The organism is Polynucleobacter sp. es-GGE-1 (assembly GCF_018882005.1).
GTDB lineage: Bacteria > Pseudomonadota > Gammaproteobacteria > Burkholderiales > Burkholderiaceae > Polynucleobacter.
The window spans coordinates 1-57,671 of the sequence record NZ_JACVPE010000009.1 but is presented as its reverse complement, the minus strand read 5'-3'; the positions used below and the strand labels follow the sequence as shown (position 1 = coordinate 57,671).

Sequence of the window (57,671 nt, the reverse complement as noted above, 5' to 3'; positions counted from 1 at the left end):
AATCTGTTTTCGATGGAGTTCATTAATCTGATCCGTGTGAGTGAACGTACAGGAGATATTGAGCTTGCACTCAAGACTATTTGCCAACAACTAGAAGCTCAAATTGAATTAAGGCGCAAAGTACAACAAGCACTAAGCTACCCCATCATTACCTTAAGCAGCTCGCTTCTATTGGTCATCGTCATGATGATTTGGGTAGTGCCAGTATTTAAAGATGTCTTTGTTCACTTTCAAGCAGAATTACCGCCGCCGACCAAAGCACTCATTCAAATATCGTCCATCATGAATCATTTCTTTATAGAAATCTGTGCCTGCCTTCTTACTAGCACTCTCATCTGCTTACTTGCTTGGATAAAATCTATTTACTTACAAAAAATGTGTGATCAATGGAGTTTTCGGATACCGCTACTGGGCAAATTGCTTCGCTTGGCTGCCCTGACTTACTGGTGTCGAACCCTGGGCCATCTTCTAGAGTCAGGTTTACCACTTCCTGATGCGCTACGCGTCACCGCGCAATCCTCTAATCACTGGCTCAGTCATGATCTCAGTGCAGAAGTTTTTAAACACCTGACCCGAGGCTGGCCCTTAGGTGCGTCCTTGAAAAAGGCTGATCCAAAACATTCTTTTTTCGACACTGAGACTTTGCAATTACTTCATATTGCAGCGGAAAGTGGCTTTCTTGCACAGATGCTAAGTAAGCGCGCCAACACTTTAGGCTCTCAACTCAGCGGTAGCCTCAATAATCTCAGCCAGACTCTAGAGCCCTTGCTCATCATGCTAGTTGGCATCATCATTGGTGGACTGGTCATTATTCTGTATCTACCAATATTTAATTTAGGGCAAATCGTTTAATGCATGCTTTAACGATAATTGATTTAGTTCGCACCTTGCTGATCTTGGCTTTGGTTTACCTAGCCTATATCGATCTGCGAACTTTTCGCCTACCTGATGCCATAACTATTCCCATGATTGCCGCTGGCTTGGTCTTTAATTACTTTCCAATTTTAGGATTGACCAGCTTTCCAAATGCGATTGCAGGTGCATTCCTTGGATATGCATTTTTATGGGGGCTCAACTTCATTTATAGATGGGCTAAAAAGCAAAATGGGGTCGGCATGGGCGATGCAAAACTGCTAGCTGCACTTGGAGCATGGTTTGGCCTCAGCGCTTTACCAGGAATTTTATTGGTGGCATCCATCAGCGGCCTGCTTGGAGGGCTCATCTGGCTTAGATATCAAAAGCAATCTATTCGCTCAGCATTTCCTTTTGGACCATTCCTGGCTGTTGCTGGCATCATTGAGTTGTTATGGCCACAGATCCTCCAAACATGGTTTCTGAACAATCCGATTTAAGCGGACTCAAGGGGCGCATTCCCCTGATCGGTCTAACCGGAGGCATTGGCTCAGGCAAAACTGCAGTCAGCGATTTACTGGGCAGCTTAGGAGCGGGGATTGTAGATACGGATCTCATAGCCCATCAGATCACCTCGCCAAAGGGAGTGGCAATAGAAGCTATAAAGGAACAATTCGGCGCCGACTATCTTGATGCAGACGGGGCATTAAAGAGGGGCAAGATGCGCGCCCTAGTCTTTGCCAAGCCTGAGGCGAGAAAGAACTTAGAGGCGATTACCCACCCCCTGATCCGCCTGGAAACTATCAAGCAAGCCAAGCGATTAGCTGCTGAAGGAGTGCCCTACTTAGTCTTTGTCGTTCCTCTCCTGCTTGAATCAGGCTCTTGGCAAGGACTGCTTGACCAGTTAGTGGTGGTGGACTGCCCTGAAGAAGTCCAAATTACCAGAGTGATGCAGCGCAGCAATTTACCCCGGGCAGAGGTGGAAAAAATTATGCAGACTCAAGCAGCCAGAAAAGATCGTCTTGCTAGTGCGGATATCGTTATTGAGAATCAAGCCAGCTTTGAGAAGTTGAAAGCTGAAGTAAACCATTTGCACGAAAAAATCCTACAGATTAAGTAAGAACAGCTCAGTTCGTCATAGAATATGGGCTTGTGATTGTCTACGAATACCCCTTCAATGAATTAGTTCGAAGCATGCTTCGACTGGAGTATTTGTTCGCCCGCTTCAATCATTTCGTTCGCTCCGATGACCCCGAACTTCATCACAATGCAATCGCCATGTTGTTTGACCTTGGGGACATTGGTGCACGCGGCGACATCAAATCACTACTACTAAAAGAATTTGAGCGTCAAAAATATGCCCTCAATGGACTTAAGACCTCACAAAAAGTAGATCAAGAAACTCTTTCTCAAACACTAGCAGAAATATATTCTGTTGCTAGCAAGATTAATCAATCTACTGGTAGACCAAACTTAGCAATTTCTGAGAGCGAGTGGCTCAATAGTATTCGTACACGCTTAAATATTCCCGGGGGTACAAGTCCAATTGATTTGCCTAGCTATCATGCTTGGAAAAATAGTCCATCGAATGAGCGTCGCAAGTTACTAGAAAATTTTGCGCATCCCTTATTACCATGGCAAGATGCCTGTCAATTATTTTTACGCTTACTGCGTCAGTCAGGTGAAGCAAAAGATGTCTTGGCTCACAACGGCTCATTCCAGCAAGCACCTTCTGGGAAAATTTATCAGCTGATGCGAGTTGCGGTAGAAGATGACACGCTCTTCTCCGAGATTAGCGCCAATAAATATTTACTATCCGTGCGCTTTATGCAAACAGATCGTGATAAAAAATCACAGCCTGCAAATAAGGATGTGTCATTCAAGCTGACGCTCTGCCACTTCTAGGTCAAAAGGGCTTTCAGCCTGTCCAGCATTGGCCAAGCGGCTGGTAATAGCGGTTCCACACTAGGCTTTTCTGAGCTTAATAATTGCCAGGACAGGGACTGGCCTTCGCAGCCTTTTGGAGTACCTATCCATTCTCGAATAATGCTCACATGTAAGCGTACATAAGCATGCGGATAGTCATACTCGAGGATGGTTAATTCTTCACTCGCATGAATGTCGATACCAAGCTCTTCTTGTAGCTCACGTTTCAGCGCCTCGAAAACAGATTCGCCTTTTTCAATCTTGCCGCCAGGTACTTCCCAATAACCTGCATAGGGCTTGCCTTCTGGTCTTTGTCCCAATAGATAGCGACCGGATTGATCCAGCAATATTCCAGCGGCTACTTCAGTAACGGGTCGATTAATTTCACTCACCAGAATCAATCCATCTTAGGCGTGTGATCCAGCCCAATGTTTTGCAAACTGCCAAGCCACACGGCCAGAACGAGAACCGCGCTCTAAAGCCCAAACGAGCGCTTCTGCACGAGCAGCCGAAATTTGCTCCGCACTCAAACCAAAATGTGCCAACCAGTGCGCCACAATTGCCAAATATTCATCTTGCTTAGGCGGATAAAACGAGAGCCACAAACCAAAGCGCTCTGATAAAGAAATCTTTTCTTCCACCACCTCACCTGGATGAATTTCGCCATCATCGCCATGTACATAACCTTCGTTGTCCTTCATATACTCCGGCAATAAATGACGACGATTAGAGGTGGCATAGATCAAAATATTATCGACTTGAGCCGATACTGAGCCATCAAGAGCAGATTTCATAGCCTTATAGCCTGACTCACCGTCTTCAAAGGAGAGATCGTCGCAGAAAATAATGAAGCGCTCGGGACGATCAGCCAGAAGCTCCGTGATATCGGCCAAGTCGGCAAGATGCTCTTTTTCCACCTCTACCAGACGCAGGCCTTGGCTTGCAAACTCGTGCAAGCTGGCTTTAATCAAGGAAGACTTACCCGTTCCTCGGGCGCCAGTAAGCAGAATATTATTGGCTGGTTTTTTCTGGATGAAATTTTTAGTGTTATCCCGAATCGCATCTCTTTGACGATCAATGTTTTGAAGGTCTTCAAAGGTAATATCAGACACATGCTTGACTGGCTGTAAAAATCCAATACTGCCAAAGATACTGTCTCTACGACGCCATCTAAATGCAGTGGAAGATTTCCACTGTTCATCAGTTAGTGGTTTTGGTAAAAAGGTTTCGAGATGGTCTAAAAGACGGTCAAATTTTTCATTCATATGATTGATATCTTTAAGAGCGATAGTCCGCATTAATCGAAACATAGTCATGTGACAAGTCACAGGTCCACATCGTTTGAGTAGCAGCTCCGCGCCCTAGATCAATCTTGACTGTAATTTCTGGAGCCTGCATTACTCTTTGACCATCTGCCTCTTGATAACTTGGATTGCGCCCGCCATCTTTAGCAACCCAAACATCACCCAGCCACATTTGGACATGATTAACGTCTAAGTCTTTTATGCCTGCGTAACCAATAGCCGCAAGAATACGACCCAAATTAGGATCACTCGCGAAGAACGCGGTTTTAACCAATGGTGAATGAGCTACTGCTTTTGCTACTAGACGGCATTCTTCAGCAGTCTTGCCACCAACCACTTCAATTGTCATGAACTTAGTGGCACCTTCGCCATCACGCACAATCATCTGCGCTAATTTTCTAGCTAGGGTAATTAAAGCCTCGCGCACGATGGTGTAACTGGGGTCGCTGATCGACTTGATGTGTACTGACGATTGATCAGTCGCCATGATGATGAAGGAATCATTAGTCGAGGTATCACCATCAATCGTGATAGCATTAAACGAAAGATCAGCAACCTCGCGAGTGAGTTCGCTCAATAAGCCAGGGGCAAAACCAGCGTCAGTGGCGATAAATCCCAACATAGTTGCCATATTGGGATGAATCATTCCTGCGCCCTTACAAATACCCGTCAACACAACTTGACCAGCTGGCGTTTGAACCGTGACTGAACTTGCCTTTGGCTGAGTATCTGTAGTCATGATTGCTTGGGCCGCATCAAACCAGTTGTCCTCACCCAAATTAGCTACTGCCTTGGGAAGCGCAGTAATGATTTTCTGAATCGGTAAAGACTCCAGAATCACCCCTGTTGAAAATGGCAAGATCTGCTCTGGATTGATCTTGAGATCCTTGGCTAAAGCAGCGCATGTTTCTAAAGCATGTTTCATACCCTGCTCACCTGTGCCGGCGTTTGCATTACCAGTGTTGACAACTAAGGCCCGAATTTCGCCATTTCGACCCTCTTGCGCCAGATGCTCGCGGCAAACTTGAACAGGGGCGGCGCAAAAACGATTCAAGGTAAAAACACCAGCGACTTGTGAGCCAGGAGCAAGAGTCATCACCAATAAATCTTTACGATTGGCCTTCTTAATTCCAGCTTCAGCGATACCCATCTCAAAACCTTTAACAGGCTTCAGATCGGCTTTTTGGGGGAGAGGTAAATTAACTGTCATAGTCCGATAATTGTAGATGAGGCGTATCAAAAACAGGGGGAGATATCAATTTATCTCCCACTTCGGCATTGAAATAAAAATAGCCAAAAAAAAGCTCTGCATTAGCCGAGCCATTTGATTATTAATGCATTCAGGGCGATGGTTAAGTTAATGCACCACAGCAGTTCTTGTATTTCTTGCCACTACCACAAGAACAAGGATCGTTTCGACCAATCTTCGGACCAGTACGGACTGGCGCTGGCTGAATATCAATTGCAGCGCCGCGATCACCAGTAGAGCCAGCAACTTCCATATCGGCATCTGCATGCTGGTACTGAAGATCTTTTAACTTAGCTAAATCTTCATTCATCGATTCTGCTGCGCGATCTAATTCACTCGCACTACGAATCTGTACCGTCGTGATGCTCTTAACAACATCATTCTTAATAGTGCTCAAGAGTTCACCATATAGCTCAAAGGCTTCGCGGCGATACTCTTGTTTTGGATCCTTTTGGGCATAGCCCCGCAAGTGAATTCCTTGGCGCAAATGATCTAAAGCAGCCAAGTGCTCACGCCAATGGATATCTACGCTATAGAGCAGTACAGAGCGCTCAAAGCCAGCAAAAGATTCACGTCCAGAGAGATCAACCTTCGCATCATAAGACTCTTTAGCACCAGCTAATACACGTTCCACGATCTCTGCGTCATCGACACTTTCCGCGCCCTCAACCCATTTCTGCAAATCAACCGTCAGACCCCACTCATTAGCTAGGGCATTCTCCAGTCCAAGCAAATCCCACTGCTCTTCCATAGACTCTAGGGGAACATAGAAAGAGCAAACGGAACGCAATACATCCTCGCGCAAATTAGCAATCAGCTCGCCAATATCCTGGCTCTCAAGTACTTCATTTCTGAGGCGATAGGTTTCTTTGCGCTGATCATTAGCAACGTCGTCATACTCGAGCAACTGCTTACGAATATCAAAGTTACGACCCTCGACCTTACGTTGCGCAGACTCAATAGAACGTGTCACCATACCCGCTTCAATCGGCTCGCCGTCAGGCATTTTCAAGCGCTCCATGACAGACCTTAAGCGGTCACCAGCAAAGATACGCAGCAATGGATCATCTAAAGACAGAAAAAAACGTGAAGAGCCTGGATCACCTTGTCGGCCAGAGCGACCTCTTAATTGATTGTCGATACGACGACTCTCATGGCGCTCAGTACCAATAATATGCAAACCACCTGCAGCTAACACTTGATCATGAATGCTTTGCCATTCATCTTGAAGCTGCTTAATCTTGCTCACTTTTTCTGAATCTGATAAAGCCTCATCAGCTTCAATCAAGGTGGACTGCTTGCCCACATTACCACCAAGCACGATGTCGGTACCACGACCAGCCATATTAGTGGCAATCGTAATCATCTTCGGACGACCTGCCTGCGCAATGATTTCTGCTTCACGGGCATGTTGTTTTGCATTCAAGACTTGATGCGGCAACTTACGCTTGTCTAATAAGCCAGAGATTAATTCTGAGTTTTCAATCGAGGTTGTACCAACCAATACTGGTTGACCACGCTCATAGCAATCTTCAATATCTTTGATAACAGCGTCATAACGTTCGCGAGAAGACTTATAGATTTGATCTTGTTTGTCTTTTCTTTGGCTAATACGATTGGGTGGAATGACTACGGTTTCAAGGTTATAAATTTCCTTGAACTCATATGCTTCAGTATCAGCAGTACCAGTCATACCAGCCAACTTGCCATACATCCGGAAATAGTTCTGAAAAGTAATCGTTGCTAAGGTTTGATTCTCATTCTGAATCGGTACACCTTCTTTAGCCTCGACTGCCTGATGTAAACCATCAGACCAACGACGGCCTTGCATTAAACGACCAGTAAATTCATCAACAATGATGACTTCTTTGTTTTGCACAACATAGTGTTGGTCTCGGTTGTACAAAGTATGTGCACGTAAGGCTGCATATACATGGTGCATCAAGGTGATGTTCTGTGGCGCATAGAGAGAGTCGCCATCATTTAAGGCAGCAATCTGAACCAATACTTGCTCAGCTTTATCGTGGCCCTGCTCAGTTAAATAGACCTGCTGAGATTTTTCATCTACCCAATAGTCACCTGGTTTTTCAACACCAGTACCATCCGCTTTCTCTTCACCAATCTGACGCTCTAAATGAGAAGGCAGCGCATTTATTTTGATATAGAGATCGGTGTGATCATCCGCTTGACCAGAAATAATTAACGGTGTGCGAGCCTCATCAATCAAAATCGAGTCAACTTCGTCAACGATCGCATAAGCTAAGCCACGTTGCACACGCTGATCCAAATCTTGGACCATGTTGTCGCGCAAGTAATCGAAACCGAATTCATTGTTGGTACCATAAGTAATGTCGGCTGCGTATGCTTCTTGCTTGGTGTTGTGATCCATCTGCGATAAATTGACACCCACCTTCATACCCAAGAAGTTATACAACTTCGCCATCCATTCAGCGTCACGTTGCGCCAAATAATCGTTCACCGTAACAACATGAACACCTTTACCAGTCAAAGCATTCAAATACACTGGGAGTGTGGCAGTTAAAGTTTTACCCTCACCCGTACCCATCTCAGCAATCTTGCCTTGGTGAAGTGCTAGTCCACCCATGAGCTGAGCATCAAAGTGACGCATTTTCATAACGCGTACGCTAGCTTCACGCACTACTGCGAATGCTTCAGGCGCAATGTCATCTAAAGACTCGCCAGCAGCCAGTCGAGACTTAAATTCAACAGTTTTAGCGGCAAGCGCAACATCATCCAAAGATTGCAGGCTTGGCTCGAAAGCACCAACCTTGGCAACGACTTTGCGATACTGTTTTAAGAGGCGGTCGTTACGACTGCCGACCAGGGTTTTAAGAAGACCGATTACCATGGGATATTGAAGAAAATGAAGACCTTGAGTTTATCACCCGTAACCCCATTTTTTATGAACTCTGCCCCTAAACCATCCCGCAAGCACAAGGCCTATGACTGGCTTGATTACCTACGCAAATCCAATGGTCTTGGGGGAATACTGGCTAAGACCGAAGATCTAGCCAGAATCAAGTCCACCTTAGGAATAGCGCTGGATAAACTGGGTTTGGGCCATCTCAGCCCCAAAATTGATGCTGGGTGGCACTCTGGAAGCCAAGATGAACTCTTTTTACTGGTCAGTAGTGCCAGCATCGCCAGTCGTTTGCAACAAAATTTACCTAGCTTAATCAATGAGTTATCAAAATTAGGGCTGAAATGCAGCGCTATTAAAGTCAAAATGAAGCCAGCGCCCGCAGGGTGGGAAGTAAAACCTCGCGCTAACGATCAGCAGCATCGCAAACCCCAAGGTTTTAATGCCATTGCTAAAAAATCATGGGAAGAGTTACTAGAAAAGCTTGCTCCAGACTCTGAACTGCGGAAGACGGTAGAGCGATTACTGCAGCATAAGCCGAAGTAATTCAACACTCAAAAGAATAAAGGTTGGCTTTCTTGAGAGAAAGCCTCAGGGGCCTTATTTTCAGCAAAGCTACTAATTTCATAAGAACTGGGATCTTCTAAGAGCTTACGTAATAAAGCGTTATTGAGTGCATGACCTGATTTTTCAGCCACATAAGCTCCCACAATGGGATGACCTACTAAGTAGAGGTCGCCAATCGCATCCAAAATTTTGTGGCGCACAAACTCATCCTCATAACGAAGTTCTTCGTTATTCAAAATACGGTGCTCATCCAAAACAATCGCATTATCTAAGCTACCGCCTCGTGCTAGGCCCATTTCTCTTAAAGCCTCTACTTCGTGAGCAAAACCAAACGTGCGTGCCCGTCCAATTTCACTACGATATGCATGCTCTGCAAAATCGACAATAAATCGCTGACCCGTTTTATCAACAGCGGGATGTTTAAAGTCGATTGTGAAATCCAACTTAAACCCGAAAAAAGGTTCAAGGCGAGCAAGTTTGTCGCCATCACGTACTTCAACTGGTTTTTTAATGACTACAAATTGACGAGCAGCCGCTTGCTCAACAATACCAGCAGATTCAATCAAAAATAGAAATGAAGCAGCACTTCCATCCATGATGGGGACTTCTTCACCATCAAGCTCAATCAAGAGATTATCCAAACCTAAGCCAGCACAAGCCGAGAGCAAGTGCTCTACTGTAGAAACTCTCACACCATCTTTTTGGATCACAGACGCAAGCCGTGTATCGCATACAGCCAAAGCAGTTGCGGGTACTACCGACTGCTCTGGAGTATCAACACGGACAAACTGAATCCCTGAATCAACTGGCGCAGGTTTAATAGAGATCGTCACCTTGCTGCCAGAATGCAAACCAATTCCCACGGTTTTAACCGGAGTGGCAATCGTTCTTTGCTTCATCATGATGACGTCTCTAAATTCAGGGGAGGTTAGTTAATAAATTGAATTACAGTTTTTTCAGAATAGAAGCGGCATCACTGACTTCAAATTTACCTGGCGCTTCGCGCTCTAAAGTTTTTACTACGCCATCTTCCACAATCATGGCATAGCGATCAGAACGCACACCAAAACCACGGGCAGTCAAATCCAGCTCCAAGCCCACCTTTTTGGTGAACTCAGCACTACCGTCACCTAACATGCGAATTTTTTTACCTACCTTTTGGTCACGGCCCCATGCGCCCATCACAAATGGGTCATTCACAGAAATACACCAAATCTCATCCACACCCTTTGCTTTAATCGCATCGTAGTGCTCAACATATCCAGGGACATGCTTTGCAGAGCAGGTCGGCGTAAAGGCGCCAGGCAATGCAAAGATCACAATCTTTTTGCCAGCCATCAGCTTTTCAACTTCAAAAGCATTAGGCCCTAACGCACAGCCTTCAGTCTCTTCGTTAAAAAATTCATAAAGAGTAGCATTTGGTAATTTTTGTCCAACAGCAATCATGATGTCTCCAATAGGTAATTGTTAGTAAGCATGCCAACGCAAGCGCGGGATTCGTCGTCCGGAGGGGCGCCGCGCTGGCATTTCGCAATGGCCTATTGTATTAAGCAGTCAATTAATCTGCTTGCTTACGTAAAAAAGCAGGGATTTCATAGTAATCAGCCCCTTTATCAAGCAAGGTCTTTGCTTGAGGGGAGCTATCGGCACCTAAAGTCGGTGCAGCGCTTGCCTCACGAGAGCTACGAAATACTCGTGGCAAATCATACTGACTGTAATCAACACCGCTGCTTGCTGGTTGCGCAGCTGTTGCAGGCGCACTACCAGAACCTGTCAAAGCCATACCTGCGCTAGTACTCAAAGCAGAATCTAAGCTAACCTTGCTCATCGCTGCTGATGCACTTGCAGGAGCAAAGCTATTGAGATCTGCCATCGTTGGCATTGCATCATGCGTACCAGTCGCTTGTCTCCATACCACTTCTGGTTGGTGATTTTGGCGGGCTTGTGGATTATTCAAGCCAGTAGCAACTACCGTGACACGCAATGCATCGCCTAAGCTCTCGTCATATACCGTTCCGAAGATCACAGTTGCATCATCAGCAGCATAACCACGAATAGCAGCCATGACTTCACGTGTTTCAGACAGCTTCAATGAACGATTGGCAGTAATGTTGACCAAAACGCCGCGAGCACCAGATAAATCAACCCCCTCAAGCAGTGGAGAAGCAACAGCAGCTTCAGCAGCCAAGCGGGCACGATCCATACCTGAAACCGTTGCGGTTCCCATCATTGCTTTACCTTGCTCACCCATAACAGTCTTCACGTCTTCAAAGTCAACGTTAATTAAGCCTTGAACATTGATGATTTCAGCAATGCCAGAAACAGCGTTGTGCAATACATCATCAGCACAAGCAAAGGCCTTATCAAACTCAGCATCTTCACCCATCACTTCAAAGAGCTTTTCATTGAGTACCACAATTAATGAATCCACATAGGACTCAAGTTCGGTTGCCCCATTCTCCGCCACTTTCAAGCGCTTGACGCCCTCAAAATCAAATGGCTTACTAATCACGCCAACGGTCAGAATGCCCATTTCTTTTGCCACTTGAGCAACGATAGGTGCCGCACCTGTTCCAGTGCCGCCACCCATACCAGCAGTGATAAACACCATATGTGCACCTTGCAATACATCAGCAATGCGTGCACGAGCTTCTTCTGCAGAAGCTGCACCAATTTCTGGTTTAGCGCCCGCACCCAATCCGCTAGAGCCCAGTTGCAAATTCACAGATGCCTCAGAGCGCTGTAATGCGCCAGCATCGGTGTTCATGCAAATGAACTCTACGCCATTGACACCGCGACGGATCATGTGCTGGACTGCATTACCACCAGCCCCACCGACTCCAACCACTTTAATAATGGTTTTACCGGCTGTTTCTTGATCTAACATTTCAAATTCCATATACCCTCCTAGGTAAAAAACGGACTACATTGACGACGACGAAAAACTTAAAAATTTCCTGCAAACCATTCCTTCATGCGTGACATCACACCTTGCAACGCGCCTGATTGAGAAAAACGGCGGCCACGCAATAACTGCACCTGACCTTCCATTAATAAACCGATGCTGGTAGCAAATCTCGGACTACGTAAGACCTCATGCAAATGACCGCGATATTCTGGAGTGCCAATACGAGCCGGTCTTAAGAACACTTGCTCGGCTAGCTCAACCATTCCTGGCATCAATGAAGTACCGCCAGTCAAAACAATTCCAGAAGAAACCATGTCTTCATAGCCAGAATCACGCACAACTCCTCTAACCAAAGTAAATAGCTCTTCAACCCGCGGCTCGATCACCGCAGCTAAAGCTTGTTTGGACATTGGCCGTGGGTCACGATCACCCATACCAGGGACATCGATCATGGCGGTTGGATCGGCCATTTCTTGACGTGCAATACCGTGAGCAATCTTTAAATCTTCGGCATCAATTGTTGGCGTACGTAATGCCATCGCGATGTCATTGGTGATTTGATCACCAGCAATAGGAATTACCGCTGTATGACGAATCGATCCTTGGCAATAGATTGCAATATCAGTTGTGCCGCCACCAATATCCACCAAGACAACCCCAAGCTCTTTTTCATCTTCAGTTAAGACTGCAAGGCTCGAGGCCAAAGGCTGCAAAATGAGGTCATTGACTTCAAGACCGCAGCGACGCACACACTTCACAATATTTTGTGCGGCACTTACCGCACCCGTAACAATATGTACTTTGACTTCTAAGCGAAGGCCGCTCATCCCAATCGGTTCGCGAACATCTTCCTGTCCATCGATAATGAATTCTTGAACAAGAATATGCAAAATTTGTTGATCCGTTGGAATGTTGATTGCTTTGGCTGTCTCTAGAACGCGCTCCACATCGCCTGCGGTAACTTCTTTATCGCGGATAGCCACCATACCGCTCGAGTTGAAACTCACAATATGGTTACCTGCGATACCCGTAAAGGCTTGAACGATTTGACGATCAGCCATGATCTCGGCTTCTTCTAAAGCCTTCTGAATCGATTGAACAGTAGCTTCAATGTTGACGACAACGCCCTTCTTCAACCCTTTTGAAGAAGTTTGACCAACACCCACCACATTAAATTTGCCATCGGGTGCTAATTCCGCAACTAAGGCAACCACCTTGGAGGTTCCAATATCTAAACCAACCAATAGGTCGCGATTGTCTTTACTCATTCCCATTCCTTCATTGCTTCAACTCGCTTTTCTTGCCATCAACATCATTTTTTTTCACACTTGCAGACGCCAGATGAACTGCAAAACCATTCGGATAACGTAAATCCACGGCATCAATTCGGTTAGCCCACTTTTCTTGCACTTGTGGCCAATATTTAAAGAGGCGCGCAATGCGCTCTTCCGTTAATGTTTTGTCTGAATTCTCTTCATCACGCCCAAATTCAACTCTCATACCGTTGGATAGCTTGATATGCCAGGCATAGCGCTCAGTCAAGGCAAGACTGACAACCTCAGCACCCCAAGGTTTAAACCAGTTATTGGATCGCTCATAAAGACTCATCACTTCCTTACTCGCATCATCCGGACCATAGAAATCGACCAATCGAATGTCATCACTAATCTCAGAAATGCGACCAGCAAAAATTTCTCCGTGATTGTTAATTAGCACATGACTATCGGAACCGCCCCATGTACCAAATGGTTTCTGTTCTTCAATACTCACAATCAAACCGTTAGGCCAAACTCGGCGCACATTGGCATGGCGTACCCACGGCATACTTTCAAAGCCGCGCTTTACTTCCTCAAGACGCACACTAAAGAAGTTTCCCTGCACAGTTTCATAAACCTGCCGCTTCACAATGGCTTTATTAATGTGTTTTAGTGTTTGACCAGCAACTGGTTCAATCTGAATTTGCTTTAGCGCAAATACGGGGCGCTTACTAAGCCACACCAAGGCCCCTAGCACCATCATTAATACGAAGCAACTCATTAAGAAACGACTGAGCTTTTGCATCCGATCTGGATGATTCCAGAGTGGTGATATCAACATGCCGAAAATTTCACCGAACCGGTCCATGAAATTACTCATGCAAGGGCACCCTCTTTTTGTTCTAAGGTTTGACTGAGTAACCAAAGAACTAAATCTGCATACTCAATGCCGGCAGCTTTTGCAGCCATTGGCACCAAAGAATGGGAAGTCATGCCCGGAGAGGTGTTCATCTCAAGCAAATAAGGTTTACCGGTTTTTTGATCTAACATCACATCGGCGCGACCCCAGGTACGGCAACCGAGTGCTTTATAGGCAGCCAAAGCCAGCGCTTGAACTCGCTCGTTTACTTCTGAAGCAAGTCCAGTGGGGCATAGATACTGCGTTTCATCTGAAAAATATTTGTTATGGAAATCGTAATTGGCTTGCGGCGGAATAATTTTGATTACGGGCAAAGCTTCGGCATTGCTACCCTGACCAACTAAGGGGCAAGTCAACTCATCACCAATGATGCATGTTTCTGCAATAACCTTCTTGTCCAGTCCTGCAGCCAATTGATAAGCAGCCGGCAACTCATCGACGGATTTCACCTTGGTTAAACCCAGCGAAGATCCTTCATGAGCAGGCTTCACAATCAAAGGTAAACCAAGATGCTTCACTACTGCATTCCAATCACTATTGGCGGTTAACTCTTCAAATTCAGGAGTAGCGAGCCCATTGCTAATCCACACTTGCTTGGTGACAATCTTGTCAATTGCTAAGGCCGATGCTAAAACACCGCTGCCGGTATAAGGTAAATCAATTAGATCTAGCAAGCCTTGAATAGTTCCATCCTCACCATATCGACCATGCAAGGAAATAAAAATACGATCAAATTTCTCAGAAACTAATTCTGTCGGATTGCGCAATCCTGGGTCAAAGCCATGGGCATCAACTCCCTTAGATAGAAGGGCTTGCAGCACACCATTGCCAGACAACAAAGAAATTTCACGCTCACCGGAGCGACCACCAAGCAAAACCCCTACTCGACCGAGAGACTTCACATCTAAGCTTGCTAGCCGTGATTTAACGCGGCCGCCCCATGCGCTGAGAATATGCTCAGACATTTTTTGTCCCCGATAAGGTGTGAGGCAAAGCAGAAATTGAACCTGCACCCATCGTAATTAATACATCCCCATCTTTTAAAACTTGACTTAACTTTTCTGGCATCTCAGCAACATTGGATGCAAATACCACTGCGGAAGAATTGAGTGGTGCTTTCGAATTTTTCTCTTCAGCTAAAGTAGCTTTCATCAAACTCTTACCATCTGCGCCTGGAATCTTTGCCTCTCCAGCGGGATAAACCTCGGTTAATACCAAAGCATCAAAATTTCGAATTACTTGTACAAATTCACCAAAACAATCCCGTGTTCTTGTAAAGCGATGTGGCTGGAATGCGAGAACTAAGCGACGACCTGGAAATGCGCCACGTGCTGCGGCTAAAGTAGCAGCCATCTCTACCGGGTGATGACCATAGTCATCGATCAAAGTAAAACTACCTCCAGAGGCAAGTGGAAGCTCACCATAACGCTGGAAACGTCGACCAACACCACCAAATTCAGATAGTGCTTTTGTGATCGCTTCATCGCCAACACCCAATTCAGTAGCAATACCAATTGCCGCAAGCGCATTTCGCACGTTATGCAAGCCAGGCAAATTCAGCGTCACATTGAGTGGTCCAGGTTTGTTGCCATGACGCCGAACAGTACGACGCTCAACCGTAAAGTGCATGCTGGTGCCATCAGCACGAATATTGCTTGCACGAATGTCTGCATCCTCTGAGAGGCCATAGCGTAATACAGGCTGCGAAACAAAAGGAATGATGTCGCGTACATTTGCATCATCAATACATAAAACAGCTACGCCATAAAAAGGCATCCGCTGGATAAATTGCACGAAAGCTTGTTTCAATCTCGCCATATCGTGCTGATAGGTGTCCATATGATCAGCATCAATATTGGTCACCACTTCCATTGCGGGGAATAGTTGCAAGAACGAAGCATCGGATTCATCTGCTTCAACGACAATGAAATCACCCTGGCCTAAACGGGCATTGGCACCAGCAGAATTCAGCTTGCCACCAATCACAAAGGTTGGATCCAGGCCGCCCTCAGCCAGTACAGAGGCTACTAAACTTGTTGTCGTTGTCTTGCCATGCGTGCCAGCAATCGCAATACCTTGCTTCAAACGCATTAACTCACCTAACATCACAGCACGCTGGATCACAGGAATTTTCGCTGCGCGTGCAGCCAATACCTCAGGATTATTCCCAGCTACTGCCGTAGAAATAACCACCGCTTCTGCAGTACCTACATTTTTTGGGTCATGCCCAATATGAATCAACGCGCCCAAGTCTTTTAAGCGCTTTGTTGTAACGCTGTCGGCCAAATCAGAGCCCGAGACTTGATAGCCTAAATTCAAAAGTACTTCGGCGATACCGCTCATACCTGCGCCGCCAATACCAATGAAATGAATTTGTTGAACGATATGTTTCATACGCCTACCCCCGCACAATCAGCACACACTTCGGCTACGCGCTGGGTTGCATGTGGCTTAGCCAATGCATGAGCACGCATGGCCATTTCTTGAAGATCATCACGATTGAAGTTTTGAATCATCAAAGCCAAATCCTGAGGATTGAGATATTGCTGAGGTAACAGGACTGCTGCATGAGCATCTGATAAAAATTTGGCATTAGCGGTTTGATGATCATCAATCGCATAGGGGAAGGGAATCAAGCAAGAAGCCACACCGCATGCTGCCAACTCTGAAACTGTCATTGCACCAGATCGACAAATCACTAAATCCGCCTGTGCATACGCAGTTGGCATATCGTCAATGAACGGACGAATATCAGCCTTAACGCCACACTCCGCATAACGTTTTTGTAAATCAACTAAATGCTTATCACCCGCTTGGTGGATCACTGTTGGTCGAGCATCTTTTGGTATCAACGCTAACGCAGCTGGAATATTTTCATTTAGCGCTGCTGCCCCCAAACTACCCCCAACAACTAAAAGGGATAAGGGGCCTTGGCGTTGCTGATAACGTAGATCTGGTTTTTGTATGTGGTCAAATTCTTCACGAATAGGATTACCAACCCACTCTGCTTTTTCCATGGTGTTAGGAAAGCCTGTTAAGGTACGCATGGCAATTTTTGTCAGCGCACGATTAGCGCTTCCCGCTACAGAGTTTGATTCATGTAGCACCAATGGGCGCTTCAAGAATTTTGTCACCAAGCCACCCGGGAAAGTAATGTATCCACCCATCCCCAAAACAACGCTTGGCTTTAAACGGCGCATGATCTTCCAACTCTGAAAGCATGCTCGTATCAAATTGATCGGCAACATGAGCTTGGCCCTCAAGCCCTTACCACGCAAACCGCCAAACTCAACTGCTTCAAACGGAAAGTCACAAGACTTCACGAGCCGATACTCCATGCCACTTTGATTACCCAACCACGACACATTCCAACCACATATCCGCAAATATTCAGCCACGGCAAGTCCTGGGAAGATATGCCCACCAGTACCGCCAGCCATGACTAATATTGAGGGTTTAGTCACAGCTTCCCTCCGCGCATCAGAATGCGATTCTCGTAATCAATTCGCAATAGCATCGCAATCGCCACTGCATTCATCAAAATTCCAGATCCACCATAACTCACTAATGGCAGAGTTAAGCCTTTTGTAGGGAGTAAACCCAAGTTCACACCCATATTGATAAATGCCTGCCAACCAATCCAGATGGCAACTCCTTTTGCTGCTAAGCCTGCAAAGCTTCGATCTAACTGCAAAGCAGTACGGCCAATGATGAAGGCTCTACGCACAATCCAGTAGAACAAGAAAATCATCACGACAACACCGACAAAGCCGAGTTCTTCACCAATCACCGCCATGATGAAGTCGGTATGCGCTTCCGGAAGATAGTGAAGTTTTTCCACGCTTCCGCCTAGACCAGTACCAAACCATTCACCTCGACCAAAAGCCATCAGCGAATGCGTCAATTGATAGCCCTTATTAGCAGCGTTATCCACTTGCCACGGATCCATAAATGCCAACATACGACCACGCCGGAATGGTGAGAGCGCAATCATGGCTGCACCACTCATCAAGCCGACCAGAATCAAACCCCCAAATAATTTTGCGTTGATGCCACCTAAAAACAAAATACCGAAAGCAATGATGGCAACCACTACAAAGGCGCCCATATCTGGCTCTTTCATTAAGAGTCCGCCAACCAGCGCAACTGCAATACCCATTGGCAGCATTCCTTTAGAAAAAGAATGTAGATACTCTTGTCGCTGAACCGTATAACTTGCTGCAAAGATCACCGCAGCAAATTTCATTAATTCAGATGGCTGGAAATTCATCACGCCTAAGGATATCCAGCGCCTTGCACCATTCACCCCCTTACCGATGCCAGGAATCAAAACCAAAATCAGTAATAGAACGGTAAAACCAAAAATGACCGGTGAATAGCGATCCCAAACCTTAGTCGGTATCTTAAAAACTGTAATGCCAATAACAACAGCGATAGCCAATGAGATCAAATGGCGAATCAAAAAATAGTTACTACTGTAGTTGGCATATTTAGGACCATCAGCCAAAGTAATCGATGCCGAATAAACCATGACTAAACCAATCAGCATGAGCGATAACACTGCCCACACCAATAATTGGTCATATTCCATCATGCGTGAACGAGTTTGCTCTACGCCAGAGACTGCATCTCTTAAGCCAGTTCGGAAATTATCAATACCGCCCCTAGAAAAATTCCAAAAGCGATCTAAGCCAAGACGGTTTTCAGGGGATAGTTTTTCTCTAAAGTTCATACCTGAACCCCTTCAAAACGCATTCCCAATTCTTCAACCTCTGATGCAAATACCTGTGCCCGCTCCTTATAGTCTCGGAACTGATCGAGGCTCGCACATGCTGGCGATAGTAAAACTAAATCACCTGAGACCGCCTTTGCTGCAGCCGCTTGCACGGCCGCTGCTAAATTACCACTATTGGTAAAAGAGACATCGCCACCGATTGCTTGGGCAATCTTTTCACCATCTTTACCAATTAAGAAAACACCCTTAACAAAACGTAATGCAGGTTCACGCAATGGGCTAAAGTCCTGACCCTTGCCATCGCCCCCTGCAATGAGCCAAATTCTTTTACCGGCTTCGTTACTACCCAAGCCATTTAAAGCGGCGACTGTAGCGCCAACGTTAGTGCCCTTACTATCATCCACATACTCAACATCATTCACAATTGCGATACTTTGTACACGGTGCGGCTCGCCATGGTAATCGCGCAAACCATGGAGTAATACATTCATCGGTAAATTAGCTGCGCGTGCTAATGCTAGGGCAGCAAGCGCATTCAAAGTATTATGACGACCCCGAATGCGCAATGCATCTGCAGGAATCAAACGCCTCAAACGCAATGGCTGATCTTCTTGAACCATTGCGGACTTGCGACGACGCTTCGGTTTGGGATCAAAATCTTCATCGACCTCAGCCCATACCAACCAATCAATGCCACCAGCGCGCAAATCGTGCTCAATGCCAAATGCACCTTGTTCGTCAGGGCGATTCGAACCAAAAGTGACCAGCGCTTTTTCTACTTTTTGCTCATCAGTCAACAAACCCATCACCGATGGGTCATCGCGATTCAAGATACATATCGTGTCAGAGCCAAATATTTTGGCTTTAGCCTCTGCATAGGCGCCCATATCCCCGTGCCAATCTAAATGATCTTGGGTAATATTCAGAACGGTTGCCGCAGTAGCATTTAAAGAATAGGTGTAAACCAATTGGAAGCTTGAAAGCTCCAATACCCAAACGTCTGGCAAATCCTCAATCTGATCAGCACCATTCAAACATGTCATGAGCTTATCAAGTGCTGCAGGACTGATATTGCCAGCAACCGCTACTCTCTTACCAGCGCGCTCACAGAGCTGGCCAGTTAACGCAGTTGTAGTTGTTTTGCCATTAGTGCCCGTAATAGCCAACACTGAAGCTGTATAGCTAGATTGCTTATCCAATGCCATGCGTGATATGGCAGCGATTGCGCGGGCAAAAAATTCAATTTCACTCCAAACATCTACTCTTGCTTTACGTGCTTTGACCAAAAATGATTCTGTTGGCTCTTGTAAGGGCGAAAGTCCGGGGCTAATACCAATCACATCAATATCCGTCAGCAGTTCATCGCTGAGAGGACCAAACTGAGAGGCTTGTAATCCGGCCAACTCAAGCTCGGCAAGCCATGCTAGCTGACGCTCAGATAACTGGGAACGATCGCGTGTATCAACTAAGTGCACTACTGCACCATTACGCAAGCACCACTTTGCCATGGCAACGCCAGACTCGCCTAGACCCAAAATCAAAAAGCGATGTGGGGCTACGTAGCTAGCATCAGCTACGGCAGTGGGATTAGCGAAAGTATTTTCTATAGTCAGCATATTTACTCTGTGGTTCACCGTAATTTCAAACTTGATAAACCAATTAATACCAAGAGGATCGTGATAATCCAAAAACGAACCACCACTTGTGTTTCTTTCCAACCGCCTAATTCAAAATGGTGATGTAAAGGCGCCATCCGGAAGATACGACGACCCTCACCAAAATGTTTTTTTGTCAGCTTGAACCAAAAGACTTGCAACATCACTGAAAGTGTTTCAGCCACAAAAATGCCGCCCATTACAAAGAGAACAATTTCTTGACGCACAATCACTGCAATTGTTCCAAGCGCGCCACCGAGAGCTAAGGCACCCACATCACCCATAAATACTTGCGCTGGATGCGCGTTGTACCAAAGGAAAGCTAGACCTGCTCCGCCCATGGCGCCACAAAAGATCAATAACTCACCAGCACCTGGAATATACGGAAACAATAGATATTTGGCATAGATAGCATTACCCATCACATAGGCAAAAGCACCCAATGCAGCGCCTACCAAAATCACTGGCATGATTACTAAGCCATCAAGGCCATCAGTCAAATTGACGGCATTACTACTGCCGACAATGACGAGATAACTTAAGATGATGAAGCCCATCATGCCCAAGGGATAACTCACTTCTTTCATAAAAGGTATTAGCAAATTCGTTTTGGCTGGGAGATCTAAAGCAAAGCCACTTTTGAGCCACTCATAAAACAATTGCAATACCTTGAGGTTATTCACCTCAGACACTGAGAACGCTAGGTAAATCGCTGCAAACAAACCAATCAAGGTTTGCCAGAAAAACTTTTCTCTTGATGCCATGCCCTTAGGATCTTTGCGTGCGACCTTGCGATAGTCATCCACCCAGCCCACAGCCCCAAAACCAAAAGTCACGATCATCACAATCCATATAAAGCGATTACTGAGATCAGCCCAGAGCATGCAAGAGACAAAAATACCAATGAGAATTAATACTCCCCCCATTGTTGGCGTTCCCGATTTCACTAAATGGGTTTCTGGACCATCCGTACGCACGGCCTGACCCATCTTCAATGCAGTTAACTTCCGAATCACCCAGGGACCTGCAGCCAAGCCAATTAACAATGCAGTAACGGTCGCCATTACCGCTCTAAAGGTGATGTAATTAATTACTCGGAAGAAGCCGAAATCCTCTTGTAACCATTGCGCCAAAATTATGAACATGTCTTAGCCTCCTCTAACAAGGCTTGCACTACACGTTCCATGCGCATAAAACGGGAACCCTTAACCAAAATATTGAGATGCTGATTACTGCCTGCGTTCTGTGCATGCAATGCATCTCTTAATTGAGCAATCAAACTATCCATATTAGAAAAATGTATGGCTTTTGATGCTGGGTTAGTTTTTACGACGTCATCAAAACCTTGAATCGCAAACTGGCATTGCTCACCAAGAGCAAATAACTGAGCAACTCCCTGCTCAGCTGCATAAGCACCTACTTCACGATGAAACTCAGGGCCCTGATGACCAACCTCCCCCATGTCACCCAGAATCAACCAAGCAATATTTCCAGACTGCTTTAACGCATCAATGGCAGCCCGCACTGAATCTGGATTAGCGTTGTAGCTATCATCAATCAATGTGTAATTTGGATGAATCTTTTTAGGCTGCATCCGTCCATTCACGGGCGCAAAAGCCTCCAAGCCTTTCTTGATTTTTTCAAGACTAAGTCCAGCAGCCAAAGCTACAGCACTTGCAGCCAAAGCATTACGTACATTGTGGCTACCAAGAGTATTCAGCTGAATTTCAACTGATCCCATATCGGTAATCACTTCTACGAGACCATTGTTTAATAAACGACCTCTTACTGAAGCATTCGTGCCTGCTTGAGCAGACAACAAAGCGAAATCAATCACCTTTCTTGCGCCCGCAGCTACACGCCATACCGAAGTGAACTCGGAGTCTGCGGGAAACACAGCAATACCATCTTTAGGTAAAGCGCGGATCACATCGGCATGCTCCTCAGCAACCGCAGCAACCGTTGCCATAAATTCTTGATGCTCGCGTTGGGCATTATTAATGAGGGCAATATTCGCTTGAGCAATCGCCGCTAGTTGTGCCGTTTCGCCGGGATGATTCATACCCAACTCCACTACTGCAAGGCGATCTGTCGAACGCAGCTTCAACAAGGTCAAGGGCAAGCCAATCTCATTATTGAGATTACCTTTCGTGACTAAGGTATGAGTCTCGCCGGCTGCCACTTTAAATATAGAGGCAATCATCTCTTTAACCGTAGTCTTACCATTGCTACCGGTAACCAAGGCTAATGGAATCTCATGATTTGCGCGCCAAGCTTTCGCTAAATCACCCAAACTAATGCGTGTATCCGCAACACAAACTGCCGGTAAATTTCCTGGGCACTTCTCTGCGCTGCTCACTAGTGCAGCTCCAGCACCAGACTTTGCAACATCGACTAAAAAATCATGGGCATCAAACCGCTCGCCTGACAAAGCAATAAATAGCTCACCAGCATCAATTTGACGGCTATCTGTGCCAACCCTCGATAGCGCAATAACTCTTGCAGCCTCATCAGAAACATTCAGCAATCTACTTCCTGGCAACATAGTGTGTACTTGGGCTAATGTCGTCATCATCAGACTAGACCTCCGGCAGCCAGACGAATATGCTCTTGATCAGAAAAATCAAAACGCTTGCCTTTAATCTCTTGCGAAGTCTCATGACCTTTGCCGGCAACCAGCACCACATCCTTTATATCTGCATGTCGAATAGCGGCCATGATTGCTACTGCACGATCTGCAATCACCTGCACATTTGCACTAGACGAGTGAATTCCTTGACGAATCATCTCCATAATCGCCTCAGGATCTTCAGAGCGCGGATTATCACTGGTAATGATGATTTGATCGGCAATGTTAGCAACAACGGTACCCATTTGAGAACGTTTGCCACTATCGCGATCACCACCGCAACCAAATACACACCATAACTTGCCACCGCGTTGCTGAGCAATCGGGAGCAATGCCTGCAGAGCCTTCTGCAAAGCATCCGGCGTATGTGCGTAATCCACAACCGCCAAAGGACCTTCGGACTTTTGACTCTTACCTAATGAGATGAGCTCCATGCGCCCGATGACCGACTGCAATTGACCGACACATTTACTTGCTTCATCCCGAGTGAGGCCTTGCGTCAATAGCGTTGTCCATACTGCCAGCGCATTGCTTAAATTAAACTCGCCAAGCAGAGGAATATGGAGAGAATTTTTACCCACACCTTCGTATGTGAAAACAGAATCATATCCAAAGCCATTTAAGACACTGTCTACTGCATAAATACGTTGTAGACGATCACCAAATTTTTCAAAGCCTTTGAAAGCTGATAGATTTAAAGCGTAAGCCCAAACTCTCAGTTCATCCCTAGCCAACAGATTCATCGCCAGTTCACGACCAAAAGGATCATCTAAATTTACGACGGCATGCTCTAAACCAGGCTGACTAAATAACTTTGCTTTTGCTTCAGCATAGTTAGTCATACTTCCGTGGTAGTCGAGATGATCTTGGCTTAAGTTGGTAAATACTGCGCAATGAAATGTAGTTCCTGCAACGCGCTCCTGTTGCAATGCATGAGATGACACTTCCATTGCCACTTGTTTAGCACCAGCATCTAATAACTGCTTTAACTGAGTCTGTAGCTTTGGCGCGTCTGGGGTTGTGTATCCAGTCTTCTCCAGCGAACCTGGAAAACCCGTTCCCAAGGTGCCCAGTACTGCTGTACGGTGATTCGGTTGATCCAATGCGTTAGCTAACCACTGAGTAATACTGGTCTTACCGTTAGTACCCGTAACACCGATCACTTGTAATTGCTTGCTTGGCTCGCCATACCATTGGGCGCAAAACTTACCTACTTTCTCTGCAAGATTTTCAATCGCAATACATTGGGGATGATCCAAATAATCAGCGTCAGCGCCAACAGAATCAAATACGACTGCTGCTGCGCCTTTTTGTAAAGCAGTATTAATAAATTGGCGCCCATCACGCAAGGCGTTTCCGTGGCCAACAGGGTATGCAAAAAAGATATCGCCAGATTCAATCTGACGACTATCCGCGCTCACCTTTGCTGAAGAATTTGCTAGGGTGTGCAAGTGGTCAATCAAATGATTGGGTTTCATATTCAATGCCACCGTCATCTTTTCAGAACCACATGCTGTGTCTGTACATTAGCAGTACGAACCTCTGTAGGGCTCTTATCATCTAATGCCATTAGATTTGGTCTTGTATCAGGCGCAACATTTAAAGCCCTCAATGTTTCACCAACAATCGTAGAAAAAACAGGGGCTGCCACATCTCCACCGTAGTGGCTACCACCAGTAGGCTCATCAATCATGACCGCCACAACAATCCTCGGTGCGCTAATAGGGGCAAGTCCAGCAAAGTAAGCACGATAAGAATTTCCGTACCCCTTGCCAACAAGCTTATGCGCTGTGCCTGTCTTACCGCCAACCCGATAACCTTCAGTCTGCGCCTTGACAGCTGTGCCGCCAGTCTCAGTTACCGTTTCCATCATTTCCCGCATTTCAATGGCAGTTTTTGCTGAAAGCACTTGCGTACCATTTTTCACCCCCGGACTACGCTCGATGGTTAGTGGAATCAACTCACCATCGCGCGCAAATATCGTATAAGCACGCGCAACTTGAAAGAGCGAAGCAGAAATACCGTATCCAAAAGCGATACGTGCCTGATCAGTGGGCACCCATTTTTTAAAGGGATGCACTGTGCCAGCAACAGCGCCTGGGAAACCAATTTTTGGCGCTTGTCCTAAACCTACTGATGTATAAAAATCCCACATCTCTTCTGCGGAGAGATTATTCAATGCGATCTTTGCAGTGCCAATATTGCTTGACTTCTGAATTACTTGGGAAACAGTTAAGTTAGCAAAAGGGTGTGAATCTGTAATTGGCTTAGGTCCAACCAGATACTTTGCACCAATCACCATATTAGTATTTGGTTTAACTACTCCCTTTTCTAGAGCAATGGAAATCGTCAAAGGTTTCATTGTTGAGCCAGGCTCAAAAGTATCTGTCAGCACCCGATTACGCAGTTGCTCGCCACTTAAATTCCGACGATCATTTGGGTTGTAGCTTGGGTAATTTGCCAAAGCCAGGATTTCACCGGTCTGCGTATCTAGAACAACGGCACCACCCGCCTTTGCATGATGTTGCTCTACTGCACTCTTTACCGCGTTATAAGCAAGATATTGAATTTTGCTATCGATCGATAATTGCAAATCTTTACCATTCTGCGGCAACTGCTCAATAGCGATGTCCTCTACTACACGTCCTAGGCGATCTATTACTACACGTCTTTGACCGGGATGAGCCGCAAGCTCTCTTTCTCTAGAGAGCTCCATACCTTCTTGACCCTTATCCTCAACGTTAGTAAATCCCACAACGTGAGCCATTGCCTCACCTTCAGGATAAAAGCGTCGATATTCATTATTCAGACCAATGCCTGGAATTTCTAGTTGCTTAATCTGTAGCGCAATTTCTGGATCGACTTGACGCTTTAAGAAGACTTGCTTGCGATCATCTTTTAGCTTTTTACGCAATTCAGCTTCGCTAATTTGCAATAAGCCAGCCAGTTTTTTTACCTTATCCGCAGCTAAGTCATCTGGCACAGTATCGTTGTATGCAATCACCGATTTTGCTTCAAGGCTAGTTGCAATCACCTGCCCATTGCGATCCAAGATCTTTCCGCGACTAGCTGGCAACTCTAACTCACGCTGTGTACCTCTCACGCCCTTTGCCTCATAAAAGGCATTACCCGGACCTTGAATCCAGAACGCGCGCAGCAACAGCAACATGAAGACAAAAAACAAAAGGAATAGCATCAAGCGCGATCGCCACATTGGCAGACGCAATACTAGGTTTGGTGTCGTTGAAAATCCAACCGTTCTCATGGGGCCTCCTTGATGTACAAAGTACGTTCAGGAGAAATCGGTGCCATATGCAATTGATTACGCGCTACGCTTCGTATACGCGCGGATTTTGAAAGATTGCGCTGCTCGTATTCCAAACGCAACCACTCTTGATTCAACTTACGCTCTTCAATTTGAGCACGTTCTTGGGCGATAAATAATTGACGAGCACGTTGCTGCGCGGCGACCAAAGATAATGCGCAAAGCAACAATAAAGCTAATAAGGTCAAGGTTGCGCGATTCATACGAATGCCCCAAATCGCTTTTCTGCTACTCGCATAATGGCTGAGCGAGCGCGCGGATTTTCCGCAACCTCTTCATCACTGGGCTTTATGCGTCCAATAATCTCAATCACACTTTGGGGTAAATCTTTTTCACGCACCGGTAACCCACGAGGTATTTCTACTTTTGCATGGGCCTGTAAAAATTGTTTAACAATGCGATCTTCTAATGAGTGAAAACTAATCACTGCAAGCCTTGCGCCTGGCTTCAATAATTTCAGAGCCGCCTTTAGGCCTAACTCCAAATCTTCTAACTCACGATTGATAAAGATACGTAAAGCCTGGAAAGTTCTAGTGGCAGGATCTTGTCCAGCCTCGCGGGTACGCACTACACCTGCAACGAGACTTGCTAATTGCGTAGTCGTTTGCGGCGACAAGCCCTCTTCTCGCTTAGCCACAATCGCCTTTGCGATTTGAAATGCAAAACGCTCTTCCCCGTAAGTCTTAATCACGTGCGTGATTTCCTCCTGCGGTGCTTGCTCTAACCACTCTGCAGCCGTCAAACCTTGATTGGTGTTCATCCGCATATCGAGTGGACCTTCGCGCCGAAAAGAAAATCCCCGATGCGCTTCGTCCACTTGGGGCGAACTGATCCCCAGATCTAACAAAATTCCATCGACCGATTCTGGTACTGCGTACTGATCCATCTGCGCAAAACTGTCGTGTACGATCCTTAAGCGTGGATCGTTGATTTGTTGTGCTACGGCAATCGCATCCAAATCCTTGTCGAATGAAATCATGTGAGCTGAGGCTGGTAATTGATTGAGCAGTGCCTGCGTATGACCGCCGCGCCCAAACGTTCCATCGATGACTAGCATGTTTTGTGTTGCACTTTGATTCTGAATGAGCGGACCATTGACTAGCGCCGTCACCGCCTCGGCCAGTAACACTGGGCGATGAGTTATGTTCATAGCACCCTGTCATCAAAAATTAAATTGCTTGAGCGCTTCAGGCATACCTTGCGCAATCGCAGCCTGTTCTTTTGCGGCGTATGTAGCTGCGTCCCACAATTCCAAGTGACTGCCCATACCGAGCAAGATCACTTCTTTTTCGATTCCTGCGGCAGCACGTAATTCTGGACTGACCAAAACACGACCTGCGCTATCAAGATCAATCTCAGCAGCATTGCCAAGAAAAATTCTGCGCCACCAATGAGCGTCCATGGGCAGTTGCGCAACCCTAGCTCTGAAGCCCTCCCACTCTGGTCTTGGGAACAAAAGAAGGCAGCCATCGGGGTGTTTTGTGAGCGTGACACGGCCGTCACCCTGCACCATTAGGGCGTCACGATGCTTTGCCGGAATCGACATCCGACCTTTTGCATCTAAATTGAGAGCTGACGCACCTTGAAACACCATTTACCCCACTTTTTCACACTTCCTCCCACTTTAGAGGATTGCAATAGGGGGGTCAAGTGTTTTTGGCTATTTTTTGGGAATTTCTCTAGTGTTTACAATCACTTAGCGTCGTATGTTCATAAAATGGTGATAATAAAATAGCTACTTGAAACAACGGCTTGGAAAATATACTTAAGAATACATCTTAGCTATAGAGCTAGATAATGGATAAAGATACTGTTTTTATAAACAGTATCTGTAAAAAATAAATCAAAAAAAATATTTTCAAGCACTTCAGTGCCGCTATCAGGCAACTTAAATTTTGTAAGCGGTTGTAGTCATCACTTTAGATACGGCCTGCATCATTTTATGAACTGGCTCAGGCAAGCTTACTCCGCCAGCATGCAAGGCAGCTTGTCCGTGCTCAATTTCATCGATCCGCATTTGATCAACAATCGCGCGTGAGCGGTGATCTTCTGGTGGTAATTTTTCAAGATGACTCTGAAGATGATTTTCAACTTGCTTTTCTGTTTCAACCACAAAACCTAGACTCCATTGATCACCCGCTAAGCCAGCTGCCAAGCCGATTGCAAAGGATCCTGCGTACCATAATGGATTGAGATAACTGGTATGCGAACCAAGCTCTTGCAGGCGAGTTTCGCACCATGCCAAGTGGTCCATTTCTTCTTGAGCGGAATGATTGAACATCTCTTGAATTTGCGGATTTCTGGCAACTAATTTTTGTGATTGATAGAGCGCCTGCGCGCACACCTCGCCAACGTGATTGACGCGCATGAGACCTGCAGCATGTTTACGTTCCGCTGCATCCAAAGAATGGCTTGGAGTCAATGCTGACCCTGGTGTTGGTCGCCCAGCATTTGCCCCACCAAAGACAGATCGCAAGGCGGTATCAAACTCAATAATCAGCTTATCAATGGGCGAGGTCATGGCCATAAACTTAAACTAAAACCTCGGCTTTACAGCTTTGCTTGGTCTTGAGGCCCAGCTCAGCCAAAAGCGCACGGTCTTGCTCAGCCTCAGGATTAGCGGTAGTGAGTAGTTGCTCACCATAGAAAATGGAATTAGCGCCTGCTAAGAAACACATAGCCTGAACAGCCCTGCCAAGCTCTTGTCGACCAGCAGATAAACGCACGCGTGCCTGAGGCATCGTGATGCGGGCAACTGCAATTGTTCTGACAAATTCAAGGGGGTCTAGAGGCTTTTGATCCGCCAATGGTGTACCTGCAACTGGCACTAAATGATTGATTGGCACTGACTCGGGATAAGGGCTCAAGTTAGCTAAACGGGTCAAAAATGCGGCACGCTGTTCACGGGATTCGCCCATCCCCACAATGCCGCCACAACAAACGGACATGCCTGCTGAACGAACATGAGAAATCGTATCTAAGCGATCTTGATAGTCGCGGGTAGAAATCACGGAGCGATAAAAATCTTCACTCGTATCAAGATTGTGGTTATAAAAATCTAAGCCCGCATCTGACAGGGCCTGGGCTTGCTCAGCCTCCAACATGCCTAAGGTGGCGCAAGTCTCAAGACCCAAAGCCTTAACCCCCTTAATCATGGCGGTCACTTTTTCAATGTCACGATCTTTGGGTTCGCGCCAAGCAGCGCCCATACAGAAACGGTTCGAACCAGCCGCCTTAGCCGCCTTAGCCGCCTCTAAAACCTCCTCTAGACCCATAAGCTTTTCAGCCTTCACATCAGTGTCATAGCGAGCAGCTTGGGGGCAATATGCACAATCCTCTGGGCAGCCACCAGTCTTAATCGACAGCAAAGTGGCTAACTCCACATCACCCTCAGGGAAATAAGCTTTATGGGTCTCTAGGGCCTTAAGCATTAACTCATTGAAAGACAAGGCAAATAGGGCCTCAACCTGAGCAACCGACCACTTACCAGATACATCAAGCTCTTTTCGCAAATCAGCCTTCGATTTGACTTGGGTCAGGGGTTTTTCTACGGTTTGAGCGTACTGCATCGGTAAATTCCAGAAAATAGGTCAATCCAAGGCATAAACATAACAGATACAAGCCTGAATTAGGAAAAACTAGTGGTCAAATATCAAACATGAAGGTTATTTCTGATTTAAATCAAACCAGCTTAGTAGATCGCAGCCTAGCTGCTGTTTGGCACCCCTGCACCCAGATGAAACACCATGAATCTTTTCCGCTGGTGGCGATCACTAAAGGCAAAGGGGCCTGGCTTTATGACGAACATGGAAATGCCCTACTCGATTGCATCAGCTCATGGTGGACCAATCTCTTTGGACACTCGAACCCTCACATCATTCAAGCCATCACTAGACAATTAGAAAAGATTGAGCATGTCATGCTTGCCGGCTTCACACACCCTCCAGTAATAGAGTTATCTGAAAAACTAGCAGTACTGACCAAAGGGAATTTAGGTCACGTCTTCTACGCATCTGATGGCGCTTCCGCAGTGGAGATTGCATTAAAGATGAGTCACCACTTTTGGCAACTCAATGGCAAACCACAAAAGAAAAAGTTTGTTTGTCTTGAAAATGGCTATCACGGAGAAACGCTTGGTGCACTTGCGGTTACCGATGTTGCGATTTTCCGAGAGGCTTACGGATCGCTTTTGCAGGATGTCTACACAGTAAGCTCACCCGATGTGCGTAAAGCAAAAAATGGTGAAAGCGCAGAGGATGTTGCAAGACAGGCGGCGAATGAGCTCGAGCAATTATTTGCAAAAGAGCATGAACAGATTGCCGCAATCATTATTGAACCGCTCGTGCAATGTGCTGGCCAAATGGCGATGTATTCCCCCGAATATCTACGGCTCATTAAAGATTTATGTGAACGCTATCAAGTCCACCTAATTGCGGACGAGATCGCGGTAGGATGCGGTCGCAGCGGAAAGTTCTTTGCCTGCGAACATGCTGGAATTTGGCCTGACTTTTTAACGCTCTCCAAAGGAATTAGCGGAGGGTATTTACCCCTGTCGCTTTGTATGACTACCGATAAAATTTATCGCGCCTTTTACAACGATCAAACCAAGAATGGATTCTTACATTCGCATTCTTACACTGGTAACCCACTGGCTTGCGCAGCAGCGCTAGCCAGTCTCGAGCTCTTTGAAACAGAACAAGTTCTTGAAAAAAATATCATTCACTCACAAGATTTAGCCAATGCATTTGCTTGGGCTAAATCAGATACCCGCATTGAGCATTGGCGCCAACAAGGGATGATCTTGGCGTTTGATGTCAAAGCTTCTAAACTCACAAATGCCAATGCTTTTCCTCGCGAGATGTTTGCAAAGAGTTTGAATGAAGGTATTTTGATAAGACCAATTGGTAATACCGTTTATGTAATGCCTCCCTATATTTTGTCTGCGCAAGAAACTGAGCAAATGGGTCAGTCAGTACAACGTGCACTCAATCAGGTTGTAAATGTCTAAATCTTTTAATGCGCTCAAATTAGCAGAAGAGCAAATTGCAGATTTAGATCTGCAATTACTTAAGCGCAAGCTGCGTATTACTTCATCCCCTTGCGATTCCAAAGTATTGATAGAAGAACGAGAACTGAAAGCCTTTTGTAGTAATGACTATCTTGGTCTTGCAAACCACCCTGAGATTGCCAATGCATGGTCTGAGGGCGCTCAAAAATACGGCGTAGGAAGTGGTGCCTCCCACCTCATCAGTGGCCATAGCATTGCCCATGAGCTACTAGAAAAAAGACTCGCTGCATTTCAGAGCCACCACCTTCCTAAGCCGCGTACATTATTTTTTAGTACCGGCTATCTTGCAAACCTCACAGCTATTACTGGCTTGGTAAGGCTTGCTTCTCCGGGTAATGCCAGTATTTATTCAGCAAAACTCAATCATGCTTCTTTGATTGATGGTGTTCGCTTAGCGAGCGCACAAACCAACGCTGTAGTGACGCTGTTTGATCACACACAACTAGACTCTTTAATTGACGCACTCAAAAAGGACACTAGGCCTTTTAAATTGATTGTGACTGATGGCGTGTTCAGCATGGATGGTGATCTCGCGCCTGTCACAGAACTGCTAGCTATTGCTGAGCAATACGATGCCCTCTTGATGGTAGATGATGCTCATGGATTTGGAGTGCTAGGTAAACAGGGTCATGGTATTTTGGAGCAAAAGAATATTTGCTCAGATCGCATCATCTATATCGGCACACTAGGCAAGGCTGCTGGCGTCAGTGGTGCTTTTATCTGCGCACAAGACTCTTTTATCGAGTGGCTGATTCAAAAGGGTCGTCCATATATCTACAGCACAGCTACGCCCCCTGCGATTGCCCATGCACTTCTCAAAAGCCTAGAGATCATTGAAACAGACGAAGGCAAAGAACGCCGCACTCACTTAGATAAACTGATTGATATCTGGCAAAAAGAAATGCATTTCTCAGCATGGAAAAAGATTTCTTCAAGCACACCCATTCAGCCACTGATTCTTGGTAGCAATGCCAATGCTTTATTAGCGGCTCAGTTATTAGATGATGCAGGCTATTGGATTCCGGCAATTAGGCCGCCCACCGTTCCCGTAGGCAGCGCACGCTTGCGTATTACATTTTCTGCAAACCATAGCGAAGATGATCTGCGCGCTCTGATCAACACACTACAGTCAATCGAACAACAAGTGATTGAAAAGAGTTTCTGATGAATCTACATCCTGGGTTCTTTATTACCGGCACGGATACTGAAGTTGGCAAAACGCTAGTCAGCGGCGCCTTGATTCTCAAATTGCGTAAGCAAGGTAAACATGTTCTTGGCTTTAAGCCTGTGGTTGCTGGTACCTATCAAAGCAATGAAGGTCAATGGCTCAATGAAGATGTAGAGACTTTACGTATCGCTTCAAATTTAGCCCCAGGTCAACTAACTCTATGTCCTTATGTTTTAGATACTCCAGCAGCACCCCACTTAGTTGCCAAATCTAAAAATATTCAGCTTGAGCTTGACACAATGATGAGAGCTTACAGTGAGATTCAGAAGCAAAGCGACTGTATGGTGGTGGAAGGAGCTGGTGGCTTTTTAACCCCACTAAATGATCATGAAGATTTGGGAAACTTCGCAGAGCGAATCAATTTACCGGTCATTCTGGTTGTAGGCATGCAATTAGGCTGCATGAATCATGCTTTACTCACCATAGAAGCAATCAAGGCACGCCACTTAAAAATTGTTGGCTGGGTTGCGAATACCCTTTCTCAAAAAATGCATTTACTCACTGAAAATATCGAATCGCTGCAATCTAAGATAGATGCTCCTTTTTTAGGGCTGATCCCTGAATTGCCCGCTGCAATTCAAAAGCCTGATAACAGCCCCTACTCTGTAGAAGCGCTCGAATTTGCTGCACAGCACATTCAACTACCCAATGCATAAATACATTCATAGCTATCAGTAATCGCCCTATTAAGCCCAGCTAGGGTGCGCCTAGAGCCACTTTCAGATAAGATAAAGGCATGCATTTACTTCCTGAAATCGTCGCATCCACAGAAGCAATCCAAGATATTCGTCGCAATATTCATGCTCATCCTGAATTGCGTTTCGAAGAAAACCGCACAGCCGATCTTGTTGCAGAAGCTTTATCAAGCTGGGGCATTACTGTCTTTCGTGGCATGGGCAAAACCGGGGTGGTTGGACGACTAGATGGAGATTTAGGCGCAGGCAAGATGATTGGTTTGCGTGCAGACATGGATGCACTCCCACTCCAGGAGCACAACAACTTCGCGCACACCTCTCGCAATCCTGGAAAGATGCATGCCTGCGGTCATGATGGTCACACTGCCATGCTCTTGGGCGCAGCACAATATTTATCGAATCATCGCGACTTTAAAGGTGCGGTGATTTTTATTTTCCAGCCGGCCGAAGAGGGTGGTGCCGGTGCTCGCGAAATGATTAAAGATGGCTTGTTTGAGCAGTTTCCGTGTGATGCTGTATTTGGATTGCACAATTGGCCCGGTTTGGCTGAAGGTCATTTTGGCGTGACTGCTGGCCCAATGATGGCATCGAGTAATGCTTTTGAAATTACTATTACTGGCAAAGGTGGTCATGCCGCCTTGCCGCACAACAGCGCTGATCCCGTGCTTACGGGTGCACAAGTAGTGCTGGCCCTACAGAGCATCATTACCCGTAATAAACGACCTGTAGACGCAGCCGTGCTTTCAGTCACACAATTTCATGCAGGCGAGACCAGCAATGTCATTCCAGATAGTGCGTTCATTGGTGGCACTGTTCGCACCTTTACGCTTGAGGTCTTAGATTTAATTGAGCAACGCTTGCGAGATATCACCCATCAGGTCGCAGCTGCATTTGATTGTCAGGCGGAAATTCAGTTCTCAAGAAACTATCCGCCATTAATCAATCATGAAAAGGAAGTTGTATTTGCCAGCGAGGTGATGAGCGAGTTAGTTGGCAAGCAAAATGTAAATACCTCGATTGACCCAACCATGGGTGCAGAGGATTTTGCTTTTATGTTGCTAGATAAGCCTGGTTGCTACGTTTTTTTAGGCAATGGCGATGGTGATCATCGCTCAGTAGGACATGGCATGGGACCGTGCCATCTTCATAATCCTTCATATGACTTCAATGACGCTTTGATACCAGTAGGTGTGAGCTATTGGGTCAAACTAGCTCAACGCTACCTAGAAAAAAATTAAGCAATTGAATCGTTAAGAATTCGTAAATTTGGCAGGGCGTTTTTCAATAAATGCTGCCATGCCTTCTTTTTGATCATTCGTTCCGAAGCAAGTATGGAACAAACGGCGTTCAAAATGAATGCCTTGTGACAGTGTAGTTTCGTAAGCAGTATTCACTGCCTCTTTCACCATCATTGTGGTCAATAAAGGCATATCAGCAATGTCTTTAGCAATTGCTTTCACCTCTTTTAATAAATCCGCTTTGGGAAAGACGCGGGATACCAAGCCTGAACGTTCAGCTTCTGCTGCATCCATCATGCGACCTGTCAACGCAAGATCCATCGCCTTCGCTTTAGATATCGCACGTGGCAAACGTTGTGTACCACCAGCGCCTGGGATGATGCCTAATTTAATTTCTGGCTGAGCAAACTTAGCGTTATCGGCCGCCATGATGGTGTCGCACATCATGGCCAGTTCACAACCACCACCTAGTGCATAGCCTGATACCGCAGCAATTACAGGCTTGCGTACTTTTTGCATATGCTCCCAGTTACGCGAAATAAAATTGTGACGATAGACATCTTGCAAGTTACGCTTTGCCATTGATGCAATATCAGCGCCAGCAGCAAAAGCTTTTTCACTACCTGTAACGATGATGCAAGCAATATTGTCATCCGCGTCAAAACTCAATAATGCAGCGCCAAGCTCATCCATTAGTTGATCGTTGAGTGCATTGAGTACCTCAGGACGATTCAAAGTAATGGTGGCAACCTTGCCATCTACCTCAGTCAAAATAGTTTTGTAGCTCATAGTTTTCTTTCTAATGTGACATTCATTAACGCGGCAACAATAACCACATCTTGCCATTTTGTTTCATGCGCCCCGCCATTTCTCCGGCAGCCTCACCCGATCCCCAATAGTAATCAGCTCTGACGCCGCCCACAATTGCCTTGCCAGTATCCTGCGCCATTACCAGCTTTTGCAGGGGCTGGCTACTTAAGGGTTTGGTGGTGGCCAAGAATACAGGCGCGCCTAAAGGCATTGCCTGAAGATCGATCGCAACACTCCGCTCACTCGTTAAAGGTACTCCTAGCGCACCATTGGGGCCCAAATCAGCCTCTACATTGCCTGGCAGCTCTTTGAAAAAGACAAACCGAGGATTAGCGTTGAGCATTTCATTCACACGCTCTGGGTTGCGCTTGGCCCATTGTGAAATTCCCTGCATCGTTGCCTCGCTGCGTGTAATTTCTCTGCGATCAAGTAACCATTGTGCAAAAGATTTAAAGGGTTGGTCATTAGTACCCGCGTAACCTAAACGCAGAACGCGACCATCCTCAAGGCGAATTTTTCCAGAGCCTTGTATTTGCATAAACGCAGCCGCAACAGGATCTTGCACCCATGCAATTTCAGATCCCTTCAGCATTCCTGAACTCATTAACTCTGCTCGCGATGGTCCTGGATTTGGCTTAGATTTTTTCCAAGCATTGGGGTAGGCATAGAGCGGCACGCTGTAAATACCGGTTCTCGTTTGCGAACCATTCATGACTGGCTCGTAATAACCTGTGATCAAGCCTGTCTCACTTCCAGAGCTATTGCGAATTTCATAAGCCTGAAAATAATTTTCAAAATAGCGACGAATCGCTTGGCTATCGCTGCTCGAGACACCGTTAGCTTGACTGCAGACTTGGCGCCAGTTGATTTCGCCACTGCGTCTGCGCAAGGCCTCGCAGCTCTTGAGCCAAGCTGGCCATGCCAGCGCCATATCATCTTCCTGCCAACCCGGTAAGGCTTGCCAAGAGACGGCGCTAAAACTAGCAATGGATGAGCTATAGGTGGATGGTGCAACACCCGACCCACTGGATCGATATCCGGTACTTCGAGTAGGAGGCGTTGAACAAGCAACCAGCAAGCTGGCAAGAACAATAGCGAATACACTTGTCTGGAACAATTTAACTTTAGAAATCATGATTGCCAATTTACTCGATGAATACCCAATGCTACTGTTTGTCCTTGAGGGTGCTATTGCCTTAGGACTTTTATTATTCATCGTCCTTTGGACTGGCAAAGGCAAAAAGTAAGCCTCCAGAAAACAAGGTCCCTTGCTTAGTGGAGGGTGCGGGGCATTACCAGTGCAAATTCTGGGATGGGCGCCTGAAAAAACTGCGCATCCTCGGTTACGCAAAAATACTCGCCCCGCATCGTTCCGGCGGGCGTTGGCAGGGTAGCCCAACTGGTGTACTCAAAATGCTCACCGGAGCGCAATAAAGGTTGCTGACCAACAACCCCAAGACCGCGCACCTCTTGGACGTCGTTGTCCCCGTCTGTAATGAACCAATGGCGGGCAATCAACTGAATACTGGCTGATCCCGTATTGCGGATGATGACCGTATAGGCAAAGGCAAATTGGCGATTATCTGGGTCAGATTGGTCTGGAAGGTACTGGGTCTTAACCGTAATGCTGATTTCATGGGGATTCATGCTCGAATTCTGCTCCATCCCAAGGCCAACTGCAAGCTAGAATCTAGGGATGGAAAGCCAAAAAACACCATCTGATCGTCAATTTCTGATTGCCCCCTCCATTTTGTCGGCTGACTTTGCCTGCCTTGGCAAGGAAGTACAAGATGTTTTAGGAGCTGGAGCTGACTGGATTCACTTTGATGTGATGGACAACCATTATGTGCCTAATCTCACTATTGGCCCCTTAGTATGTGAGGCCATTCGCCCCTATGCAAATAAAAATGGCACGTCTGCGCTTATCGATGTTCACTTAATGATTGAACCGGTTGATCGCATCGTTCCTGATTTTGCAAAAGCTGGCGCCAATTTGATTAGCTTTCATCCAGAGGCAAGCCCTCATGTGAATCGCACATTGAATTTAATTCGTGATCAAGGCTGTCAAGCAGGGCTAGTTTTCAATCCCGCAACACCACTTGATCATTTGGATCACACCTTAGACCTGCTAGATCTTGTACTACTCATGTCAGTCAATCCTGGCTTTGGTGGTCAATCATTTATTCCAAGCACTCTTCAAAAGATTGCTCAAGTGCGTTCCCGTTTAGATCGCTACGAAGCAGAGACAGGTCGTCACATTCGTCTTGAAGTGGATGGCGGGATTAAGGTCGATAACATTGCACAAGTTGCACAAGCAGGTGCAGATACTTTTGTTGCAGGCTCAGCCATTTTTGGTCAAGAGAATTACGCCCAAGTCATTGACGCAATGCGCGCAGAGTTAGGAAAGTCAGGAAAAGCCTAATGCTGCGCGAGGAATTCAATGCCCTAGCAAAGCAGGGTTTCAATCGCATTCCTCTAGTGAAAGAGGTTTTGGCGGATTTAGAAACGCCGCTATCGCTCTACGTCAAGTTGAGCCAAGCTTTTGGCAAAAAAAATACCTACCTTTTGGAATCAGTTTTAGGTGGCGAGCGCTTTGGTCGCTTCTCCTTTATTGGCCTGCCTGCCAGGACTGTTATTCGTACAGTAGGCACCCCATCTAAACCCGTTAACGAAGTGCTTACTGATGGCAAAGTAGTTGAGACCAATACAGATAATCCACTAGATTTTATAGATGCTTATTTCAAAAGATTTAAGGTTGCAGTAGAGGCGGGGCTACCGCGCTTTTGCGGAGGTCTAGCTGGCTACTTTGGGTATGACACAGTTCGCTATATCGAATCACGTCTTGCCAAACATTCACTACCAGATGAGCTGGGTGTTCCTGACATTCAACTCATGCTCACTGAAGAGTTAGCTGTCATTGATAACGTCGCAGGAAAAATTTATCTCATCGTCTATGCTGATCCGAGCTTGACTGATGGCTTTGAAAAAGCCCAGGCTCGCTTGAAAGAATTACTTGCCTGTCTGAGCAGGCAAGTCAGCATGCCACCTTCTTTGGCAAGCAGTAAAACGGATCTGATTCGTAAATTCAAAGTGGTAGATTTCGAAGATGCCGTTCGTAAAACTAAAGAATATATTTTGGCTGGCGATTGTATGCAGGTAGTTATCGGTCAGCGCATTAGTAAACCCTTTACCGATTCACCGCTTGCGCTCTACAGAGCATTGCGCTCATTGAACCCATCGCCCTATATGTATTTCTATGATTTTGGTGACCTACAAATCGTTGGCTCATCCCCAGAAATCCTAGTTCGCCAAGAAAAGCGTGCCGCCGAGAAGATAGTGACGATTCGTCCGCTTGCTGGTACTCGTCCTCGTGGCGCTAATCCTGAAGAAGATGATCGTCTTGCCAAAGAACTCTTAGCTGATCCAAAAGAAATTGCTGAGCATGTGATGCTAATTGATCTTGCTCGCAATGATGTAGGTCGCATCGCCAAAACTGGCTCAGTCAAAGTGACCGACTCAATGTCGATTGAGAAGTATTCTCACGTTCAGCATATTGTGAGCTCGGTAGAGGGCAATCTTTTAGACAATATGAGCAATATGGACGTCTTGCGCGCAACTTTCCCTGCTGGCACCCTTTCCGGAGCACCTAAGATTCGGGCAATGGAAATCATCGATGAAATGGAAATTGTGAAGCGGGGTGTTTATGGTGGCGCAGTAGGCTACCTCTCTTTCTCCGGTGATATGGATGTAGCAATTGCGATTCGTACTGGGGTCATTCGTGATGGGATGCTGCACTCGCAAGCTGGCGCTGGTGTCGTAGCTGACTCAGACCCCACAGCTGAATGGAAAGAAACCGAAGCTAAGGCACGCGCAGTATTAACAGCAGCCGATTTAGTGCAAGGAGGACTCGATGCTCCTAATGATTGATAACTATGATTCATTTACCTACAACCTCGTGCAGTACTTTGCTGAGCTAGGTGAAGAGGTCAAAGTATTTCGAAATGATGAAATTACCGTTGAAGCGATTGCAAAACTCAATCCTGCACGCATTTGCATTTCTCCAGGACCATGCAGCCCAGCAGAAGCTGGTATCTCTGTAGAGACTATCAAGCAATATGCTGGAAAGATTCCTATCTTGGGTGTGTGCTTAGGTCATCAAGCGATTGGTGAAGCTTTTGGGGGCAAGGTAATTCGTGCTCAAAAAGTAATGCACGGCAAGACGGATAGCATTCATCACACTGGCGTTGGTGTATTTAAAAACCTACCAGACCCATTCAAGGTCACTCGCTATCACTCTTTGGCAATTGAAAAAAGCTCTTTGCCAGCATGCTTGGCAGTTACTGCTAGCTCCTCTGATGGAGAGATCATGGCTGTGCGTCACAAAGAATTGGCGGTGGAGGGTGTTCAGTTTCATCCAGAATCGATTCTGTCTGAGCATGGTCATGCCCTGCTGAAGAATTTTCTAGAAAACAAGTAACTCAGCAAACATATAAAAGCGTCATGCCAATTACTCCACAAGAAGCTCTCCAACGTTGCATCGAACATCGCGAACTCTTCCATGATGAAATGACGGCAATGATGCGCCTCATCATGAGTGGCGAAATGTCACCCGAGCTTGTAGCCGGTCTCTTAGTTGCTCTACGTACTAAAAAAGAAACCGTTGGTGAAATCGCAGCCGCCGCACAAGTGATGCGTGAATTTGCTACTGCGGTTCATGTGGATGACCGCTCTCATTTAGTTGATGTCGTGGGTACTGGTGGCGATGGTGCTCATACATTCAATATTTCTACAGCAGCGATGTTTATTGCAGCGGCAGCAGGTGCAAAAATTGCTAAACATGGCAATCGCAGCGTAAGCAGTAAGTCTGGTAGCGCCGACGTATTAGAGGCGCTTGGCGTCAATCTGGCGCTTTCCGCAGAGCAAGTGGCAGCGTGTATCTCTCAAGTTGGCGCTGGTTTCATGTTTGCACCGAATCATCACCCTGCCATGAAAAATGTTGTACCGATTCGCAAGCAATTGGGTGTGCGCACTATTTTTAATATCCTGGGACCATTAACTAATCCAGCAGATGCTAAACGTATTTTGATGGGTGTATTCCATGCAGATCTCGTTGGCATTCAGGCGCGCGTATTAGAGGCACTCGGCATGGAACATGCTTTAGTAGTGTATGGTCGTGATGGCCTTGATGAAATTTCACTTGAAGGCCCTACTCTTGTAGGCGAGCTTAAAGACGGGCTTGTGCGTGAATATGAAATTCATCCAAAAGACTTTGGATTAAATACCGCTCTCACTAGTAGTTTCAAGGTTGCTAATGCTGAAGAATCCAAGAACATTGTGCTTGATGTCATCGACAATAAGCCTGGTGCAGCAAGTGATATTGTCTGCCTTAATGCAGGCGCCACACTGTATGTAGCTGGCGTTGCCCCTGATATTGCCAGCGGTATTGCAAAAGCTAAAGCTGCCATTACATCAGGCGCTGCCCGGCAAAAATTAGATGCCTTCGTTGCAGCAACTCAATCTAAATAAATCACGGTTCATGAGCGATATTCTCGAAAAAATTGTTGCAACTAAAAAGATAGAGATTGCACAAAACTTAATACAACTCTCGCTCGCAAATCAACGCGATCAAGCGCAGGCAAACAATCAAGATCCAGCGTTAAAGCCTAGAGGCTTTATACGTTCCATTGAGCAGAAAATCGCAATAGGTAAAGCTGGTGTGATCACTGAAATCAAGAAAGCGAGTCCAAGCAAGGGTATTTTGCGTGAGAACTTTATTCCAGCCGACATTGCTCAGTCCTATGAAAAACATGGTGCAGCCTGCTTATCCGTCTTAACGGATGTCGATTACTTTCAAGGCTGTAATGACTATCTTCAGCAAGCGCGTGATGCTTGCAGCATTCCAGTATTGCGGAAAGATTTCACGATTGATCCCTACCAAATTTATGAAGCGCGGGCGATTGGTGCGGATGCTATTTTGCTGATTGTGGCCTGTCTTGAATTAAACCAAATGAAAGAGCTTGAAGCTTGTGCTCATGAATTAGGTCTTGATGTCTTAGTAGAGGTGCATAACGCTGCTGAACTTGATCAAGCGCTAGAACTCAAGACCCCATTGCTAGGAATCAATAATCGCAACCTTAAAACATTTGAAGTAACACTACAAACTACTCTCTCGCTCCTACCTTCTGTTTCAAGCAAAAAAATATTAGTCACTGAATCGGGAATACTGAGTCGCGCAGATGTTCAACTCATGCGTGCCAATCATATAAATGCATTCTTAGTTGGCGAAGCATTTATGCGCTCACCCGATCCTGGCGCCGCCCTCAGCGAACTATTTTCCTAAGCTGCTTTTGAATTTCATTGTTAAAAAGCCCTTCAAGAAGGGCTTTTTATTTAGGGCTCAAACGAGTAATGAATCAAGATTTATACATTGAACAAGAAGTTCAAGACATCGCCATCTTTTACAACATACTCTTTCCCTTCAGCGCGCATCTTGCCAGCCTCTTTAGCGCCTGACTCACCCTTAAATTGAATGAAGTCATCATAAGCAATAGTTTGCGCCCGAATGAAACCACGCTCAAAATCGGTATGGATCACACCAGCGGCTTGTGGAGCAGTATCGCCTTGGTGAATAGTCCAAGCGCGTACTTCTTTAACACCTGCAGTGAAATAAGTATGTAAGCCTAACAAGGCATAACCTGCACGAATAACGCGATCTAAGCCCGGCTCTTCCATCCCTAAATCAGCCAAGAACTCCGTTTTATCTGCATCATCTAAATCGGCAATTTCAGCCTCAATCGCTGCGCATACAGCCACAACCGGGGCTTTTTCTTTAGAAGCATGTTGCTTGACAGCCTCAAGATGAAGATTATTTTCAAAGCCATCTTCTTTTACGTTGGCTACATACATCGCAGGCTTTGCGGTAATCAAGCACAGGGGCTTAATGAGGAGTTTTTCGTCATCAGATAAATTCATACTGCGCACCGGTAAAGCAGAGTCTAGATGCACTTGAACTTTTGTTAGGACTGCCACCAAAGCAGCAGCCTCTTTATCGTTACCTGACTTTGCAGCTTTAGTAGAACGATTGAGTGTCTTTTCCACTGTCGCTAAATCAGAGAGTGCTAGCTCGGTATCAATGACACCAATATCAGCAATCGGATCAATCTTGCCTGCGACGTGGATCACGTTAGGATCTTCAAAACAGCGCACCACATGGGTAATAGCGTCAGTTTCCCGAATATTGGCCAAAAATTGATTGCCAAGACCTTCGCCTTTTGAGGCACCCGCCACTAATCCTGCAATATCAACAAACTCCACTGCGGCAGGCAGAATGCGCTCAGGTTTCACGATCTCAGCCAAAGCAGCCAGACGGGGGTCAGGAACCTCAACTACGCCTACATTAGGCTCAATCGTGCAGAAAGGATAGTTTTCCGCTGCGATCCCAGCCTTGGTAAGCGCATTAAAGAGGGTAGATTTGCCGACATTAGGCAGGCCGACGATGCCACATTTTAAAGACATGGCTTTATTGTAAAGGGGCTGGTTTCGATATCATCGAGTTATGTCAGAAGCTCACTCAAATCATTTATCTAAGATGCCTTCCCATTCGCCACAAATTCGCTCTGTTGATGTTGTTGTGGTCGGTGGAGGCATTACTGGCAAGGCTTGTGCCCTTGGCATGGCTCAACTTGGGCTTCAGACCCTAGAAATTGCCCCTGATTTAGGGCAAACCGTCCCTAACCCTCAAGGAAGTCAATGGGGCCAACGAATTTATGCCTTTTCACCGAGCACCCAAAAGCTCCTGGCCCATTTACAGATTTGGGATGCACTAGACCATAGTCGCCTTCAAGTGGTCCGCGATATGCGGATATACGGTGATCGCGGCGAGAAAAATGATCAGCTTCATCTTTCTGCATTTGAAGCTGGTACACCACAACTCGCATGGATTGGTGAATCGAATTTGATCGAGCACACACTAGATCAAGCATCGCGTTTTCAAAATAAATTAGAGCGGGTTTCAGATACTGTAGAAAAAATTGAAGTTGATGCAGAAGGAAGTTCACTATATTTAAAAAATAGCGGCATTATTCGCGCATCGCTCGTGATCGCTGCTGATGGCGCAAACTCACCGATTCGATCTGAGATTAGTATCAGTGCTAGCGAAGAAAGTTATTTACAAAGTGCTGTTGTAGCCAATTGGACTTGTACTTATCCTCACCTAGAAACTGCTTTTCAGTGGTTCCTACCAGGGGGTGATATTGTTGCCATGCTCCCCTTGCCCAATAAACAAGTATCTATGGTGTGGTCTACTTCACCGGAGCTGGCTGCAGAACTCTTGCAACTGAGTCAATCCCAGTGGTTAGATCGTTTCGCATCCATTGCAAATGGTGCGATTACCAAACAATTGGGCGAGCTCACCCTTAACTCCGCTCCTGCCGCGTATCCACTAAGAAAGATTCGGGCTACGCGCTTTATTGGCCCAGAGACAAATCCAAAAGTGGTATTGATTGGCGATGCGGCTCATGTTATGCACCCACTAGCAGGCCAAGGCCTCAACTTGGGATTGAGAGATGTAGCCGTTCTACTCAATATCTTTAGCAAACGGGAATCTTTTCGCTCACTAAGCGATCTGAACTTATTACGTCGCTATGAACGTCAGCGACAAGGCGACACTAGCGCACTTTTATGGGTTACCGATAAGTTGAAAAAATTGTTCTCTGGTAGCAGCAGCACTGAAAAGCAGTTACGTAATTGGGGGCTAGGCTTGGTGAATAAAAGTCACTTCATTAAACAGCGCCTCATTGAGCGCGCATTAGGAGAAATTGATTTTGAATAAATTTTTATCGGTAGCTTTATCCATGCTTGCATTCATGTGCACCAGCATGATTTTTTCTGGATCAGCTCAAGCCCAAGTTGATCAGCAAATCAAGGCAGATATCCAGAAAAAACTAGGTGCAAATGTTAAGGTACGCAACGTTACGCCTGCCCCAGTACCTGGGCTATATGAGGTGCTGGTGGGCAATGATATTTTCTACACTGACAGCTCAGGAAAATACCTGATCCAAGGTGAAATCATTGAGCTCGCTACTGGTAAAAACATTACGGAGCAAAGACAGACTGACTTAAACCGAATTAAATGGACTGATCTGAATCAAGCCAATGCCTTCAAGGTAGTACGGGGCAATGGCACTCGCCAATTAGCTATTTTTTCAGATCCAAATTGTGGCTATTGCAAGCGCCTCGAGAAATCGTTGCAGCAATTAGACAATGTCACTATTTATACCTATCTCATTCCGATTCTTTCGGCAGACTCCGCACAAAAATCTAAGCAGATATGGTGCTCAGCCGATCCTAATAAAGCTTATATTGATTGGATGGTCAATGGTATTGCGCCTACCGGGAAAACGGACTGTAGTAATCCACTAGATAAAAATCTGACCTTTGCCAAAATCTATGGTGTCACCGGCACCCCTACGCTCTTCTTTACCGATGGCAGCCGCTTCCCAGGCGCAGTTCAGATTGCCGATATTGAAAAGAAATTTGCGTCTCTGAAATAACGAATTAAAGAATAATGAATAAAACCGATCTGCCCGCAATTCAATACACTGTCTGGCCTGCAGACCCTCATGGCCATCGTTTTCAAGTAAAGCTTCATATTGCTCACCCTGATCCCAAAGGTCAAATTCTGCAAATGCCTGCATGGATACCGGGCAGCTATTTGATTCGGGACTTTTCAAAACATATTGAAACCATCGAGGCGTTTAGCGCAGAATCCACTAAGCAAAAAATCACTCTGGAGCGTATTGATAACAATCAATGGCTTTTACCAACAGCGATTGGTGCCGTAGATATCCTGACAACAGTTTATGCTTTCGATAACTCTGTTCGAGCAGCTTACCTTGATACAGAGCGTGCATTCTTCAACGCAACCAGTCTCTGCCTGACAGTCAAAGGGCAAGAAAATATTCCCTGCTCTTTAGCAATCTTGTCGCCTGAAGGTGGATTTGCTGATCACTGGACTGTGCAAACCACTTTGCGATCTGCAAAAACTGATGAGCGTGGTTTTGGGTTTTATCTTGCCCAAAACTATGATGATCTGATTGATCACCCAGTGGCTATGGGCGAGTTTCAGATGGTGCACTGGAAATCAAACAATACGTCTCATAGTATGGCGATTCAAGGATGCATACATCCAATTGATGCAGTACGCCTAGCAACTGACTTGCAAGCAATTTGCTCTTTTACTATCAATCTTTTCGAGCCCAAAACAAAAAAGGCGCCATTCACTAACTACTTATTTTTAGTCAATGCTGTCTTAAATGCTTATGGTGGTCTTGAGCATCGTAATAGCACTGCACTATTGTGTCGTCGAGATCAAATCCCGCAGAAGAATATTCCCTTAGATGAAGCAAGCTATCGTGAATTCTTAGGCTTATGTAGTCATGAGTATTTCCATGCATGGTTAGTAAAGCGTATTCAGCCGAAGGCTTTCCAACCCTACGCACTAGGAGATAGAAATCACACTCGCCTTCTTTGGTTATTTGAAGGCTTTACTAGCTACTATGATGATCTGCAACTATTCCGTAGCAAACGCATTGATCTAAGCACGTATTTGAAGCTGGTTTCTGATAATTGGAACGGCGTCTTACGTGGGCCAGGCAGATTAAAGCAAAGCTTGGCTGATAGCTCATTTGATGCTTGGACCAAGTACTACCAAGCAGATGAGAACACTCCTAACGCAGTTGTGAGCTATTACGGTAAAGGGGCCTTGCTAGCCCTAGGCTTGGATTTACAAATTCGCAGATTCTCGAAAAACAAAAAATCTTTAGACAATCTCATGCGACTCATTTGGCAAAGACACGGCGTCACGCTGGATGGTATCTCTGAAGATGGTTTAGATGAATTGATATACGAGCTACTAGGAAGTAACTTTAGAAAAAAATGGAGCGATATCAAGTCTCGCTATGTTTTTGGCGTCGAAGATATTCCAATTCAAATATGGATTACTTCAAAGATCATTTCAGTCAAACCAAAAACCCAGTCTAAGCTTGAGAAAATAAAGTTGCAGCTAGGTATACGCCACACTGATGTCAATGGCTGGTTTAAAGTCACTCATGTGTTTGATGGTGGTGCAGCACAAGCAGCAGGCTTAGCAGCAGGTGACTTACTAGCAAGCATCAATGGTCAACGTATCACGAATACACGCTGGGATAAGGTACTCCAGGGTCTTTCAGAAAACGAGACCATCAGCATATCGTTTTATCGCGACGATCTTGAACATGAACGTATCTTGGTTCTAGAACCTACTCAGCTCCCGGCACAATATGAGCTGATTTCGGCGAATACTAGCTCCAAACAAAACTAATGTCCTCTTTTTCTAAAGATGATATCCCGCAGGATTGGCGTAAATTATTGGGTGACTATTTCGCTTCACCGGCTTGGAGTAATTTAGAAAAAAATATTCAAGCAGTCTTAGATGCTGATTTTGCAAGTGTCTGCCCTGAGCCACAGAATTTTTTTAAAGCGCTCAAGTTAACCCCATTAAATTCAGTAAAGGTCGTGATTATTGGACAAGATCCCTATCACTCACCCGGGCTTGCTCAAGGGCTTGCATTTTCGATTCCCGAGAGCATTCCAATAAATTCTCGTGCGTTTCCGAGTTCGCTGCGCAATATCAGCAAGGCACTAACACTTGAGGGCTTTGGTAGCCTGCCCAATGGTGACTTACACGCTTGGAGCAAGCAAGGAGTACTGCTGCTCAACACGGCACTCAGCGTTAAATTAGGTAAAGCCGGTAGTCATACTAAGCTCGGATGGCAAAATCTAATTGATCGCTTAATTTCATCGCTTGCTCTAGAAAAGCCATGCTTAGTCTGGATGCTTTGGGGAGGGCATGCTCAATCTAAGTTACCCCTCATTGAAGCAGGAAAAGATCAGTTGATTTTGCAATCCTCACATCCTTCAGGGCTAGGAGTCTATAAAACCGATAAGCCGTTTTTAGATCCGGGTGGCGCTGGTAGTTGTAATCACTTCACCAAAACCAATGAATGGCTACTAGCAAATAAGCTTGCTCCTATTGAATGGATTCATAGCTCTGCGAAAGCCCCAAGAAAAGGGGAGTAAGTCGATCTATTTAGCGAAAGCGGTATAGATGCACCCGATGGTGCAAGAGGACAAGATAGCCACAAGCCACTCTAGCATTTGGCCGGATTGAAAAAAACCGGTGTATTGACCCAAGTAAGAGCTTGCTGCCGCTGCAATAAAGCCCATCAATGCAGCCATGAGGAAGCCTAAAGTGTTTGGACCTCTAGATCGACCAGGGTAAAAAATCCAGGAAGAAGCCCCAGATAAACCCCCAATTAGCAGAAAAGCCAAAAACCCCATTCTTACCCCCAATAATGACGTCATCAAATCTATAATCACCATTATGAAGTTGTTGACACTCGGCATCAATCATCACACAGCGCCGGTCGCCATTCGGGAAAAGGTCGCCTTTGATCCTGAATTTCTTCAAGAAGCGTTGCACGATCTTCGCCAACATTTGCTTGGGGCGAATCAATCCGGCCTGCCCGAGGCCACCATCCTATCAACTTGCAACCGCACCGAGGTCTATTGCGCCGCCAATGATCCTCATGCCGCCGATATTCTTCACGAAGCGACGTTTGATTGGCTAGCCAAAACTCAGCAGCTTGCCCCAAGCAGTCTTGAACCGCATATCTACTCTCTTCCCCAATCCGATGCCGTGCGTCATGCCTTTAGAGTAGCCTGTGGTTTAGATTCGATGGTGATTGGTGAAACCCAAATTTTGGGTCAGATGAAAGATGCTGTCCGTACTGCAAATGATGCTGGTGTTTTGGGCACTTACCTCAATCAGTTATTTCAAAAAACGTTTGCTGTTGCCAAGGAAGTTCGCGGCTCTACTGAAATTGGCGCGCACTCGATTTCTATGGCTGCTGCATCAGTGCGACTTTCAGAGCGGATCTTTGAAAAAATATCCAATCAAAAAGTTTTATTCATTGGCGCTGGTGAAATGATCACATTATGCGCAACTCACTTTGTTGCTCGTAAACCAAAAAATGTAGCCATTGCCAATCGCACTATCGAACGTGGGCAAGAATTAGCAGACTCGATTGCTGAACAAAATATCCAGACTGAATCCTTCAAGCTTTCTGAACTTCCTAGCCGCTTACATGAATTCGATATTATTGTTTCAAGCACCGCCTCATCTCTACCTATCATTGGTCTGGGGATGGTAGAAAGCGCTCTCAAGCAGCGCCGCCAAAAGCCTATGGTGATGATTGATTTAGCAGTGCCGCGTGACTTTGAGCCAGAAATTTCTAGACTGGGTGATGTGTATCTTTATACAGTTGATGACTTAGGCGTCATGATTCAAACAGGAGCAAGTTTGCGCCAAGCGGCTGTGAGCCAAGCAGAGGCGATCATTGAAGATCGTGTTGGCAACTTTATGCATTGGATGCAAGGTCGTAATGCTGTTCCTTTAATTCAAGATATTCAGCAGCAAGGCGAGCGTTTAAGGCAACTTGAGTTAGAGCGTGCCATGAAACGCTTAATGCGTGGTGATGATCCACAAGAAGTCCTTAATGCAATGGCACAAGGTCTTACCAATAAATTCTTGCATGGCTCACTCCATGCTTTGCAGCACTCAAACGGCGCTGAGCGTGATGCTTTGATTAAATTGTTACCAAAACTATTCGCCTCACATTCCAAACCAGAAGACCATTAGATGAAGCCCAGCATGCGGGCTAAGCTAGATCATCTAGACACGCGCTTAGCCGAACTCAACTCCCTTTTAACGTCCGAAGAAGCTACCAAAAATATGGATGCTTATCGGAAGCTCACGCGTGAGCATTCGGATATTGCAACTGTCGTTGAGCAATTCGGCTTGTACAAACAGGCTGAGGCTGACGCGCAAGCTGCAGAAGAGATGCGCAAAGATCCCGACATGAAGGACTTTGCAGACGAAGAGCAGAAACAAGCTCAGTCAACCATGGAAGAGCTTGAGGCAGTACTACAAAAACTCTTGTTACCCAAAGACGAAAACGATGAGCGCAATGTGTTCTTAGAGATTCGTGCAGGCACTGGCGGCGATGAAAGTGCTCTGTTTGCTGGCGATCTTTTGCGGATGTATACCCGCTTTGCAGAACGTCAAGGCTGGAAAGTGGAAGTAGTCAGTGCAGCTGAATCCGATTTAGGGGGTTATAAAGAGGTTGTCCTGCGCTTGGTAGGTCAATCTGTATACTCGCGCCTGAAATTTGAATCGGGCGGTCATCGCGTACAACGCGTACCCCAAACAGAAACCCAAGGACGTATTCATACATCAGCTTGCACGGTTGCAGTCATGCCAGAAGCTGATGAACTAGAGGCCGTCAAAATTAATCCTGCCGAATTGCGTATCGATACCTTCCGCGCCTCTGGTGCTGGTGGTCAGCACATTAACAAGACGGACTCTGCCGTTCGCATTACCCATCTCCCAACAGGTACCGTAGTGGAATGTCAGGACGATCGCAGCCAACACCGCAACCGTGAGCAGGCAATGAAAGTATTGGTTTCACGCATTATGGATGCACGCGAGCGTGAGAAGCATCAGCTTGAAGCACAAACTAGGAAATCCTTGATTGGCTCAGGCGATCGTAGTGACCGCATTCGGACTTACAACTTTCCGCAAGGTCGAATTACCGATCACCGCATTAATCTCACGCTCTACAAAATTGATGCCATGATGGACGGCGATATTAATGATCTTTGCAATGCCCTTGCATCTGAGCATCAAGCAGAATTACTTGCCGCCCTTGGTGACAATTAAGCGATAGCAACACTTTCATGGGTCAAGATTTCAGTCTGCGCTCTTTGTTGGGTGCTTCGCCTCTTCCCCTAAATGAAGCGCGCATTCTGATGGCAAATGTGCTGGATAGGTACTACCAACTTCCGCGCTCTTCCCTGCTATCACGTGATGATATGGAGCTGAATGCCAATGCCCTTGAGGACTGGAAAGCACTTGAATTGAGGCGGCTACAGGGTGAACCTATTGCCTACCTCATCGGTAAACGAGGCTTCCACAATATTGAACTACAGGTTGCATCAGGGGTACTGATACCACGACCAGAAACTGAGCTACTGGTAGACATTGGACTTCGTGAGATTGGGCGAATTGAAAATGAGGTTTCCACCCCTAAGTTACTTGATCTGGGAACGGGTTCTGGCGCGATTGCATTAGCAATTGCTCATGCAGCTCCAGATGCCATCGTTACTGCAACTGATCAGTCTCCTGAGGCCCTCGCAATTGCTAGAGCCAATGCAAAGCACTTAGATCTTGAATCTAGGGTGCAATTTAGCCAAGGGAGCTGGTATGAAGCCTTGGGAGATAACACCTTGTTTGACGTCATCTTGAGCAACCCTCCCTATATCGCCAACGAGGATCCCCATCTCACTCAAGGCGATCTGCGTTTTGAACCCATTTCTGCATTAACCGACCATGCCAATGGACTCACCTGCCTTCAAGCAATCATTCATGGGGCTTCAAACCACTTAAATCCCATGGGTCTGATTGCCGTGGAGCATGGGTTTGATCAGTCAGAGGCGGTAGTCAGCCTGATAAAAGATGCAGGATTGCGCGATATTCAAACCCATCAAGATTTGGCTGGTCATAACCGGGCAGTATCAGCCCGAAAATGAGACCTTAAATCACCCTTTTTTGCATTAAGTCTTAAAATCAAACCCATAGCAGGGTTCAAACTATCGTTATCGTTTTTATAGAAAGAATTTATGGATACTCAAGCTCAAATCAAAGAAATCGTTACTAGCCATCCCGTTGTTTTGTTTATGAAGGGTACTGCTCAATTTCCGCAGTGCGGCTTCTCTGGTAATGCCATCAATATTCTTCGTGCCAGTGGCGTTGAAACACTTCATACTGTCAATGTATTGGAAGATGCCGGGATTCGCGAAGGCATTAAGCAATTTGCCAATTGGCCAACAATCCCTCAGCTCTATATCAATGGTGAATTCATTGGCGGCTCAGACATCATGTCAGAAATGTTCGAGTCTGGTGAACTTCAAAAATTAGTTAAAGCTTAAATTCGTTTTTCCTGGTGACTTTTGATCTAAGTTCCCTTCTGCTATTTGGCCTGCCACTCGGATTGTGCGTAGGCCTTTTGGTTTATGTACTAAATTTACGCTCTAGTCTTACTAGGGCTGAACTTCAAGCCAAAACAGAAATTGCTTTAGCTCTCAGCCTCAGAGATGAACGAGATCAAGCATTACAAAACGCCATTCGGCTTGAAGCAGAACTTGATTCGGAACGCAAACAAGGGCTTGGACGAATTGAGTCGCTCAATGAAGCTAAAGAAGCACTCACTAGCCAATTTAAAAACTTGGCTAGTGAAATTCTGGAAGACAAATCCAAACGTTTCACAGAACAAAACGCAGCTAGCCTTGATGCTCTTTTAAAACCATTGCAAGCCAAGCTCACGGAATTCAAAGAGCAAGTTAATACCTCCTATGGGAATGAAGCCCGTGAACGCTTTGCACTCAAAAGTGAAATTGAGCGCCTAGCAAATCTCAATTTACGTATGTCAGATGAGACTCGCTCTTTGACTCAAGCCCTAAAGGGTGACTCCAAAGTTCAAGGCAACTGGGGTGAACTAGTGCTTGAATCCATTCTTGAATCATCAGGTCTTCGTAAAGGCGAGGAATATGTAGTTCAAGATAGCCATACACAAAGTGATGGCTCACGCCTTCAACCTGATGTAGTAATTAAACTTCCCGAAGGTAGGAGTTTGGTAGTTGATAGCAAAGTATCGATTACCGCCTATGCTAGACATGCTGAAACCACTGATGCAGCTACTGCAGAACGTGAACTAGCGGCCCATATCCAATCATTACGTCAGCATATACAGGGGCTCTCTGGAAAGAATTACAGCTCACTCTATGGGGCAGGATCAGTAGATTTTGTGCTGATGTTTGTTCCAATTGAACCTGCGTTTTTATTAGCCCTTAAAACTGCTCCAAATTTATATCAGGAGGCGCTTGCTAAAAATATTGTGTTGGTATGTCCAAGCACTTTGATGGCTACTCTGCGAACAGTGGCCCATCTCTGGAGACAGGATCATCAAAACCGCAATGCTCTAGAGATTGCAAAACAATGCGGCAGTCTCTACGATAAGTTTGTTGGATTTGTGGATGATCTTGAAAAACTTGGTCAGCGCTTGGATCAAGCTCAGACTAGCTATCATGATGCCTTTAATAAACTGAAATCTGGTAAAGGCAATCTGATTCGCTCTGCTGAAAAGGTGCGTGAACTAGGCGTGAAACCCAGCAAGAATCTATCCGCCCCTCTAATTGAGTCTTCTTCTGACTCTGAATAAATTGAATAGCCATAAAAGGATAGATGGCCTAGGAGGCGCACAGAATTATAGAAAAGTAGCTATTGCTGCTTGTTTTGGGACTTTTCTAGAGTGGTACGACTTTCTCACCTTCGCAACTCTAGCGGTTATTCTTGGGCCTTTATTTTTTCCGACGAATGACCCCAATACGGGCCTTTTAGCCAGTCTTGTAACTTTTGGGGTTGGGATGGTAGTGAGGCCTATTGGATCAGCCTTATTTGGATCCTTAGGAGATCGTATAGGCCGTAAACCGGTCTTCATGATTACTATTGTCTTAATGGGCTTAGCTACTGTGAGCGTTGGCTTTTTGCCAACTTATGCACAAATTGGCATTTGGGCGCCGATTCTTTTGGTTGGTCTGCGCCTAATGCAGGGCCTATCTGCTGGGGGTGAGATTGGCGGCAGTGCAGTCTATCTTACCGAACATGCTGGAAACGAACATAGAGGATTTAAAACTAGCTTCTTGCAACTAATGGGGCCGCTAGGAATTCTGGTATCAACCTTGCAAATTACCTTACTACAGCAATGGCTTTCACCAGAAGAATTTCAGGCATGGGGTTGGCGGGTACCGTTTTGGATTTCGATATTTCTGCTGCTTATTGCATTCAAGGCTCGGATGGTACTCGAAGAAACTCCCGTATTTTTAGAGCTCAGTAAAAATATTAAAAAAAATGAATCTCAGTTAATCAATAATTTCAAAGATCCAGAAATACGTAAGAGAATGTTTCTACTATTTTTTTGCATCTCCTCTAGCGGAGCAATTCTATTCTTTTGTGTTCAGGTTTACACAGCGATCTTTTTGAAAACATCTGTAAGACTAAGTCCAGCATTAGTTGATCAATTCAGCATCTTCGCTACTATCGTACTTTTTCCTCTCACAATCTTTGCTGGGTGGCTATCGGATCGAGTTGGTCGAAAACCGGTTGTATTGGGGGGAATTATTCTTGGTGCCATTTTTATACATCCTGCATTTCAACTCCTTCGATACTTTGGGACACTCCATGTTGAATCTTCCACCAACAGCTCGTTCGCAGGAATGGGGGTCATAATAACGATTCTTTCCCTATCTCTTGGTCTAGTGATAGGGCCCCAGACAGCACTTTTAGCAGAACTTTTCCCAGCAAAAAATCGTAACAGTGCAGCAACACTTCCCCACAATCTGGCTGCCGGTTGGATCGGAGGCTTACTGCCGCTCATTGTGACTTGGCTAAATCAAGCCTGGGGAAATAGCCTGGCGGGGCTTTGGTATCCAACCCTTTTTCTTGGGGCAGCGGCAATCGCCACCTTCCTTTATTTGCCAGAAACCAAGAGAATCAATCTATCTATATAGATTTACAAATCATCAATACAGTCGGCAATCTTTTTCTGCATACCAATTTTGAAGTTTAACCACCATTCAATACAACGCTGTTGGAGTTCGAGTATTTCATTAGGATTAGATATCAATTTCTCCTTCATTTCTATTAAGAATTGAGGTAACTCGGACCAAGATTCCAGAAGTGGAAATGGAACGGATCCATGCGACGCTAAGGCAGCCTTGGAAACTAAAAAATCATGTGGAAGTGAAATTGGGATACAACCAAGCTCTAATGCATCGTATAGGCGAATTGTCTCGGGATTATTGCCTGATGGACATGGGGCGAAAATACTATCTTCCATGATGGCTGAATATAGTCCAACGTTGTATCCTCCAGCAAATCCATTGGATGGCATGACATATAAATTCTCACCACAAGCAGCTGCGGGGCCAGCAAAACTAGCACGCTCATTATTATAAGAAGCCGAGTTATTGATCCAACCAAGAAAGGCAGATAGGGACTGACGTTGCGAAGATTTCTTTAAAACACTTTTATCTCTTGGACCAACACCCGTCCTAAATCCATTGGGTGCCCATAAAACTTTTTTTCCAAACTCTGAATCATTAATGATGCTCGGAAAATAATAATTACGAATCACGAGATCACATTCGGCGTAGGCAGATATATCCTTGTCCAGCTTCTCACCTCCCATATGATATAGAACCACTCTATTGCCTAATGATTTAATGTGGCGAATAAGATCAACATTTATTTGGTTTAGCTCTAAATAAATAACAGGCTCATTTCCCAATTGCGCAGGGTTTACACCAAAACTATAAGGCGACCCGCCAAAAAGTTCATTCTGAACAAACCAAGTTTCTAGAGCTGCATTCAAAGAATCCGGGGAGCTGATAACTTGTATTTTTCTCATAGAAAAAACTAGCCCTGGTGATATTGAATTATTGAATCTGCATTTGAGTAGTAATTACTAATCTCATCAAAAAATGGGGGTGGATCAGAATAATCATGCCAAATTTTTATCGGGCCAAAAAAGCTCCGATGCCAATTTGGACGAAAATTCCAGTTCAAGGGGAGGATAAAAGGATTCAAGCCAGTTTGTTCTACTGCTAGAGCAAAAGATCCTTGATCATTCGCAGGCATTGTATAAATACCCCGCTCATCCACGCCGAGAATTGAAGAATCGATAGTTGTCGCCAATTCTTTCCAACTATCAAAGACTATTTTTGCAGTCTTAGTAAAAAAAATCACGCCAGTGTTGTACTCAATTTCATCGCCAATAAAAATTTTTGGATATCTTTTACCCCATGGCGCTTCACAGATTGATAACGCCAAACCAAACTGCGTTGCCTTCTGAAATCCAAAATCCAAATTTCCTAAAACTACTGTATCCAAATCGAGAAACAAGGTTTCATCAAATGGTGATAAATCAAGCATTGCAGCCTTTTGATTGAGGCTGCTTGGATCGCCACTTGGCGCTTCAACTTTTATGATCTCATGTGGCAGATCTGGGTGAAACTTCTTCACCGAGGTTTTTAAACGCTCGATTGGAAGCTTAGATTCATCACCCCAATAAATAGAAAGAATTCCGCGGGTCATGTTGCCCTCTTATTAAATACGAATTAATGAACAAATCATGCCATGAAAAATGCCTCACATCGTGAGGCATTTAAGAATTTTGGTGCCCCTTGTCCGACTCGAACAGACCACCTACTGATTACAAATCAGTTGCTCTACCAGATGAGCTAAAGGGGCAATGAGGATATTTTAGCCTATTTCACAATCTTCAAGGAAGGCCTGGTGGTTTTGGGCTTTTCAAGAGCCCCATCGATTGCGTCTGTTATATATAAATCTCGCATTTGGGATGGGTCAAACGGAAAAGACATTCCTTGGCCGTTTTCTTTGGCATAAATTGCTAAAACATGACTGACGGGCACCATAATCTTTTTTGGGATCCCCCCAAACCTTGCCTGAAAACTAATCCAATCATTCTCCATCTGAAGCTGGTGGCATGCTTCAATAGAAAGATTTAAAACGATTTCATCGTTCTTCACAAACTCCATTGGCACTTCGACTCTAGCATCTACGAAAACAGCTATGAAGGGCGTAAAACCAAAATCCGTGCACCACTGGTGTAGAGCACGGATTAGGTAGGGTTTATTGCTTGGAACGTCAGACATACCGACTTGTAAAAAATCGCCGTAAATTGCTTAGCGACGCATTACCTTCTCTGAGGGAGTTAATGCCTCGATGTAAGCGGGTCTGCTAAAAATACGCTCTGCGTATTTCAAGAGAGCAGCTGCATTACGAGAAAGATCAATGCCGTAGTGCTCAAGACGCCACAATAATGGTGCAATGGCTACATCTAACATAGAAAACTCATCGCCCAACATGTACTTATTCTTGACAAAAATAGGTGCCAACTGAGTTAGACGATCACGAATAGCTAAACGCGCTTTTTCATGGGTCTTTTCTGCCGCCTTACCTTTTTCATTTTCAAGGGCTGCCACATGCACAAATAACTCCTTCTCAAAATTAAAGAGGAAGAGGCGTGCACGTGCGCGTGCCACCGGATCAGGCGGCATCAATTGTGGGTGCGGGAAGCGCTCATCAATATACTCATTGATGATGTTAGATTCATAAAGAATTAAATCGCGCTCAACCAAGATTGGTACTTGGCCATAAGGGTTCATCACGGAGATATCTTCTGGTTTATTAAACAAGTCGACATCGCGGATTTCAAAATCCATGCCTTTTTCAAAAAGCACCAAACGGCAGCGTTGCGAGAATGGGCAATTAGTACCCGAGTACAACACCATCATAAATTTATTTCCTCAAATTTCTACTTCAATACAACAAACGCACAACAAGCTGCGGCTTTAAATTAATTTTATTCATGAAGTCCAATAGAGGACTTCATACTTTCAAATTAGTGAACATCTTTCCAGTAGGCTTTATTCAAACGCCAAGCCAAGAGTGTGAAGATAGCCAAGAACAAGAGAACTACCACGCCAAGACGCTTACGCTCTAACTGCACTGGCTCAGCCATCCAAGACATAAACGCAACCAAATCAGCAATATTGTCGTCATACTCTTGTGACTTCATCGTACCGGGAGTGAGTTGCTCAAAGCCAACGAATACTTTTTCCATTCTGCTCTCGTCATGAGGATCTTTACGCTCCTCAAACTTGGCAGCACGCTCCCCCTGTAACTGCCAGAGCACATGTGGCATTCCTACGTTTGGATACACCATATTATTCCAACCGGTTTGAGTGGTGTCATCTTTATAGAAAGTGCGGAAGTAGGTGTACAGCCAATCAGTACCACGCGCACGAGCCTCAACAGAGAGGTCCGGCGGTGTCTTGCCGAAGTACGCCTTACCTTCTTTAGGCGTCATTGCAATGGTCATCAAATCGCCAACCTTAGCATCCGTCAAAATCAAATTGTCTTTAATTTGTTGATCGGTCAGACCAATATCGCGCAGGCGGTTGTAACGCATACTTGCAGCTGCATGACAGTTCAAGCAATAATTCACAAATATCTTCGCACCATTTTGTAATGAGGCGTTATTGCTGACCCGGTTAGGAGCGGTATCCAATGGGAAACCGCCTTCATTTGCATTGGCGTTAAGACTAAAGCCAAGGGCGGTAACCAATACTGTTACTTGGCAGATGCCCATCAAAGTTTGCAGAATTCGTTTCATACTAGTTCCTAATT

The 57,671-nt window shown here is 45.6% G+C and carries 57 protein-coding genes and 1 tRNA gene (1 of these 58 running past the window's edge); 24 read left to right on the top strand and 34 right to left on the bottom strand.

The window, feature by feature from the left end:
• The 4 genes in view from ICN35_RS08035 to zapD are tightly spaced (at most 32 nt apart) and all read left to right on the top strand, a layout consistent with a single transcriptional unit that may run on beyond the window.
• Positions 1–852: the 3' portion of a type II secretion system F family protein gene (locus ICN35_RS08035; protein WP_216126289.1), read on the top strand. It extends 195 nt beyond the left edge of the window; 852 of the gene's 1,047 nt are visible here — the last part of the coding sequence; the start codon falls outside the window, past its left edge; it ends in the stop codon at positions 850–852.
• Positions 852–1,352 (top strand): A24 family peptidase, encoded by a 501-nt coding sequence (locus ICN35_RS08030; RefSeq protein WP_216126285.1) that lies wholly within the window; start codon positions 852–854, stop codon positions 1,350–1,352. The genes ICN35_RS08035 and ICN35_RS08030 overlap by 1 nt, the downstream gene beginning before the upstream one ends.
• Entirely contained in the window at positions 1,328–1,972 is a 645-nt protein-coding gene (coaE, locus tag ICN35_RS08025) for a dephospho-CoA kinase (RefSeq protein ID WP_216860842.1), read from the top strand. Before ICN35_RS08030 ends, coaE begins: the two co-directional genes overlap by 25 nt.
• Before the next feature lie 32 nt (positions 1,973–2,004).
• Positions 2,005–2,757, top strand: a complete 753-nt coding sequence (gene zapD / locus ICN35_RS08020; RefSeq protein WP_216126282.1) for a cell division protein ZapD — start codon at positions 2,005–2,007, stop codon at positions 2,755–2,757.
• Here the strand turns inward: zapD and ICN35_RS08015 are convergent.
• The 4 genes from ICN35_RS08015 to secA all read right to left on the bottom strand — a co-directional run bounded on the left by ICN35_RS08015 (position 2,754) and on the right by secA (position 8,200).
• Complete coding sequence (locus ICN35_RS08015; RefSeq protein ID WP_215296207.1) at positions 2,754–3,170, bottom strand: NUDIX domain-containing protein; 417 nt, start codon at positions 3,168–3,170, stop codon at positions 2,754–2,756. The two genes, zapD and ICN35_RS08015, sit on opposite strands and share 4 nt — an antisense overlap.
• Positions 3,171–3,185: 15 nt before the next feature.
• Positions 3,186–4,043 (bottom strand): ATP-binding protein, encoded by an 858-nt coding sequence (locus ICN35_RS08010; RefSeq protein WP_216126279.1) that lies wholly within the window; start codon positions 4,041–4,043, stop codon positions 3,186–3,188.
• Positions 4,044–4,056: 13 nt separating this feature from the next.
• A complete protein-coding gene (argJ, locus tag ICN35_RS08005; protein ID WP_216126276.1) occupies positions 4,057–5,292 on the bottom strand; it encodes a bifunctional glutamate N-acetyltransferase/amino-acid acetyltransferase ArgJ in 1,236 nt (411 codons plus the stop codon).
• A gap of 142 nt (positions 5,293–5,434) precedes the next feature.
• A complete protein-coding gene (gene secA / locus ICN35_RS08000) occupies positions 5,435–8,200 on the bottom strand; it encodes a preprotein translocase subunit SecA (protein WP_216126272.1) in 2,766 nt (921 codons plus the stop codon).
• Positions 8,201–8,215: 15 nt separating this feature from the next.
• Here secA and ICN35_RS07995 point away from each other — a divergent pair, with 15 nt between their 5' ends.
• Positions 8,216–8,758, top strand: a complete 543-nt coding sequence (locus ICN35_RS07995) for a hypothetical protein (RefSeq protein WP_255535767.1) — start codon at positions 8,216–8,218, stop codon at positions 8,756–8,758.
• Positions 8,759–8,766: 8 nt separating this feature from the next.
• Here the strand turns inward: ICN35_RS07995 and lpxC are convergent, their stop codons facing one another.
• From lpxC to bioB, 19 genes are all read right to left on the bottom strand, one after another.
• Positions 8,767–9,681 carry a UDP-3-O-acyl-N-acetylglucosamine deacetylase gene (gene lpxC, locus ICN35_RS07990; RefSeq protein ID WP_215296204.1) on the bottom strand — a complete coding sequence of 305 codons (915 nt, stop codon included), beginning with the start codon at positions 9,679–9,681 and terminating at the stop codon, positions 8,767–8,769.
• A 43-nt stretch (positions 9,682–9,724) separates the two neighbouring features.
• Positions 9,725–10,225 carry a peroxiredoxin gene (locus ICN35_RS07985; protein WP_216126270.1) on the bottom strand — a complete coding sequence of 167 codons (501 nt, stop codon included), beginning with the start codon at positions 10,223–10,225 and terminating at the stop codon, positions 9,725–9,727.
• A gap of 112 nt (positions 10,226–10,337) precedes the next feature.
• Positions 10,338–11,678 (bottom strand): cell division protein FtsZ, encoded by a 1,341-nt coding sequence (ftsZ, locus tag ICN35_RS07980; RefSeq protein ID WP_215296202.1) that lies wholly within the window; start codon positions 11,676–11,678, stop codon positions 10,338–10,340.
• Between the two features lie 47 nt (positions 11,679–11,725).
• On the bottom strand, positions 11,726–12,955 hold the full coding sequence (ftsA, locus tag ICN35_RS07975) for a cell division protein FtsA (protein WP_215296200.1): 1,230 nt from the start codon (positions 12,953–12,955) through the stop codon (positions 11,726–11,728).
• A 10-nt stretch (positions 12,956–12,965) separates the two neighbouring features.
• Positions 12,966–13,823: a cell division protein FtsQ/DivIB gene (locus ICN35_RS07970; protein ID WP_216126268.1), complete on the bottom strand. Its 858-nt coding sequence runs from the start codon at positions 13,821–13,823 to the stop codon at positions 12,966–12,968.
• Positions 13,820–14,827: a D-alanine--D-alanine ligase gene (locus ICN35_RS07965; protein WP_216126266.1), complete on the bottom strand. Its 1,008-nt coding sequence runs from the start codon at positions 14,825–14,827 to the stop codon at positions 13,820–13,822. The genes ICN35_RS07970 and ICN35_RS07965 overlap by 4 nt, the downstream gene beginning before the upstream one ends.
• On the bottom strand, positions 14,820–16,256 hold the full coding sequence (gene murC / locus ICN35_RS07960) for a UDP-N-acetylmuramate--L-alanine ligase (protein ID WP_216126264.1): 1,437 nt from the start codon (positions 16,254–16,256) through the stop codon (positions 14,820–14,822). The genes ICN35_RS07965 and murC overlap by 8 nt, the downstream gene beginning before the upstream one ends.
• Complete coding sequence (gene murG / locus ICN35_RS07955; RefSeq protein ID WP_370625672.1) at positions 16,253–17,326, bottom strand: undecaprenyldiphospho-muramoylpentapeptide beta-N-acetylglucosaminyltransferase; 1,074 nt, start codon at positions 17,324–17,326, stop codon at positions 16,253–16,255. The genes murC and murG overlap by 4 nt, the downstream gene beginning before the upstream one ends.
• Positions 17,323–18,594 (bottom strand): putative lipid II flippase FtsW, encoded by a 1,272-nt coding sequence (gene ftsW, locus ICN35_RS07950; protein ID WP_216126262.1) that lies wholly within the window; start codon positions 18,592–18,594, stop codon positions 17,323–17,325. The genes murG and ftsW overlap by 4 nt, the downstream gene beginning before the upstream one ends.
• Entirely contained in the window at positions 18,591–20,213 is a 1,623-nt protein-coding gene (gene murD, locus ICN35_RS07945; protein WP_216126260.1) for a UDP-N-acetylmuramoyl-L-alanine--D-glutamate ligase, read from the bottom strand. The genes ftsW and murD overlap by 4 nt, the downstream gene beginning before the upstream one ends.
• Before the next feature lie 14 nt (positions 20,214–20,227).
• Positions 20,228–21,397, bottom strand: coding sequence for a phospho-N-acetylmuramoyl-pentapeptide-transferase (gene mraY, locus ICN35_RS07940; RefSeq protein WP_215319530.1), 1,170 nt, complete (start codon positions 21,395–21,397; stop codon positions 20,228–20,230).
• Positions 21,388–22,830, bottom strand: a complete 1,443-nt coding sequence (murF, locus tag ICN35_RS07935; RefSeq protein ID WP_370625678.1) for a UDP-N-acetylmuramoyl-tripeptide--D-alanyl-D-alanine ligase — start codon at positions 22,828–22,830, stop codon at positions 21,388–21,390. Before murF ends, mraY begins: the two co-directional genes overlap by 10 nt.
• Positions 22,827–24,359: a UDP-N-acetylmuramoyl-L-alanyl-D-glutamate--2,6-diaminopimelate ligase gene (locus tag ICN35_RS07930; protein ID WP_255535766.1), complete on the bottom strand. Its 1,533-nt coding sequence runs from the start codon at positions 24,357–24,359 to the stop codon at positions 22,827–22,829. The genes murF and ICN35_RS07930 overlap by 4 nt, the downstream gene beginning before the upstream one ends.
• 14 nt (positions 24,360–24,373) lie before the next feature.
• Positions 24,374–26,146, bottom strand: a complete 1,773-nt coding sequence (locus ICN35_RS07925; RefSeq protein ID WP_216126253.1) for a penicillin-binding protein 2 — start codon at positions 26,144–26,146, stop codon at positions 24,374–24,376.
• Positions 26,143–26,409 carry a cell division protein FtsL gene (gene ftsL, locus ICN35_RS07920; protein ID WP_215296187.1) on the bottom strand — a complete coding sequence of 89 codons (267 nt, stop codon included), beginning with the start codon at positions 26,407–26,409 and terminating at the stop codon, positions 26,143–26,145. The genes ICN35_RS07925 and ftsL overlap by 4 nt, the downstream gene beginning before the upstream one ends.
• Complete coding sequence (rsmH, locus tag ICN35_RS07915) at positions 26,406–27,356, bottom strand: 16S rRNA (cytosine(1402)-N(4))-methyltransferase RsmH (protein ID WP_216126243.1); 951 nt, start codon at positions 27,354–27,356, stop codon at positions 26,406–26,408. The genes ftsL and rsmH overlap by 4 nt, the downstream gene beginning before the upstream one ends.
• 12 nt (positions 27,357–27,368) lie before the next feature.
• Positions 27,369–27,797 carry a division/cell wall cluster transcriptional repressor MraZ gene (mraZ, locus tag ICN35_RS07910; RefSeq protein ID WP_215297238.1) on the bottom strand — a complete coding sequence of 143 codons (429 nt, stop codon included), beginning with the start codon at positions 27,795–27,797 and terminating at the stop codon, positions 27,369–27,371.
• A gap of 297 nt (positions 27,798–28,094) precedes the next feature.
• On the bottom strand, positions 28,095–28,727 hold the full coding sequence (coq7, locus tag ICN35_RS07905) for a 2-polyprenyl-3-methyl-6-methoxy-1,4-benzoquinone monooxygenase (protein WP_216126241.1): 633 nt from the start codon (positions 28,725–28,727) through the stop codon (positions 28,095–28,097).
• Positions 28,728–28,737: 10 nt separating this feature from the next.
• The gene (gene bioB / locus ICN35_RS07900; RefSeq protein WP_216126229.1) at positions 28,738–29,775 is read right to left on the bottom strand and encodes a biotin synthase BioB; all 1,038 of its coding nucleotides are present in this window, start codon (positions 29,773–29,775) and stop codon (positions 28,738–28,740) included.
• 89 nt (positions 29,776–29,864) lie between these two features.
• Here bioB and bioA point away from each other — a divergent pair, with 89 nt between their 5' ends.
• From bioA to ICN35_RS07880, 4 genes are all read left to right on the top strand, one after another.
• Positions 29,865–31,214 carry an adenosylmethionine--8-amino-7-oxononanoate transaminase gene (gene bioA / locus ICN35_RS07895; RefSeq protein ID WP_216126220.1) on the top strand — a complete coding sequence of 450 codons (1,350 nt, stop codon included), beginning with the start codon at positions 29,865–29,867 and terminating at the stop codon, positions 31,212–31,214.
• On the top strand, positions 31,207–32,439 hold the full coding sequence (locus ICN35_RS07890; protein ID WP_216126218.1) for an 8-amino-7-oxononanoate synthase: 1,233 nt from the start codon (positions 31,207–31,209) through the stop codon (positions 32,437–32,439). The genes bioA and ICN35_RS07890 overlap by 8 nt, the downstream gene beginning before the upstream one ends.
• Positions 32,439–33,158 (top strand): dethiobiotin synthase, encoded by a 720-nt coding sequence (gene bioD, locus ICN35_RS07885; protein WP_216126215.1) that lies wholly within the window; start codon positions 32,439–32,441, stop codon positions 33,156–33,158. The genes ICN35_RS07890 and bioD overlap by 1 nt, the downstream gene beginning before the upstream one ends.
• 80 nt (positions 33,159–33,238) lie before the next feature.
• Positions 33,239–34,435 (top strand): M20 aminoacylase family protein, encoded by a 1,197-nt coding sequence (locus tag ICN35_RS07880; protein WP_216126212.1) that lies wholly within the window; start codon positions 33,239–33,241, stop codon positions 34,433–34,435.
• A 12-nt stretch (positions 34,436–34,447) separates the two neighbouring features.
• Here the strand turns inward: ICN35_RS07880 and ICN35_RS07875 are convergent, their stop codons facing one another.
• From ICN35_RS07875 to apaG, 3 genes are all read right to left on the bottom strand, one after another.
• On the bottom strand, positions 34,448–35,224 hold the full coding sequence (locus ICN35_RS07875) for an enoyl-CoA hydratase (RefSeq protein ID WP_215296176.1): 777 nt from the start codon (positions 35,222–35,224) through the stop codon (positions 34,448–34,450).
• Positions 35,225–35,249: 25 nt separating this feature from the next.
• On the bottom strand, positions 35,250–36,380 hold the full coding sequence (locus ICN35_RS07870) for a murein transglycosylase A (RefSeq protein WP_216126210.1): 1,131 nt from the start codon (positions 36,378–36,380) through the stop codon (positions 35,250–35,252).
• 137 nt (positions 36,381–36,517) lie between these two features.
• Positions 36,518–36,892 (bottom strand): Co2+/Mg2+ efflux protein ApaG, encoded by a 375-nt coding sequence (gene apaG, locus ICN35_RS07865; RefSeq protein ID WP_215296174.1) that lies wholly within the window; start codon positions 36,890–36,892, stop codon positions 36,518–36,520.
• A 49-nt stretch (positions 36,893–36,941) separates the two neighbouring features.
• Here apaG and rpe point away from each other — a divergent pair, with 49 nt between their 5' ends.
• The 5 genes from rpe to trpC are packed head-to-tail and all read left to right on the top strand — an operon-like array spanning position 36,942 to position 41,585.
• Positions 36,942–37,667, top strand: coding sequence for a ribulose-phosphate 3-epimerase (rpe, locus tag ICN35_RS07860; protein ID WP_216126202.1), 726 nt, complete (start codon positions 36,942–36,944; stop codon positions 37,665–37,667).
• Positions 37,667–39,172: an anthranilate synthase component I gene (gene trpE / locus ICN35_RS07855; RefSeq protein ID WP_216126200.1), complete on the top strand. Its 1,506-nt coding sequence runs from the start codon at positions 37,667–37,669 to the stop codon at positions 39,170–39,172. The genes rpe and trpE overlap by 1 nt, the downstream gene beginning before the upstream one ends.
• Positions 39,156–39,722: an aminodeoxychorismate/anthranilate synthase component II gene (locus ICN35_RS07850; RefSeq protein ID WP_216126198.1), complete on the top strand. Its 567-nt coding sequence runs from the start codon at positions 39,156–39,158 to the stop codon at positions 39,720–39,722. Before trpE ends, ICN35_RS07850 begins: the two co-directional genes overlap by 17 nt.
• Positions 39,723–39,745: 23 nt before the next feature.
• Positions 39,746–40,771: an anthranilate phosphoribosyltransferase gene (trpD, locus tag ICN35_RS07845; protein ID WP_216126196.1), complete on the top strand. Its 1,026-nt coding sequence runs from the start codon at positions 39,746–39,748 to the stop codon at positions 40,769–40,771.
• Between the two features lie 10 nt (positions 40,772–40,781).
• Complete coding sequence (trpC, locus tag ICN35_RS07840; protein ID WP_216126194.1) at positions 40,782–41,585, top strand: indole-3-glycerol phosphate synthase TrpC; 804 nt, start codon at positions 40,782–40,784, stop codon at positions 41,583–41,585.
• Positions 41,586–41,665: 80 nt separating this feature from the next.
• Here trpC and ychF read toward each other — a convergent pair whose 3' ends face one another.
• Entirely contained in the window at positions 41,666–42,760 is a 1,095-nt protein-coding gene (gene ychF, locus ICN35_RS07835) for a redox-regulated ATPase YchF (RefSeq protein ID WP_216126192.1), read from the bottom strand.
• A 40-nt stretch (positions 42,761–42,800) separates the two neighbouring features.
• On the opposite strand from ychF, the gene ICN35_RS07830 reads away from it, so the two are divergent.
• The 4 genes from ICN35_RS07830 to ICN35_RS07815 are packed head-to-tail and all read left to right on the top strand — an operon-like array spanning position 42,801 to position 47,362.
• A complete protein-coding gene (locus tag ICN35_RS07830; protein WP_216126190.1) occupies positions 42,801–44,075 on the top strand; it encodes an FAD-dependent monooxygenase in 1,275 nt (424 codons plus the stop codon).
• A complete protein-coding gene (locus tag ICN35_RS07825) occupies positions 44,068–44,796 on the top strand; it encodes a DsbC family protein (protein WP_255535765.1) in 729 nt (242 codons plus the stop codon). Before ICN35_RS07830 ends, ICN35_RS07825 begins: the two co-directional genes overlap by 8 nt.
• Positions 44,797–44,810: 14 nt before the next feature.
• Positions 44,811–46,604 (top strand): M61 family metallopeptidase, encoded by a 1,794-nt coding sequence (locus ICN35_RS07820; RefSeq protein ID WP_216126189.1) that lies wholly within the window; start codon positions 44,811–44,813, stop codon positions 46,602–46,604.
• Positions 46,604–47,362 (top strand): uracil-DNA glycosylase, encoded by a 759-nt coding sequence (locus ICN35_RS07815; RefSeq protein WP_216126186.1) that lies wholly within the window; start codon positions 46,604–46,606, stop codon positions 47,360–47,362. The genes ICN35_RS07820 and ICN35_RS07815 overlap by 1 nt, the downstream gene beginning before the upstream one ends.
• Positions 47,363–47,368: 6 nt before the next feature.
• On the opposite strand, the gene ICN35_RS11395 is transcribed toward ICN35_RS07815, so the two are convergent.
• Positions 47,369–47,521, bottom strand: coding sequence for a hypothetical protein (locus tag ICN35_RS11395; protein WP_255535764.1), 153 nt, complete (start codon positions 47,519–47,521; stop codon positions 47,369–47,371).
• A gap of 145 nt (positions 47,522–47,666) precedes the next feature.
• Between ICN35_RS11395 and hemA the strand changes: the two genes are divergently transcribed.
• From hemA to ICN35_RS07780, 6 genes are all read left to right on the top strand, one after another.
• On the top strand, positions 47,667–48,983 hold the full coding sequence (hemA, locus tag ICN35_RS07805) for a glutamyl-tRNA reductase (RefSeq protein WP_216126175.1): 1,317 nt from the start codon (positions 47,667–47,669) through the stop codon (positions 48,981–48,983).
• Entirely contained in the window at positions 48,984–50,063 is a 1,080-nt protein-coding gene (gene prfA / locus ICN35_RS07800) for a peptide chain release factor 1 (protein WP_216126172.1), read from the top strand. It begins immediately after the preceding gene.
• 17 nt (positions 50,064–50,080) lie between these two features.
• Positions 50,081–50,932: a peptide chain release factor N(5)-glutamine methyltransferase gene (gene prmC / locus ICN35_RS07795; RefSeq protein WP_216126169.1), complete on the top strand. Its 852-nt coding sequence runs from the start codon at positions 50,081–50,083 to the stop codon at positions 50,930–50,932.
• Between the two features lie 90 nt (positions 50,933–51,022).
• Entirely contained in the window at positions 51,023–51,331 is a 309-nt protein-coding gene (gene grxD, locus ICN35_RS07790; RefSeq protein ID WP_215296161.1) for a Grx4 family monothiol glutaredoxin, read from the top strand.
• Between the two features lie 14 nt (positions 51,332–51,345).
• Positions 51,346–52,620 carry a DNA recombination protein RmuC gene (gene rmuC / locus ICN35_RS07785; RefSeq protein ID WP_216126166.1) on the top strand — a complete coding sequence of 425 codons (1,275 nt, stop codon included), beginning with the start codon at positions 51,346–51,348 and terminating at the stop codon, positions 52,618–52,620.
• On the top strand, positions 52,595–53,968 hold the full coding sequence (locus ICN35_RS07780) for an MFS transporter (protein ID WP_370625671.1): 1,374 nt from the start codon (positions 52,595–52,597) through the stop codon (positions 53,966–53,968). The genes rmuC and ICN35_RS07780 overlap by 26 nt, the downstream gene beginning before the upstream one ends.
• A gap of 2 nt (positions 53,969–53,970) precedes the next feature.
• On the opposite strand, the gene ICN35_RS07775 is transcribed toward ICN35_RS07780, so the two are convergent.
• The 6 genes from ICN35_RS07775 to ICN35_RS07750 form a co-directional block, all read right to left on the bottom strand.
• Entirely contained in the window at positions 53,971–54,867 is an 897-nt protein-coding gene (locus ICN35_RS07775; RefSeq protein WP_216126160.1) for a glycosyltransferase family 47 protein, read from the bottom strand.
• A gap of 8 nt (positions 54,868–54,875) precedes the next feature.
• Entirely contained in the window at positions 54,876–55,553 is a 678-nt protein-coding gene (locus ICN35_RS07770; RefSeq protein WP_216126146.1) for a hypothetical protein, read from the bottom strand.
• Between the two features lie 80 nt (positions 55,554–55,633).
• Positions 55,634–55,709, bottom strand: a tRNA-Thr gene (locus tag ICN35_RS07765).
• A gap of 17 nt (positions 55,710–55,726) precedes the next feature.
• On the bottom strand, positions 55,727–56,134 hold the full coding sequence (locus ICN35_RS07760) for a ClpXP protease specificity-enhancing factor (protein ID WP_216126143.1): 408 nt from the start codon (positions 56,132–56,134) through the stop codon (positions 55,727–55,729).
• A gap of 30 nt (positions 56,135–56,164) precedes the next feature.
• Complete coding sequence (locus tag ICN35_RS07755; RefSeq protein ID WP_028819209.1) at positions 56,165–56,776, bottom strand: glutathione S-transferase N-terminal domain-containing protein; 612 nt, start codon at positions 56,774–56,776, stop codon at positions 56,165–56,167.
• A gap of 107 nt (positions 56,777–56,883) precedes the next feature.
• Positions 56,884–57,657 (bottom strand): cytochrome c1, encoded by a 774-nt coding sequence (locus ICN35_RS07750; RefSeq protein WP_216126136.1) that lies wholly within the window; start codon positions 57,655–57,657, stop codon positions 56,884–56,886.
• Positions 57,658–57,671 lie beyond the last annotated feature (14 nt).

Bases quoted from the DNA above. Each gene is read 5' to 3' on its own strand.
- ICN35_RS08030 (WP_216126285.1), top strand. From the start codon at position 852: ATGCATGCTTTAACGATAATTGATTTAGTTCGCACCTTGCTGATCTTG.
- coaE (WP_216860842.1), top strand. From the start codon at position 1,328: ATGGTTTCTGAACAATCCGATTTAAGCGGACTCAAGGGGCGCATTCCC.
- ICN35_RS08010 (WP_216126279.1), bottom strand. From the start codon at position 4,043: ATGAATGAAAAATTTGACCGTCTTTTAGACCATCTCGAAACCTTTTTA.
- argJ (WP_216126276.1), bottom strand. From the start codon at position 5,292: ATGACAGTTAATTTACCTCTCCCCCAAAAAGCCGATCTGAAGCCTGTT.
- secA (WP_216126272.1), bottom strand. From the start codon at position 8,200: ATGGTAATCGGTCTTCTTAAAACCCTGGTCGGCAGTCGTAACGACCGC.
- ICN35_RS07995 (WP_255535767.1), top strand. From the start codon at position 8,216: ATGAAGACCTTGAGTTTATCACCCGTAACCCCATTTTTTATGAACTCT.
- lpxC (WP_215296204.1), bottom strand. From the start codon at position 9,681: ATGATGAAGCAAAGAACGATTGCCACTCCGGTTAAAACCGTGGGAATT.
- ICN35_RS07985 (WP_216126270.1), bottom strand. From the start codon at position 10,225: ATGATTGCTGTTGGACAAAAATTACCAAATGCTACTCTTTATGAATTT.
- ftsZ (WP_215296202.1), bottom strand. From the start codon at position 11,678: ATGGAATTTGAAATGTTAGATCAAGAAACAGCCGGTAAAACCATTATT.
- ftsA (WP_215296200.1), bottom strand. From the start codon at position 12,955: ATGAGTAAAGACAATCGCGACCTATTGGTTGGTTTAGATATTGGAACC.
- ICN35_RS07970 (WP_216126268.1), bottom strand. From the start codon at position 13,823: ATGAGTAATTTCATGGACCGGTTCGGTGAAATTTTCGGCATGTTGATA.
- ICN35_RS07965 (WP_216126266.1), bottom strand. From the start codon at position 14,827: ATGTCTGAGCATATTCTCAGCGCATGGGGCGGCCGCGTTAAATCACGG.
- murC (WP_216126264.1), bottom strand. From the start codon at position 16,256: ATGAAACATATCGTTCAACAAATTCATTTCATTGGTATTGGCGGCGCA.
- ftsW (WP_216126262.1), bottom strand. From the start codon at position 18,594: ATGAACTTTAGAGAAAAACTATCCCCTGAAAACCGTCTTGGCTTAGAT.
- murD (WP_216126260.1), bottom strand. From the start codon at position 20,213: ATGCTGACTATAGAAAATACTTTCGCTAATCCCACTGCCGTAGCTGAT.
- mraY (WP_215319530.1), bottom strand. From the start codon at position 21,397: ATGTTCATAATTTTGGCGCAATGGTTACAAGAGGATTTCGGCTTCTTC.
- ICN35_RS07930 (WP_255535766.1), bottom strand. From the start codon at position 24,359: ATGAAACCCAATCATTTGATTGACCACTTGCACACCCTAGCAAATTCT.
- ICN35_RS07925 (WP_216126253.1), bottom strand. From the start codon at position 26,146: ATGAGAACGGTTGGATTTTCAACGACACCAAACCTAGTATTGCGTCTG.
- ftsL (WP_215296187.1), bottom strand. From the start codon at position 26,409: ATGAATCGCGCAACCTTGACCTTATTAGCTTTATTGTTGCTTTGCGCA.
- rsmH (WP_216126243.1), bottom strand. From the start codon at position 27,356: ATGAACATAACTCATCGCCCAGTGTTACTGGCCGAGGCGGTGACGGCG.
- coq7 (WP_216126241.1), bottom strand. From the start codon at position 28,727: ATGACCTCGCCCATTGATAAGCTGATTATTGAGTTTGATACCGCCTTG.
- bioB (WP_216126229.1), bottom strand. From the start codon at position 29,775: ATGCAGTACGCTCAAACCGTAGAAAAACCCCTGACCCAAGTCAAATCG.
- bioA (WP_216126220.1), top strand. From the start codon at position 29,865: ATGAAGGTTATTTCTGATTTAAATCAAACCAGCTTAGTAGATCGCAGC.
- ICN35_RS07890 (WP_216126218.1), top strand. From the start codon at position 31,207: ATGTCTAAATCTTTTAATGCGCTCAAATTAGCAGAAGAGCAAATTGCA.
- bioD (WP_216126215.1), top strand. From the start codon at position 32,439: ATGAATCTACATCCTGGGTTCTTTATTACCGGCACGGATACTGAAGTT.
- ICN35_RS07880 (WP_216126212.1), top strand. From the start codon at position 33,239: ATGCATTTACTTCCTGAAATCGTCGCATCCACAGAAGCAATCCAAGAT.
- ICN35_RS07875 (WP_215296176.1), bottom strand. From the start codon at position 35,224: ATGAGCTACAAAACTATTTTGACTGAGGTAGATGGCAAGGTTGCCACC.
- ICN35_RS07870 (WP_216126210.1), bottom strand. From the start codon at position 36,380: ATGATTTCTAAAGTTAAATTGTTCCAGACAAGTGTATTCGCTATTGTT.
- apaG (WP_215296174.1), bottom strand. From the start codon at position 36,892: ATGAATCCCCATGAAATCAGCATTACGGTTAAGACCCAGTACCTTCCA.
- rpe (WP_216126202.1), top strand. From the start codon at position 36,942: ATGGAAAGCCAAAAAACACCATCTGATCGTCAATTTCTGATTGCCCCC.
- trpE (WP_216126200.1), top strand. From the start codon at position 37,667: ATGCTGCGCGAGGAATTCAATGCCCTAGCAAAGCAGGGTTTCAATCGC.
- ICN35_RS07850 (WP_216126198.1), top strand. From the start codon at position 39,156: ATGCTCCTAATGATTGATAACTATGATTCATTTACCTACAACCTCGTG.
- trpD (WP_216126196.1), top strand. From the start codon at position 39,746: ATGCCAATTACTCCACAAGAAGCTCTCCAACGTTGCATCGAACATCGC.
- trpC (WP_216126194.1), top strand. From the start codon at position 40,782: ATGAGCGATATTCTCGAAAAAATTGTTGCAACTAAAAAGATAGAGATT.
- ychF (WP_216126192.1), bottom strand. From the start codon at position 42,760: ATGTCTTTAAAATGTGGCATCGTCGGCCTGCCTAATGTCGGCAAATCT.
- ICN35_RS07830 (WP_216126190.1), top strand. From the start codon at position 42,801: ATGTCAGAAGCTCACTCAAATCATTTATCTAAGATGCCTTCCCATTCG.
- ICN35_RS07820 (WP_216126189.1), top strand. From the start codon at position 44,811: ATGAATAAAACCGATCTGCCCGCAATTCAATACACTGTCTGGCCTGCA.
- ICN35_RS07815 (WP_216126186.1), top strand. From the start codon at position 46,604: ATGTCCTCTTTTTCTAAAGATGATATCCCGCAGGATTGGCGTAAATTA.
- ICN35_RS11395 (WP_255535764.1), bottom strand. From the start codon at position 47,521: ATGGCTGCATTGATGGGCTTTATTGCAGCGGCAGCAAGCTCTTACTTG.
- hemA (WP_216126175.1), top strand. From the start codon at position 47,667: ATGAAGTTGTTGACACTCGGCATCAATCATCACACAGCGCCGGTCGCC.
- prfA (WP_216126172.1), top strand. From the start codon at position 48,984: ATGAAGCCCAGCATGCGGGCTAAGCTAGATCATCTAGACACGCGCTTA.
- prmC (WP_216126169.1), top strand. From the start codon at position 50,081: ATGGGTCAAGATTTCAGTCTGCGCTCTTTGTTGGGTGCTTCGCCTCTT.
- grxD (WP_215296161.1), top strand. From the start codon at position 51,023: ATGGATACTCAAGCTCAAATCAAAGAAATCGTTACTAGCCATCCCGTT.
- ICN35_RS07775 (WP_216126160.1), bottom strand. From the start codon at position 54,867: ATGAGAAAAATACAAGTTATCAGCTCCCCGGATTCTTTGAATGCAGCT.
- ICN35_RS07770 (WP_216126146.1), bottom strand. From the start codon at position 55,553: ATGACCCGCGGAATTCTTTCTATTTATTGGGGTGATGAATCTAAGCTT.
- ICN35_RS07760 (WP_216126143.1), bottom strand. From the start codon at position 56,134: ATGTCTGACGTTCCAAGCAATAAACCCTACCTAATCCGTGCTCTACAC.
- ICN35_RS07755 (WP_028819209.1), bottom strand. From the start codon at position 56,776: ATGATGGTGTTGTACTCGGGTACTAATTGCCCATTCTCGCAACGCTGC.
- ICN35_RS07750 (WP_216126136.1), bottom strand. From the start codon at position 57,657: ATGAAACGAATTCTGCAAACTTTGATGGGCATCTGCCAAGTAACAGTA.